Annotated in this window: 43 protein-coding genes; 26 read left to right on the top strand and 17 right to left on the bottom strand. The window is 43.4% G+C overall.

Annotated features, from left to right (window positions below):
• Positions 1–431, bottom strand: a 431-nt coding sequence (locus A7985_RS27050) for a sigma-E factor regulatory protein RseB domain-containing protein (RefSeq protein WP_441844804.1), incomplete at its 3' end; no start/stop codon positions are given.
• An 82-nt stretch (positions 432–513) separates the two neighbouring features.
• Between A7985_RS27050 and ftsY the strand changes: the two genes are divergently transcribed.
• The 7 genes from ftsY (at position 514) to A7985_RS24455 (ending at position 6,820) form a co-directional block, all read left to right on the top strand.
• Complete coding sequence (ftsY, locus tag A7985_RS26130; RefSeq protein ID WP_256096851.1) at positions 514–1,395, top strand: signal recognition particle-docking protein FtsY; 882 nt, start codon at positions 514–516, stop codon at positions 1,393–1,395.
• Between the two features lie 77 nt (positions 1,396–1,472).
• Entirely contained in the window at positions 1,473–2,177 is a 705-nt protein-coding gene (gene ftsE / locus A7985_RS24480) for a cell division ATP-binding protein FtsE (RefSeq protein ID WP_065793021.1), read from the top strand.
• The gene (gene ftsX, locus A7985_RS24475) at positions 2,174–3,160 is read left to right on the top strand and encodes a permease-like cell division protein FtsX (protein ID WP_065793020.1); all 987 of its coding nucleotides are present in this window, start codon (positions 2,174–2,176) and stop codon (positions 3,158–3,160) included. The genes ftsE and ftsX overlap by 4 nt, the downstream gene beginning before the upstream one ends.
• Positions 3,161–3,378: 218 nt before the next feature.
• Positions 3,379–4,242, top strand: coding sequence for an RNA polymerase sigma factor RpoH (gene rpoH / locus A7985_RS24470; RefSeq protein ID WP_065793019.1), 864 nt, complete (start codon positions 3,379–3,381; stop codon positions 4,240–4,242).
• 131 nt (positions 4,243–4,373) lie between these two features.
• The gene (locus A7985_RS24465; protein ID WP_065793018.1) at positions 4,374–5,078 is read left to right on the top strand and encodes a 1-acylglycerol-3-phosphate O-acyltransferase; all 705 of its coding nucleotides are present in this window, start codon (positions 4,374–4,376) and stop codon (positions 5,076–5,078) included.
• Positions 5,079–5,082: 4 nt separating this feature from the next.
• Entirely contained in the window at positions 5,083–5,418 is a 336-nt protein-coding gene (gene rraB / locus A7985_RS24460; protein WP_065793017.1) for a ribonuclease E inhibitor RraB, read from the top strand.
• A gap of 151 nt (positions 5,419–5,569) precedes the next feature.
• On the top strand, positions 5,570–6,820 hold the full coding sequence (locus tag A7985_RS24455) for an HD-GYP domain-containing protein (RefSeq protein ID WP_065793016.1): 1,251 nt from the start codon (positions 5,570–5,572) through the stop codon (positions 6,818–6,820).
• Here the strand turns inward: A7985_RS24455 and A7985_RS24450 are convergent.
• Complete coding sequence (locus A7985_RS24450) at positions 6,780–7,103, bottom strand: hypothetical protein (protein WP_065793015.1); 324 nt, start codon at positions 7,101–7,103, stop codon at positions 6,780–6,782. The genes A7985_RS24455 and A7985_RS24450 overlap by 41 nt on opposite strands.
• Positions 7,104–7,357: 254 nt before the next feature.
• Between A7985_RS24450 and A7985_RS24445 the strand changes: the two genes are divergently transcribed.
• Positions 7,358–8,623, top strand: coding sequence for an outer membrane protein transport protein (locus A7985_RS24445; protein ID WP_065793014.1), 1,266 nt, complete (start codon positions 7,358–7,360; stop codon positions 8,621–8,623).
• A gap of 65 nt (positions 8,624–8,688) precedes the next feature.
• Here A7985_RS24445 and mutS read toward each other — a convergent pair whose 3' ends face one another.
• Positions 8,689–11,268, bottom strand: coding sequence for a DNA mismatch repair protein MutS (mutS, locus tag A7985_RS24440; RefSeq protein WP_065793013.1), 2,580 nt, complete (start codon positions 11,266–11,268; stop codon positions 8,689–8,691).
• Between the two features lie 22 nt (positions 11,269–11,290).
• Here mutS and A7985_RS24435 point away from each other — a divergent pair, with 22 nt between their 5' ends.
• The 6 genes from A7985_RS24435 (at position 11,291) to A7985_RS24410 (ending at position 17,177) form a co-directional block, all read left to right on the top strand.
• Complete coding sequence (locus tag A7985_RS24435; protein WP_065793012.1) at positions 11,291–11,782, top strand: CinA family protein; 492 nt, start codon at positions 11,291–11,293, stop codon at positions 11,780–11,782.
• 65 nt (positions 11,783–11,847) lie between these two features.
• Positions 11,848–12,897: a recombinase RecA gene (recA, locus tag A7985_RS24430; RefSeq protein ID WP_065793011.1), complete on the top strand. Its 1,050-nt coding sequence runs from the start codon at positions 11,848–11,850 to the stop codon at positions 12,895–12,897.
• A gap of 316 nt (positions 12,898–13,213) precedes the next feature.
• Positions 13,214–13,678: a tRNA (cytidine(34)-2'-O)-methyltransferase gene (locus tag A7985_RS24425; protein WP_065793010.1), complete on the top strand. Its 465-nt coding sequence runs from the start codon at positions 13,214–13,216 to the stop codon at positions 13,676–13,678.
• A gap of 379 nt (positions 13,679–14,057) precedes the next feature.
• Positions 14,058–14,531 (top strand): hypothetical protein, encoded by a 474-nt coding sequence (locus A7985_RS24420; RefSeq protein WP_065793009.1) that lies wholly within the window; start codon positions 14,058–14,060, stop codon positions 14,529–14,531.
• A 62-nt stretch (positions 14,532–14,593) separates the two neighbouring features.
• Positions 14,594–15,958 carry a hypothetical protein gene (locus A7985_RS24415; RefSeq protein ID WP_065793008.1) on the top strand — a complete coding sequence of 455 codons (1,365 nt, stop codon included), beginning with the start codon at positions 14,594–14,596 and terminating at the stop codon, positions 15,956–15,958.
• 322 nt (positions 15,959–16,280) lie between these two features.
• On the top strand, positions 16,281–17,177 hold the full coding sequence (locus tag A7985_RS24410) for a cation diffusion facilitator family transporter (protein WP_256096849.1): 897 nt from the start codon (positions 16,281–16,283) through the stop codon (positions 17,175–17,177).
• On the opposite strand, the gene A7985_RS24405 is transcribed toward A7985_RS24410, so the two are convergent.
• Genes A7985_RS24405 through A7985_RS24395 form a run of 3 tightly spaced genes read right to left on the bottom strand, consistent with a single transcriptional unit; the run spans position 17,132 to position 20,145 of the window.
• Positions 17,132–18,088, bottom strand: a complete 957-nt coding sequence (locus A7985_RS24405) for an alpha/beta fold hydrolase (protein WP_065793007.1) — start codon at positions 18,086–18,088, stop codon at positions 17,132–17,134. The genes A7985_RS24410 and A7985_RS24405 overlap by 46 nt on opposite strands.
• On the bottom strand, positions 18,072–19,457 hold the full coding sequence (locus tag A7985_RS24400) for an ATP-binding protein (protein ID WP_065793006.1): 1,386 nt from the start codon (positions 19,455–19,457) through the stop codon (positions 18,072–18,074). Before A7985_RS24400 ends, A7985_RS24405 begins: the two co-directional genes overlap by 17 nt.
• Position 19,458: 1 nt before the next feature.
• Positions 19,459–20,145 carry a response regulator gene (locus A7985_RS24395; RefSeq protein ID WP_065793005.1) on the bottom strand — a complete coding sequence of 229 codons (687 nt, stop codon included), beginning with the start codon at positions 20,143–20,145 and terminating at the stop codon, positions 19,459–19,461.
• 338 nt (positions 20,146–20,483) lie between these two features.
• On the opposite strand from A7985_RS24395, the gene A7985_RS24390 reads away from it, so the two are divergent.
• The gene (locus tag A7985_RS24390) at positions 20,484–20,969 is read left to right on the top strand and encodes a Spy/CpxP family protein refolding chaperone (RefSeq protein WP_065793004.1); all 486 of its coding nucleotides are present in this window, start codon (positions 20,484–20,486) and stop codon (positions 20,967–20,969) included.
• A gap of 86 nt (positions 20,970–21,055) precedes the next feature.
• Here A7985_RS24390 and A7985_RS24385 read toward each other — a convergent pair whose 3' ends face one another.
• From A7985_RS24385 to A7985_RS24355, 8 genes are all read right to left on the bottom strand, one after another.
• Positions 21,056–22,129, bottom strand: coding sequence for a PAS domain-containing protein (locus A7985_RS24385; RefSeq protein ID WP_065793003.1), 1,074 nt, complete (start codon positions 22,127–22,129; stop codon positions 21,056–21,058).
• A gap of 276 nt (positions 22,130–22,405) precedes the next feature.
• Positions 22,406–23,683: an alpha/beta hydrolase gene (locus A7985_RS24380; protein ID WP_065793002.1), complete on the bottom strand. Its 1,278-nt coding sequence runs from the start codon at positions 23,681–23,683 to the stop codon at positions 22,406–22,408.
• Between the two features lie 232 nt (positions 23,684–23,915).
• Positions 23,916–24,569: a hypothetical protein gene (locus A7985_RS24375; RefSeq protein ID WP_065793001.1), complete on the bottom strand. Its 654-nt coding sequence runs from the start codon at positions 24,567–24,569 to the stop codon at positions 23,916–23,918.
• A 35-nt stretch (positions 24,570–24,604) separates the two neighbouring features.
• Entirely contained in the window at positions 24,605–24,742 is a 138-nt protein-coding gene (locus tag A7985_RS26680; RefSeq protein WP_176716805.1) for a hypothetical protein, read from the bottom strand.
• A gap of 28 nt (positions 24,743–24,770) precedes the next feature.
• On the bottom strand, positions 24,771–25,007 hold the full coding sequence (locus A7985_RS24370; RefSeq protein ID WP_063373003.1) for a helix-turn-helix transcriptional regulator: 237 nt from the start codon (positions 25,005–25,007) through the stop codon (positions 24,771–24,773).
• 686 nt (positions 25,008–25,693) lie between these two features.
• Positions 25,694–27,559, bottom strand: a complete 1,866-nt coding sequence (dxs, locus tag A7985_RS24365; RefSeq protein WP_065793000.1) for a 1-deoxy-D-xylulose-5-phosphate synthase — start codon at positions 27,557–27,559, stop codon at positions 25,694–25,696.
• Positions 27,560–27,672: 113 nt separating this feature from the next.
• Positions 27,673–28,560, bottom strand: coding sequence for a (2E,6E)-farnesyl diphosphate synthase (gene ispA / locus A7985_RS24360; protein ID WP_065792999.1), 888 nt, complete (start codon positions 28,558–28,560; stop codon positions 27,673–27,675).
• 4 nt (positions 28,561–28,564) lie between these two features.
• Positions 28,565–28,807: an exodeoxyribonuclease VII small subunit gene (locus tag A7985_RS24355; protein WP_065792998.1), complete on the bottom strand. Its 243-nt coding sequence runs from the start codon at positions 28,805–28,807 to the stop codon at positions 28,565–28,567.
• Positions 28,808–29,055: 248 nt separating this feature from the next.
• Here A7985_RS24355 and pomA point away from each other — a divergent pair, with 248 nt between their 5' ends.
• The 3 genes from pomA to A7985_RS24340 all read left to right on the top strand — a co-directional run bounded on the left by pomA (position 29,056) and on the right by A7985_RS24340 (position 31,473).
• On the top strand, positions 29,056–29,823 hold the full coding sequence (gene pomA, locus A7985_RS24350) for a flagellar motor protein PomA (RefSeq protein ID WP_063373007.1): 768 nt from the start codon (positions 29,056–29,058) through the stop codon (positions 29,821–29,823).
• Between the two features lie 3 nt (positions 29,824–29,826).
• Positions 29,827–30,762, top strand: coding sequence for a flagellar motor protein MotB (locus A7985_RS24345; protein WP_063373008.1), 936 nt, complete (start codon positions 29,827–29,829; stop codon positions 30,760–30,762).
• A 384-nt stretch (positions 30,763–31,146) separates the two neighbouring features.
• Positions 31,147–31,473: a hypothetical protein gene (locus A7985_RS24340; RefSeq protein WP_256096848.1), complete on the top strand. Its 327-nt coding sequence runs from the start codon at positions 31,147–31,149 to the stop codon at positions 31,471–31,473.
• Between the two features lie 17 nt (positions 31,474–31,490).
• Here the strand turns inward: A7985_RS24340 and A7985_RS24335 are convergent, their stop codons facing one another.
• The 3 genes from A7985_RS24335 to putA form a co-directional block, all read right to left on the bottom strand.
• On the bottom strand, positions 31,491–32,375 hold the full coding sequence (locus tag A7985_RS24335; protein ID WP_065792997.1) for a hypothetical protein: 885 nt from the start codon (positions 32,373–32,375) through the stop codon (positions 31,491–31,493).
• Positions 32,376–32,552: 177 nt separating this feature from the next.
• Positions 32,553–33,752: an aromatic amino acid transporter gene (locus tag A7985_RS24330; protein ID WP_081310725.1), complete on the bottom strand. Its 1,200-nt coding sequence runs from the start codon at positions 33,750–33,752 to the stop codon at positions 32,553–32,555.
• Between the two features lie 249 nt (positions 33,753–34,001).
• Positions 34,002–37,805 (bottom strand): bifunctional proline dehydrogenase/L-glutamate gamma-semialdehyde dehydrogenase PutA, encoded by a 3,804-nt coding sequence (putA, locus tag A7985_RS24325; RefSeq protein WP_065792996.1) that lies wholly within the window; start codon positions 37,803–37,805, stop codon positions 34,002–34,004.
• 261 nt (positions 37,806–38,066) lie between these two features.
• Between putA and A7985_RS24320 the strand changes: the two genes are divergently transcribed.
• The 8 genes from A7985_RS24320 to A7985_RS24285 all read left to right on the top strand — a co-directional run.
• Complete coding sequence (locus tag A7985_RS24320) at positions 38,067–38,555, top strand: winged helix-turn-helix transcriptional regulator (RefSeq protein ID WP_065792995.1); 489 nt, start codon at positions 38,067–38,069, stop codon at positions 38,553–38,555.
• 352 nt (positions 38,556–38,907) lie between these two features.
• Positions 38,908–39,228 (top strand): 2Fe-2S iron-sulfur cluster-binding protein, encoded by a 321-nt coding sequence (locus tag A7985_RS24315; RefSeq protein WP_065792994.1) that lies wholly within the window; start codon positions 38,908–38,910, stop codon positions 39,226–39,228.
• Positions 39,221–40,618 (top strand): FAD/NAD(P)-dependent oxidoreductase, encoded by a 1,398-nt coding sequence (locus A7985_RS24310; protein WP_065792993.1) that lies wholly within the window; start codon positions 39,221–39,223, stop codon positions 40,616–40,618. Before A7985_RS24315 ends, A7985_RS24310 begins: the two co-directional genes overlap by 8 nt.
• The gene (locus A7985_RS24305) at positions 40,618–41,835 is read left to right on the top strand and encodes an NAD(P)/FAD-dependent oxidoreductase (protein WP_065792992.1); all 1,218 of its coding nucleotides are present in this window, start codon (positions 40,618–40,620) and stop codon (positions 41,833–41,835) included. The genes A7985_RS24310 and A7985_RS24305 overlap by 1 nt, the downstream gene beginning before the upstream one ends.
• A 168-nt stretch (positions 41,836–42,003) precedes the next feature.
• Positions 42,004–45,237, top strand: coding sequence for a S41 family peptidase (locus A7985_RS24300; protein ID WP_081310724.1), 3,234 nt, complete (start codon positions 42,004–42,006; stop codon positions 45,235–45,237).
• A gap of 73 nt (positions 45,238–45,310) precedes the next feature.
• Positions 45,311–46,057: an SDR family oxidoreductase gene (locus A7985_RS24295; RefSeq protein ID WP_065792990.1), complete on the top strand. Its 747-nt coding sequence runs from the start codon at positions 45,311–45,313 to the stop codon at positions 46,055–46,057.
• A 198-nt stretch (positions 46,058–46,255) separates the two neighbouring features.
• Positions 46,256–47,683, top strand: coding sequence for a hypothetical protein (locus A7985_RS24290; protein ID WP_065792989.1), 1,428 nt, complete (start codon positions 46,256–46,258; stop codon positions 47,681–47,683).
• Positions 47,680–56,635: SpvB/TcaC N-terminal domain-containing protein (locus tag A7985_RS24285; protein ID WP_081310723.1), on the top strand; the 8,956-nt coding region annotated here is incomplete at its 3' end. The genes A7985_RS24290 and A7985_RS24285, both read left to right, overlap by 4 nt.

The raw sequence follows: 56,635 nt of genomic DNA, 5'->3' as shown, positions 1-56,635 counted from the left end.
ACTCTCACTACTTCAAGCCCAGCGCCATTCAATAACGTTAAAATTTCTAGATCAGTTTGCTCCACTTGGCCATGGATCCATCTATAAGGTTCCATACCCTTTCCTTTAACGACAACAAAAGAACAAGCGGAACGTGAAGAAGCGGCGCGTTTAGCGAAAGAACAAGCGGAACGTGAAGAAGCAGCGCGTTTAGCGAAAGAACAAGCAGAACGTGAAGAAGCAGCGCGTTTAGCGAAAGAACAAGCAGAACGTGAAGAAGCAGCGCGTTTAGCGAAAGAGCAAGCAGAACGTGAAGAAGCGGAGCGTCTAGCCAAAGAACAGGCAGAACGTGAAGAAGCAGCGCGTCTAGCCAAAGAACAGGCAGAGCGTGAAGAAGCAGAGCGTTTAGCCAAAGAACAGGCAGAGCGTGAAGAAGCGGAGCGTCTAGCCAAAGAGCAGGAAGCGCAAGAACAACCAAAGAAAAAAGGCTTTTTTGCCCGTCTTAAGCAGGGCCTATTAAAAACAAAAGAGAATATAGGCTCAGGTTTTGCCTCGATTTTTAAAGGCAAAAAGATTGATGACGATTTGTTCGAAGAGTTAGAAACACAATTGTTAACGGCTGATTTGGGTGTCGATACGACCATGAAGCTAATTGATAATCTAACTGATGCTGCCGATCGTAAACAGCTTAAAGATGGTGATGCGCTGTACGAGCTGATGAAAAGTGAAATGGCGGACATCTTGAAAGATGCTGAGCAGCCACTAGAAATAAATACCGGTAAAAAGCCTTATGTGATTTTGATGGTTGGTGTTAATGGTGTTGGTAAAACAACGACCATTGGTAAAATGGCGAAACAGTTCCAAGCGCAAGGTAAGTCGGTGATGTTAGCCGCAGGTGATACCTTCCGAGCAGCGGCTGTTGAACAGCTTCAAGTTTGGGGGGAGCGCAATGAAATCCCTGTTGTAGCGCAGCACACTGGTGCTGATAGTGCTTCTGTCGTTTTTGATGCTTTTCAAGCTGCTCAAGCAAGAAATGTAGATGTGCTCATTGCAGATACGGCTGGTCGACTTCAGAATAAAGACAATCTAATGCAAGAGCTAGAAAAAATAGCGCGAGTAATGAAAAAGCTTGATCCTGATGCGCCACATGAAGTCATGCTGACGATTGATGCAGGTACTGGTCAAAATGCCATTAGCCAAGTTAAGTTATTCGACCAAGCAGTCGGCTTAACGGGGATCACTTTAACGAAACTAGATGGCACAGCGAAAGGTGGCGTTATCTTTGCTGTGGCGGATCAATTCAAGATCCCGATTCGTTATATTGGTGTAGGTGAAGGAATTGACGATTTAAGAACATTTAAGAGCCAAGACTTTATCGAAGCGCTATTTAGCCAAGAAGACGAACAGAAAAATTAATAACATTTTAAAAGCGCCTTTTGCAATAAGGCGCTTTTTTAGTTTGGAATTGGATACAGGTATGTTTCGGGTTAGGTATGATTAAATTTGATCAGGTGAGCAAGACTTATCCAGGAGGCCATAGAGCCCTTGAAAAGGTAAGTTTTGAACTCGGTAAAGGCGAATTGGCATTTTTAACTGGACATAGTGGTGCTGGCAAAAGCACTCTATTGAAGTTAATTAGTTTGATGGAGAGACCATCAGCAGGCAAAGTATCCATCAACAATGTTGATCTTGGTAGCATTTCAAACCGTCAAGTCCCTTTTGTTCGCCGCGACATCGGTATCATATTTCAAAACCATCGTTTGCTTGAGCGCTACAATGTTTTTGATAATGTCGCACTTCCTCTTGTAATAGAGGGCACTCATCGAAAGCATATTACAAAACGCGTCCACGCAGCGCTGGATAAAGTCGGCTTGTTAGGCAAAGTGAAATGCCAACCAAGTACGTTGTCTGGTGGTGAACAACAGCGTGTAGGTATTGCCCGCGCGATAGTTAATTCGCCACCTTTGCTATTGGCTGATGAACCTACGGGTAACTTAGATCCTGAGTTATCAATGGAGGTTCTTACCTTGTTCGAAGACTTTAATCGCCATGGCACATCTGTTCTGATTGCGACGCATGATTTAGGCCTGATAGCGCGAATGAAGTATAGAAGTCTCACGCTAGAGCATGGCCGAATGTTGCAAGATCCTTTGGCTATAGACCCGTTAAAAGAAGGTTTTGTAGGAGGGCAACTATGAGTTTGTTGTTCAAAGGGCGGGGAAATCAAGTAAACAGCCAAGAAAAGTCTATCTTTCTACAGGTTTATTTTTTTGTTGTGACGTTGTTTCGCCATGGTGTGCATAGCCTCGGGGAAATGTGGCGCACCCCAATGGCGTCGGTGATGACGATATTAGTGTTGGGGTTGAGCCTAACGCTACCAACAACACTTTATGTCGTTGTTAAAAATGTACAAAAAGTGAGTAGCGGCTTTCAAGAGGCTGCCGAAATTTCACTTTTTGTGAAAGAAGATATAAGCGAGCAAGAAACACAAACTTTAGTGACGCGCTTGGGTTTATATCCAGAGGTGGAGTCTGTGAGCTTTATTTCACAGACACAAGCTTTAGATGAATTTAAGAATATCTCTGGTTTTGGACAGGCTTTGGATTATTTAGAGGAAAACCCATTGCCCAGTGTTGTACTCGTGACGCCCACAAAACGTCATCGTGGCGCTGATAGTGCACAGGTTTTGCTTGAGAAGCTTGAAAGTGAGCGTGAAGTAGAGTTTGGTAAGTTAGATATTGAATGGCTTGAAAGGTTGAATGCGCTGTTGGGGTTATTAAAGGAAAGTGTTTTTACCGTTGGCGTGCTATTGCTTAGTGCGGTGGTTTTGATAATTGGCAATACAATTAGATTGTCGATTATGGATAAAAAAGAAGAAATCCAAGTTCTGAAGCTCGTGGGGGCAACGAATACCTTCATTCATACCCCTTTTTTGTGGACGGGCATTTGGTATGGCATCGTTGGTGGCCTAGTTGCTTTTATTTGCGTCACGCTAATGTTGTGGTGGCTTGAGTCTGCTGTCTCTTTGGTTGTCGGCGTCTACCAAAGTAGTTTCATTTTAGAAGGTTTGGATTTATCCGAACTGATGTCTTTGTTGCTTTTAGCTATTTCACTTGGCTTTGTCGGGTCATATTTATCTGTACGAAAATATATTCGAGAGATAGAGCCGGAGAAAGTTTAACCTGAAAAATCTAGCAGGTTTTGACAATTAAAGCCTGCTCCCCATTCACTCTCCATTAAATGTGTGTATATTATTATATATAAATCAATCAGTTATTTATTTCTTATAACAGGATAATAAAAAGCTTGATTTTTGGTCTGAAAAAGTAGTAGATTGCAGTTAGCACTCTAAAGGTTAGAGTGCTAAAATTAATTAAAGATTTATCACTGAGGTGAAAAATGAGTAAAGACATATATGCAATGGCATTAACAGCTGGACAACAAAGCGCGAGTATTGAAGGGTATTTGCAGGCTGTTAGTACGATCCCAATGCTAGACGCGGAAAAAGAGCATAAGCTTGCGACACGTCTTCATGAAAATGGCGATCTAGATGCTGCAAAGCAACTTATTATGTCCCACCTCAGATTTGTAGCGCATATTGCTAAAAGTTATTCAGGATATGGATTACCACAAGCTGACCTAATCCAAGAAGGCAACATCGGCTTAATGAAAGCGGTAAAGCGTTTTAACCCTACAGTAGGCGTAAGACTGGTATCTTTTGCTGTACACTGGATTAAAGCTGAAATTCACGAATATGTTTTGAAAAACTGGCGTATTGTCAAAGTTGCGACCACTAAAGCTCAGCGTAAATTATTCTTTAACCTACGTAAAAACAAAAAGCGCTTAGGTTGGTTCAATCAAGAAGAAGTCACTACGGTAGCGACGGAATTAGGTGTTAGCGAAAAAGAAGTTCGCGAAATGGAATCTCGTATGAGTGGCCAAGACATGGGCTTTGACCTAGGTGCTGATGAAGAAGACAACAGTACCAGTGGCAGCTTTTCACCGGTTCAATACCTAACGGACACAAACAGTGATGTAGCAGAAGTCATTGAAGAAGAACAATGGCAAGAGCAATCACAGAATCGCCTGCTGGCTGCAATGAAAACACTCGATGAGCGTTCTCAAGATATCGTTGCAGCAAGATGGTTAGCTGAAGACAAAGCTACTCTGCAAGACTTAGCGGATAAATACAGCGTATCTGCAGAGCGTGTTCGTCAATTAGAAAAGTCAGCAATGAAAAAGTTGCAAGCTGCAATGAGCTAATTTTCAAAACGAATTAAAAATAAATACCGCTCCATTATGGGGCGGTATTTTTTTGTGTCATAAAAAATTGAGCTTACAAGTGTACGCTTATTTGATTATAATGCTCAGCTCAAGATATAGGAGCTCTGAATTTGTTAGCTTTATTGCGTATCGTGGCCATGGCCATATTTATTATTTTTAGTTGTATTTTTGGATTGGCGCTTTGTATTGTCAGGCCGTTTCATCGTAACAATGTACATGTGATTGCCTCTTGGTTTGGCTCAATGGCCAGAGTCATTGGTGTCGAGTTGGTCATTGAACGGGCTCCTGGTGTCAAAGATGTTGGACCGGCACTGTACGTTGCGAACCACCAAAATAACTACGACTTGTTTACACTGCCAGCAGTGGTTCCCCAAAATACTGTGAGCATGGGTAAAAAAAGCCTCAAGTGGATCCCATTTTTTGGTCAACTATATTGGCTGTCAGGCAATATCTTAATTGATAGAGCAAACCGTTCGAAAGCGGTTGGTACTTTGGACAAGGCTGTACAAAAAATAAAACAAAAAGGGCTCTCTCTTTGGATGTTCCCAGAAGGGACGCGTAGCTATGGTCGTGGACTCTTACCATTCAAGACGGGTGCCTTTCACGCAGCCAAAAGTGCACAAGTACCGATCATTCCGGTGTGCATGAGCTCAACACAAGATAAAATAAAGCTAAACCGTTGGGATAATGGCAAGGTATATATTTCGATGTTGGCACCGATGGAGTTATCAGAGGATTGCTCTGCAAGAGAGCATGCGAATAACATTCATGCTAAAATGGCCGACAGAATCGCACAATTAGATAAAGGTGAATAAGCTGATGGAAAATTGGCAAGAGATCAGTGAAGACATAGTTGAATCATTATTAGAGGACGGCTCAAACCCTGAAAAATTATATGAAGTGGAGCATCATTTCGTATGTGAGGATTTTGACAAGTTAGAAGAAGCCGCATTGGCTGCCTTTAAGTTAGGCTATGATGTCGAAGAGCCTGCTGAATTAGAGCTAGAAGATGGCGGTAAGATTTGGGGTTTTGATATTGTCGTTGAAGCCGAACTTAATGCTGAAGTAATTATGGAAGATGTGACTAAGTTGGTGGCGATTGCGACACAAACCGGCGTTGAATATGATGGTTGGGGTACCTACTTCCAAGATTAATTACAAAGCATTCTCATTGCGGTAGAGAGAAATGGACTTTCCTCTCTACAAACCTAATCCTTTCTTCCTGTATTTTTATCAAGTAGTAGACAATTTAGTCGTAACTATGCATATTATTGCAGTTTGAGTAAAAAAACTTCTCCTAGGAACTATGCACGCGACAATCCCCATTAATGAACTTGTGCCAGGTATGTTTGTGGACAGTGTCCACAAGTTGAAATCTGATGCAGATGTAAAGCTTAAGTCACGAGGGATGGTGCGTAATTCTGCGATAATTGCAAAACTTGAGGCCGATGGTGTTCTTGAATTAAATATTGATATCAAGCAGAGCCAAGTCCCTGTACCGGCACATTACCTGCCCAATTCTGAAGCCCATTTACCGACAACGAAAAATCAAGCGACTACCGAACATAGCAAAGGTGATGACAATGAAATGCCTTTGTTACAGTCTCATAGCAGTATTCCAACTGCTGAAGTATTCGCTGCTGCCTTAAGCCAATTTGAAGTACAGAACAAAAAACTTCAAATACTGTATGGCAATCTACTTGGAGGAGAGGCGCTTCAGCTGCACTTGGTCAATGATATCAGCCAAGAGATTATTGCGTCTGTGACTCAAAATAGCAACGTGATGGCAATATTAACGCGTTTAAAAGATAAGCGCGGCTTTAACTGGCGCCACATGATCAACTGCACTATTTTGATGACTATTTTTACAAAGTATTTAGGATTAAAGCCACATGTCGTGTCTCAAATGGCTATGGCGGCAATGCTTCATGATATTGGTAAAAGCAAGGTGCCGCAAAGTATATTAGAAAAAGCAACGCCACTTACTGAGAATGAAAAACGGCACTGGCAAAAACATGTGGCGCATTCAGTCGCGATGGTAAAGGACGAAAAAGGTATCACACCGCTCATTGTTGATATGATAGTGAATCATCATGAGCGAATAGATGGCAGTGGCTTTCCTCGAGGCTTGAAAGCTGAAAAATTGAGTAAAGCAGCCAGAGTGATGGCGATTGTGGATGAATATGCTACGTTAACCACAGGCCAAGCCAAAGTCGCGGCGTTAGAGCCAGTCCATGCTTTACGGGTTTTACTATCGAATAAAGACAAATTTGATGAGGTACTCGTACATCAGTTCATTAAATGTATCGGGGTACACCCGGTTGGCACCATTGTGAAGTTAACGAATGATCGCCTTGGATTAGTCATGGCTGGCAACAAGGAAAACCCTAAAGCACCGATGGTAAGGGTGTTTTACAATGCGAAACACATGCACCATGTTACGCTGAAAGATGTTGACCTAAATGACAGCGATGATATTAAAATCATTGCGAATGTTAAGCCGCTTGATTATCAGATCAATTTATCCCGTCTGTTACAAGAGAATCTGCTTGTTTAGCTTGCTTACACCTTTTTAGCCTCTGTACTTTTGCGGACAATAACGCACCAGCAAGGCAGCTGGACATCAACACAATCCATAATAATGTGCCTTTTTCACTATGCAGTGCAATACAGCAGCAGGCAAGTGCAATAAGCGCAGCAATGATTGCACCGAGCCAATAATGATTTACAGGGTTGTCACACTGTCCTGCTCGTTGGCAAGCGCAGTAATTTGCTTTACACAAGCAGTAAACACTGATTCCAGAAAATAGCAGCGCTGCCAATATTAACAACACTATCATAGTCATCTCCCTCCAATTAATGGCGAACAGTATAAGTGAAACTCTGCAATGGTTCAATGATATTGAGAATTAGTCTCATTTATATTTGTGGGGCTGGGTGGTTAGTTACTGGTCTGTCTTGTTATTAAAAGTAATCAAATGCTTTTATTTTACTCGATTGGGTTGTTAAAAGTTCTAAAGTTGAAGATTTTTAACGCTTATTTATGTAGTGTGTCGCGCTATACAGCTACGTATTTTTGATTTAAGGGTTATTAATGAACAAGGTGATGGCCGCGCTACTGGGCGCAGGCGTGTTGATGGCATCAACACAAAGTTTGGCTGCCGCGTTTCAATTAGCAGAGCAAAATGTCTCTGGTTTAGGGCGTGCTTACGCAGGAGAAGCCAGTGTGGCAGATGATGCATCGGTGGTTTCTAGAAACCCTGCATTGATGAGCAAACTTGATGGCACGCAGTTGAGTATTGCGGCTATGTACGTAAAGCCAGATGTGAGCCTGCAAGGCACCAGTACGAATAACGGAGTACCAGCTTCGGCATTAGATAACAGTAGCATTGCGCCAAGTGCCGTTGTGCCGAGTGCCTTCATCACGACAACAGTGAGTGACAAATGGTCTATTGGTGCAGGCATGTACTCTCAGTTTGGTCTTGCAACAGAATTTGATGATAATTATGTTGCAGGTCAGATTGCCGGTGAAACCGAGATAGTGACAATCAACACTGGGGTGGCTGCATCATACCAAGTGGATGAGCAGTGGAGTTTGGCTTTTGGTTTAAACCATGTATACGCCGATGCGAAAATCATTCGAAACTTAGGCGCAAATAACCTCAGGGTGCCAAGTGACACGGAGGTAGTCAACTTAGAGGGGGATGATTCAGGCTTTGGTTGGAATATCGGTGTGGTATACAACATTGATGCTGATAACCGATTTGGGTTTCATTACCGCAGCGAAACGGATATCACCTTTGAGGGCACGTTTAGCAATCAATTACCAGCGGCAGCGCCATTTAATGGCACGGCGGGCAAGCAACTACCTGGCAGCGTAGCTATTACTTTGCCAGCAATTGCCGAGGTGTCTGGTTCGCATAAACTGGATACAAAATCGACTTTGCACTACAGCATTTTGTGGACTGGCTGGAATAGTTTCCAGACGTTGTCTGCCCAGGTTGATAATGTCGGTACAGTCTTTAGCAAAGATGAAAATTTCAGCAATTCACTGCGCTATTCAGTGGGGGCCGATTATCAGTGGAGTGAGACGTTGAAGTTACGTGCAGGTTTTGCATATGATGAATCGCCCGCTGATGAGCAGCATATGTCGATATCTATCCCTGATACAGATCGGACTTGGTATGCGTTTGGTGCTGAATATCAATTAAGTAAAGTGGCCAGTATTGATGTTGGTGTCAGTATTATTCGGGGTAAAACCCAGCGCTTTATCGAAAAAGATAACGCAGGCAGCGAGTGGGGCTTCAAGTCAAAAGGTCATGCATCGGTATTTGGTTTACAGTACAACCATACCTTGTAATAAACACGATGTAACCACTACTCGTTAAAGTAAAAAGGCTGCAAATATGCAGCCTTTTTACTTTTTTAGAGTTTGTCTTTTAATTGATAAAGTAGTGCGTGGGCTTGTTTCGGTGTTAACTCATCTGGGTCTATTGTGTCTAACAATATTTCGACCTCTGAAGGTTCACTATTTAAAATAAGACTCTGTTGCTGAGGTGCTTGTGCTGCTGTATTCTCAACAACACTCTGATGTTGTTCCAATAGGGTGAGTTTTTGTTTTGCAAGTTTAATCACTGCTTTTGGGACACCTGCAAGACCCGCGACTTGTAACCCAAAGCTCTTACTTGCTGCACCATCAAGCACGGTGTGTTTGAATGCAATTGTATCGTTGTGCTCTACCGCATCTAAGTGCACGTTAACCAGCCCTGACTGCTGCTCAGCTAGCTCTGTTAATTCAAAATAATGTGTTGCGAACAGCGTCTTAGCAGAGATCTTGTTGGCTAAGTAATCCGCTGTTGCATAGGCCAGTGACAGTCCATCATAAGTACTCGTACCGCGGCCAATTTCATCCATCAGTACTAAAGATTGCTCAGTGGCATTATTCAAAATAGTGGCTGTTTCGGTCATTTCCACCATGAAAGTGGAACGTCCAGAAGCTAAATCATCGCTTGCCCCAATACGTGTGAATATTCTGTCGATTTGACCAATTTGAGCACTGCTCGCTGGGACAAAACTACCAATATGTGCCATTAGCACAATGAGTGCTGTTTGGCGCATGTAGGTTGATTTACCCCCCATATTCGGGCCTGTGATTAGCAACATCTTACGCCCACTATTTAGGTGTACAGGGTTGGCAATGAATGGCTCACTGCTAACGTGTTCGACAACCGGGTGGCGACCCGCCTCAATATGAATTTCGTCTCCCGAGGTTAATTCTGGTTTACAGTAGTCGAGAGTCTGTGCGCGTTCAGCCAAGGTATTGAGCACGTCTAAATCAGCAAGTGCACTTGCCATAATCTGGAGCTGCTCGATATACGGAGCGATTAACTCGAATAGCTGCGCATAGAGTTGTTTTTCTAGCGCCAACGCTTTTGATTGGCTACCTAGCACCTTGTCTTCGTGTTCTTTCAACTCTGGAATGATATAGCGTTCATTATTTTTGAGTGTTTGGCGGCGAATATACTCCGGTGGCGCTAAGTGAGAGTTGGCCTTACTGATCTCTATGTAGAAACCATGTACTTTGTTGTAGCCAAGCTTTAAGGTGCTGATCCCCGTTCTTTCGCGTTCACGCTCCTCCAATTGTTCGAGTACATCTGTTGCGCCTTCACTGAGTGCGCGCCATTCGTCAAGCTCGCTTGAATAGCCTTTGGCGATAACGCCACCATCTCTTATCAAAACTGGTGGATTATCAATAATCGCGCGTTCGAGCAATTCCTGAAGGTGTGGCAACTCTGGCGATTGCGCCTTAATCTGTTGGATGCGTGCGTCGTCACTTTCACTCAGCAAATGATGAAGCGGGGGCAACGCCTGCAGTGCGCTGCGCAAACGCGTGAGATCTCGAGGTCTTGCATTACACAGGGCCAATCTAGCGACGACACGTTCGATATCTCCAATTTGACGCAGAGCATCATGAACATCCATCCCCAGCTGTCGATCTAGAATGCTTGAAATTGCATTGAGGCGCGCATTGAGCTCTTGTCTGTCTCTAACGGGTGTATGGATACGGCGCTTTAAAAGACGTGAACCCATGGGGGTGGCTGTTTTATCTAATACTTGAGCAAGCGTATTATCTATTGAACCGGATAAGTTCATTGTTAACTCAAGATTTTTACGTGTCGCGGCATCTAAGATCACTGCGTGCTCATTTTTTTCAAGCGTAATGGCGCGAATATGTGGAAGTGCGGTGCGCTGAGTATCTTTTACATATTGCATTACGCAGCCAGCTGCAACTAACCCAGCATTGGCGCTTTCAACCCCAAAGCCGATAAGATCTTTGGTTGCAAATTGTTGGCAAAGTAGATGTTTAGCCGTATCCAAATCAAACTCCCAATCTGGGCGTCTACGGCTCCCTTTTATTTGCTCTAATACAATCAGGTTTTGAAATGACTCAGGGTAAAGCAATTCGGCTGGTTGTAACCTTTGTAGTGTCGATGTGAGTGCTTCATCTGTCGCCAACTCAACAATATTGAAACGCCCTGAGTTTATATCCAGATAGGCAACACCATATTTTGTTTTATCTTGCCAAACGGCTGCTAACAGGTTGTCTTGACGCTCTTGCAATAGCGCTTCATCAGTGACCGTACCGGGAGTTACAATGCGCACAACTTTGCGTTCAACCGGTCCTTTACTTGTTGCTGGGTCGCCAACTTGCTCACAAATGGCAACAGACTCGCCCATTTGTACTAAGCGAGCTAGATAATTTTCGACCGCATGATAAGGCACACCAGCCATGGGAATGGGATTGCCGCCCGCTTTTCCACGGTGAGTTTGCGATATGTCCAGTAGCTGTGCTGCGCGGATGGCGTCATCAAAAAATAATTCATAGAAGTCACCCATACGGTAGAATAGCAGGATCTCCTGATGTTGGGCCTTGATCCTAAGATACTGCTGCATCATAGGTGTTTGTTGCTTTATAGTATGTTCAGAATAAAGATCTAATGACATGCTTCTACCTAAGGTTTTTTGTATGGAAATACACACTAAGATCGCCGCACTGGCGGCACAATTGGGCGCTATTCTAACGAATAAAAGCTTCACGATCACTACCGCTGAGTCGTGTACTGGGGGAGGAATTAGTTATGCGCTGACTGATACCCCCGGAAGCTCAGCTTATATTGACCAATGTTATGTCACTTATAGCAACGCAGCTAAGCAGGCATTATTAAACGTGCAAGCACAAACATTGAGAGAATTTGGCGCAGTCAGTGAACAGACTGTGATTGAAATGGCCAACGGCGCGCGAGTACAGGCTCAAGCAGACATTGCTGTTTCAGTCTCTGGGATTGCTGGCCCGTCAGGTGGCACGGATTTAAAACCTGTCGGTACTGTATGGTTTGCCGTTGATATACAGCAACAAACCCATACTTTTAAACAGGTGTTTCCCGGAGCGCGTGCAGAAGTTAGATTGCAAGCTATTGAATTTATTTTGGAAAAAATAATTTCTTTAATAAAACAGTAAAAGGCTCTTGATACTGTAATTCTATACAGTATACTTGTCGGCAACACGCTAGATTGGAGAAACAGATGAACGATAACAAACAAAAAGCATTAGATGCTGCATTGTCGCAAATTGAGCGTCAATTCGGTAAAGGATCAATCATGAAGTTAGGCGATAGCCAAGCTTTAGACATCGAGTCAGTATCTACCGGTTCTCTAGGATTGGATATTGCTTTGGGTATCGGTGGTCTGCCAACAGGTCGTATTGTAGAAATTTATGGTCCTGAATCATCAGGTAAAACGACGCTGACGTTGCAAACTATTGCACAAGCGCAAAAAATGGGTAAAACGTGTGCATTCGTTGATGCGGAACACGCACTTGATCCTGTATATGCTGAAAAATTAGGTGTAAATGTAGACGATTTACTCGTTTCACAGCCTGATACTGGTGAGCAAGCGCTAGAGATTTGTGACATGTTAGTACGCTCAGGTGCGGTTGATGTAGTTGTAGTTGACTCAGTAGCTGCCCTTACGCCAAAAGCGGAAATTGAAGGTGATATGGGTGACTCTCATGTTGGTCTTCAAGCGCGTTTGATGTCACAAGCGTTACGTAAACTGACTGGTAATATTAAGCGCTCAAACACGCTGTGTATCTTCATTAACCAAATTCGTATGAAGATTGGTGTGATGTTTGGTAACCCTGAAACAACCACTGGTGGTAACGCGCTTAAGTTCTATGCATCAGTTCGTTTAGACATTCGTCGTATCGGTTCAGTAAAAGAAGGTGACGAAGTTGTCGGTAACGAAACCCGAGTTAAAGTGGTTAAAAACAAAGTCGCACCACCGTTTAAGCAAGCTGAATTTATTATCATGTATGGTGAAGGTTCTTCTAAACAGGGTGAACTTATTGACCTGGGTGTGAAACACAAATTGGTTGATAAAGCAGGTGCTTGGTTTAGCTACAATGGCAACAAGATTGGCCAAGGTAAAGCTAACTCAATTAAATTCTTGAAAGAAAATGTGGCTATTGCTGACGAGATTGAAGGCAAGCTACGTGAAATGTTACTTCTTCAAGCAACGATTAAAGATGAAGAAGGCGAAGATAAAGGTTTAGCTGACTTAGAAGATCAGCTGTAAACCTCCAGTTCTAGCGAATCTTCAATATTAAGAAAAGCCGCTCAACACTAGAGTGGCTTTTTTGTGCCTGCCACAAAACATATCGCGCTATAAGTAATTGTAATAGTTATAGATAAATGGAAGTCAGTGCATGGCGGTATGTCAGGCTCAGTCATGTCACCTTACTCGCTCATAGCATGACAAGTCACAGAGTTAAAAGTATGTCTATATCTGGCTATCGAGAAATTTTCTGTAAAATGTGGCATATCTGTGTAAAATTAAGGCGCTTAAGACCATATCTTTTCACATAGAACAACCTATAGAAGTTAACATTATAATGTTTCATATCGCACTACATGAACCGCGTTTACCACAAAATACGGGTAACTTAATCAGGCTAGTTAGTAATAATGGCTGCCACTTACATTTAATCGAGCCTTTAGGTTTTGACCTAGATGAGAAGAAGTTGCGCAGGGCGTCACTAGATTATCGTGACATGGCAAAAGTAACGGTTCATCCCGACTATGAGTCATTTTTGAAGGCGATGGGAGATAGACGTATTTTTGCGTTGACGACAAAAGGGAGTCGGCCGCATCATGAGCCAGAATATCAGGAAGGAGATGTCTTGTTGTTTGGCTCTGAAACCTCAGGGTTACCGGATGAAATTCGCAATTCATTTCCCGCAGAGCAGCGGATCCGCATTCCAATGTTACCCGATGCACGCAGTATGAATCTGTCTAATGCGGTTGCTATTGTCAGCTATGAAGCTTGGCGTCAAGTCGGCTTTGTGGGCGGCAAATAACGCTTTTCACTGTCACCTTGTGTCAGTGTTAAAGTATAATCTGTAGCGAGAGATCACAAAAATATGTAGGTCGTGTCAAACAGACAGGCCTACATGACCCGAATTTCCCCCCTTATTATCGACTTCACGCTTTTTTAGCTACAGGCTCGATTTTCATTTAACACGCTAGACGCCCTGAATATACACCCAATATCAAATAAGGCTGATTTTTCTATTTAAACTTTGACAGTTTTACATATTCATAACGAGTATGATCTAGGTCAATGAATACGCGGATCTATAAAGGTTTGTATAATTGACAGTACAATTTATTTAGCTTAGTTTGTCACTGTAGTAGAAACTACAAAAAACCAATAGACAGTTAAATAAAGGAGTTGTTATGAAAAAAATGTCTATCGCTGCTCTACTTTTATCTTCACTCGCAGTAAGTGGTCAAGCACTTGCAACTGATTACACAATTACAAAGCAGAAGCAACCAAGTCGAATGTTGGTGCTTAGTTCTGCTGGTGGACTTTCTAGCGAGTTGTTCTCTGTACTGAATATGGATTTAAGAGATATTCCATATAGAGATAAAACAGGTACTATCACAGGTGTTAGCTATGTGTCAGCAAGCTTCACTGATTCAGCAACAGAAACTGCCGAGCTATGTTTTTATCGCGCCTATAGTTCTAATCCACTGATGTGTGAAGAGATTGTACCTAACTCTTCAGGCATGGTCACTGCTTTCAATGGTCAATGGTTCAGAGCGGGTATTCAAGCGTCTATAGTTCACAGAGTTGAAGCGACAGGTAGCTTCCATTACCTAGAAGCAAATAGGGAAGAGAGTGTGACTTTCCACTATACTGCTAACTAGTCAGTTGTTGCCCCTTTCATCGTGTTGGGGGCAATTTATCACGCTTAGAAGAGATAGATAATATGGATATATCAAGCACTAAGTGGAGTTCGAGTACAGGTGTAACGACAAAAAACTCTCAGCAAACGCAATCTACATTCAATAAATACAAATCAAGCACGTCAAATGTTTCTTTTTCCTCGTTAGCACTGAAGTTAAAAGATGCCCAACGCTCGATAGATAGCGCCTTAGTTCATCAAAAAACGCTGGCTTGGGGCGGGAGCAATGATGCGAAAAGTGCTCCGCTCAATAAACAGCAAGTGGCAGCGGCAAGGTGGGAATTCGAACAATTATCCAAAGCTCAACTTGAGACCATCGCACTCGATCCCAGTGGCACATTTTCTGATGTTGAAAAAACCGCCGCGTATGAACAATGGCATGTATTAGATCAAATGGCGTTGTCTAACATGCAGCGAAGCAGCTTAAAGCATGGAAATCCGAATGATGCTGTAGAGTCCTTTGAAAAGGCATTACACGCTCATACTCAATCTTTTTCGACTCTGAGCAAAGGGATGATCTCTGATCACTATGCCGCGAATGCGCAATCACAGTTTAAAGCCGCTATCACTGAGTCGGGCAAAGCATCAAATACTGTTACCAGCCAATCTGAACATTATTATGCTGTCATGGTGAAAGACATTTTTGCAGGTAACGAACCTGATGTACTGAGTGGCGTTGATGGCATGTCTTTTTCTAACGTTTCTAAAAGCCCATTTGAGTTTTTAACTCAAGAGGATCGAACCTTACTGGCTGGTATGTACGAGTATGCTGATCAAAATGATATCGATTTTGAATATATTAAGAGACTAGCGAGCGACCTCGGTGATTATCGAAAGCACAATGATGGCAAGTTAGTGAGCAATTTCAACAATGGTCATTTTGATGAGCATGGGCATCAACTTAATGTCAGTTTTACTGCTAAAGATCAGGCAACAATAGATAGCTTAATCAGTAGTAATGCACTCTCTTCCTCAAAGTTAGATCAAGGTTTTGTATCGTTTATCACGGAGCCGGGCTTGGGGGCACTTTCACATGTGGGTAGCTATGAGTTTTTACAACATATGGTAGAGGTATCTGCTGGTGTGGAAACCAGTATTTCGGCAGATAAATTTGAAGTATTTAAGGGTTTTTCAGGAAAAGAAGAGCGATATGTGATGAGTGCATCTGAGGACGTATTCGTTCAGTCTGAACCTGATGTAGTATGTAAAAATGGTCATTGCGAAGTAACAGAAAAGGGGCGTCAAAACGGCGTTACTCTAGCGAAAGATAAAGAAACTCTCAGCCCTGCACTAGATTTAAAAACAGAGTCAATAGAATCCTTAATACAACAACTCAAAAACACCGAAACACAAGAAAGTATTTGGTACCAATGGCTCGTTGATGATTGAGCCGAGCGTTCAATAAAATGAGAACAGTTATTTGAACCTAAAAGTTAAGAAGAGAATTACTGTAATACCCGCCAATAAAAATTTCTATGACTTTGACTGAAAAGATAATGTCTCGGTTAAGTTACAGTCCATAGAGTCATTCTAGCTGTTGATTATTGGGCGCCCTATATCACGCTTTGGTGCCCCGAAAGTAGGAGCGCATCGAGTGCAATAAGTTTTGACGTTACACATTAAGGTGGAAAAAATACGCTTTTACAGTCCATTATTTCTATTTTAGAGTATGATGAGAGAAATCGGCGTGGGGCCAAAAAGGGGAGGGACTGTGACGCGTAGTTATGATTATCTGGTTCGTTTTTCGAGCATTTTTACCATCGTAATGGCTGGCATTATGATAGTCGCGAAAGCATCGGCATGGTTATCATCTGGCAGTGCTGCAATGCTTGGCTCGCTTACGGACTCTATGTTGGACGTGACGGCATCCCTCATGAGCTTTTTTGTTTTGAGTTATGCATTGCGTCCGGCAGATGATGATCATCGATTTGGTCACGGTAAAGCCGAAGCTTTGGCTGGCTTGGGCCAAGCCGCATTTATTTCTGGCTCTGCATGTTTTTTGGCGTTTCATGGTGTTGAAAGGTTATTTAACCCTGTTGTGATTAATCACAGCATGATGGGCGTTTGGGTGAGTTTATTTGCGATTTTTTGCACGTTGCTGGTGGTATTGGTTCAGCATCAAGTTGTGAAGCGGACACAGTCTCTGGCAATAAAAGCAGATTCAATGCACTACAAAGGCGACATCTTACTGAATATCGCAGTATTGATTGCCTTACTGTTAAGCCACTATGGAATCATGTGGGCGGATTCTGTCTTTGCAATAGGTGTTGCTGGCTACTTGCTGTACAACTGCTGGGATATCGCCAGAGAAAGCGCCGACCATCTAATGGATAAGGAATTACCTGAAGAAGAAAAAGCACAGATTGTTGAGATTGCCACTTCTCATGAAGCGGTCTTTGGCGTGCATAATCTTCGAACACGCCAAAGTGGCAAGGTTAAATTTGTGCAATTACACTTGGAATTAGATGACGACATGCCACTGATGCGAGCCCATCAAGTCGCCGATGAGGTGGTCTCACAAATACAGGCAAAAAGCGAGGGGGAAATTGATGTTTTAGTGCATCAAGACCCAGTTTCGTTAAGTGTGACAGACTCTGCAAACGCATAAAACTGGCTTAATACCGCGTTACGGATCGGGTCAGATTCACACAAAAGCTCATGCTTTCCTTGATATGTTTTCAAGGCACAGTGCGGTTGTCGCTGTGCAAATTCATGGTGTGTGCTGGCTTTGACAATCGTATCTTGGTTTGCACTGGCAATACTGAGCGGGTGTTTAATGATTTCTTTACTCAGCTTTTTTGTCAGCGATAGTGCTGCATTGAGCCAGCCGAAACTCACTCCCCCTAATTGCAGCTGAAGGTGCTTTTCATAGAGCTGACGAAATAAGTCATATCGATATTCACAATGTGTGAGTTCATTTTCAGTAAAAGGCTTTGCTTGGTAGTCTTGTTGACCAATCGCATAATGTTTATCTCGACCTAAAAGGCAAGCGAGTTTAGCAAGGTTGTGTGCAATCCAAAATGGGTAGGGTGAGGTATTAATTCCGAGCATTGGCGCACACAAGAATGCGCCTTTTGCTTTGGATTCCGGGTACTGTGAAAGGTAATCACAGACGATGGCCCCGCCCATAGAGTGAGCCATAAATATCCAGTTTTGGGTTGTAGGCACCACAAGCTGTTCGACAACCAAGTTTAAAACCTTTGCAAATTGACAAAAGCTATGGATATGACCTACTTGCGGGTTGTCCACTAATCGTGAGGACATTCCTTGCCCCGGGTGATCGTAAGTAATCACACCGATGTTATTTTGTGCGAGCTCCCACAGCAGCTCTTGATATTTATGCGCGGACTCTATACGTCCGTTGACAAGTACAACCGTATAGCGAGGGTTTTTAGGTATATGATACGCATAGAAGATATCCCCAAGAGACGAGTTGAGAACGCCTTTGTTACAGTGTTGCCAATGTTGCTCAATACACGCTAAATTGTGAGGTAGTTCGGTACTATTGCTGTAAATCATTCTGCTGCGTTAAAGGGATGCTCAAGGTCACATCCAGTCCTTGATTGTTCTTGAAGTGAATATGGCCATGATGCACTTTTATCGCATGCTGCGCAATTGCTAGACCAAGACCAAATCCGCCCTTTTGGTCAATGTGAGGCGTTCTAGATTGCGATGCGCGATAAAAGGGGATACATAGCTTATCGAGCATTTCGTCACTAACCCCATCACCATCATCCGCCACTTGTAAAATAAACTTTTCATCCACAACGTTGCATTGAATGGTAACTTTAGTGGTCGCATATTTTAGCGCGTTACGGATGATATTTTCGATTGCGCGATTGAGCAAAACAGCATCACCAACTAAAGATATTTCTGGTAGCTCACTGCAATACAGCTGCTTGTTTAACTGCTGGGATTCAAATTGAGCATCGCTGATAATGGGCTCTAAGAGCTCAGCGATACAAATCGGTTGTAGTTCAACGCAGCTGCTTCCGGACTCCAATCGAGACAGTTGCAAAATATCGCTTAACATATGATCTAGTAGGTGGGATTCTTTCTCGATTCTTTGCATATAACTATCTAAGTCACCAGACACTTTTCCGGCGGCAATACCTGTGGCCATTTGCAATCTCGTTAACGGAGAGCGCAATTCATGGGAAATGTCAGCAAGTAACCGTTTTTGGCTCAAAACCTGTGTTTCGAGTTGTGAAGCCATGATATCAAAGTCTTTGCCTAGCTGCCCGAGTTCATCACGACGTTTATTATCAACTTGGGCTCTAGCACTTAATTCCCCCTGTGCCAGTTTCGCAGCGGCTTGTTGAAGTTGTTTGATGGGCTTCAACAGACCCATAGCAAACCAATAGCTGAGGACTAAGCTCGCAAACAATAGAATCGTCAGCTTCATCCATCGAGGCATCAACTTAACCTTAAGAAATAAATCGCCTTCTCGATTATCTAATATCATAAAAAGCTGATAGTTATTCTGCTTTACATGCATGCTCACAGGGCCATAGGCGCGGTATTTCTCGGTGTTAATCACTTTAGGCTCTTCACCGACGGCAAAGTTGAGTAAGGTTAGGTCAAACTGGTTTAATTCAGGCGTGCTGATCAAGCTTTTATCGGGGTCACTGTGTTTAAGGTATAGCTTAGTGCGTTTGCCGTGACGCCTGTGGGTTAAGACTTCTTCCAGGGACTTATCAGGCATACGCTCGATATGTCTATTCAAAGACTTTTTCATATGAAACAAGTTTTTCAGCATGGGTGGAGAGATGTCTTTTGATGCCAATACATCGGGCTGTAAAAAGCTGACACTGACCATAATGGCAAGGGTGCTAATTACCGTAAGCCAAAACCAAAGAAAGACTTTGATTGCTAAAAATCTTTTCATATTAAGCCGTTAAAAATATATATCCTGACCCGCGCAAGGTTTTAATAAACGTGTGGTCGCTGTATTGGGCCAATTTTTTTCTTACGTTGCTAACATGCATGTCTACAGAGCGGTCATATGGCACTAAAGGACGCCCCAATACTTGTTGGCAAAGTGACTGTTTACTAACAACTTCTCCCGCTGATTTCATAAGGTGATAGAGTACTTCGTACTCGGTTCCTGTGAGTGTCAGGGGCGTGCCATTCAAAACGACACTTCTTGAGGCAATATCAAGAGAAAGGCCCTGAAATGTTAAGTTCTGATCTTTAGCTGTTTGTGTTAGGTGCGCAATACGACGTGTTATTGCTTTTATCCGAGCTAGCAGTTCTCTGTGGTTAAACGGTTTTGGAATGTAATCATCAGCCCCAAGCTCCAAACCGAAAATTCGGTCAAAATCGTCCCCTTTTGCAGTGAGCATGATGACTGGCGTCATTTTTTCTACTCGCAGTGCTTTGAGTACCTCAAACCCGTCTTTTTTAGGGAGCATGACATCTAACAGTATGACGGCAAATTCATTTTCCAATGCCTCGGCTAGACCCACTTCACCATCATGTCTGCAGGTTACAGAAAATTGTTCACTGTCTAAATATTCGCTCAAAAGCTCACATAGAGACTGATCATCGTCGATGATCAAAACTGAGTTACTCATAACGTCACATATTCGAGTTTAGATGACTTTATTGTACCTAACTATAGAGCCCCAAAGCTGGAATTTACACTTCTTTACGTACTTTTTCTGATATTCGATTAATCTCAGAATGCGCAGCTAACCGACTATGCAGCTTCAATAATTTTTGCACATTTTTGATAAACACTATATCCAAAGATGTTTTGTAATCACTGTTGACAAAACTTTACTCTGACTTGACGTTGCTTTGCTTTGAGCTTGCTAAATTAAATCATGTCACGAGTACAGACTGTGTTAGGTATGACGAAGTTGCTGAGCACCGCTGTCGAACGTCAATATAATCAACCGGAGAAACCATTATGAAAAAATTAGCCAGCCTGTTACTAGCCAGTTGTGTCAGTGTGGGTATGATCCCATCAGCTGCATTTGCAGATGACGGCAGCAATCATGTACATAAAGCGAAGCGTCATCATATGAAGCCATTAGCACACATCGAAAAAAGGCTACTTTCAAAAAAGGCTGTGCGTCATTTGGGGTTGTCGGATGCACAGCAAACCGAGCTAAAGTCAGTCTTTGAAACGTATAAGTCGCGTTTAGCCGCCTTAAAAGAAACTCAACCTCAAAATAAGCCTCACAAAGCCTTTAAAGAGGTCATCGAAGCTGAATCTTTTGATAAGGCGCAAGCGCAGTTACTGCTTGAAGAATATGCCCCTAAGAAGCAGGCATTTATGCTTACCATGTTGGAAGCAAGACATGCAATTCATCACATATTAACGCCCGAACAGCGTGAAAAAATCGCTAAAAGGAAAGATAAATTTTTAGCTAAGCTGCACCACAGAAATTAATAGCAGCAATTGAGAGTGTGTTTAGTTTGGGTCGCTCAGTAGCATAGTTTTGGACTATGTTTTCACTGAGCGAGCACCTCAAACGGCTATCGGAGAAACAAAAGCAGTTGATTACCTGCTGCGATGGTGTTGTTCTCACCTTCAAATATATTATCTGTGTGTTTACTTATGACTGCGCCATCTAACCATTCATACACTTCTTTATTAAATGTTAGCAGCGTATCGACGGGAAAGTCATGATTTTCATCGAGTATCATCAAGACATTGGCAACTTCGTCAATAATGAGGGCGCCATCATTGAACTCTACACAAAAATACAAGTTATTTGCGACTTCTTTAAAGCCGTTAGCTATATTTTCCAAGCGCTCTTTACTTTGCCCTTGAGATTGCAGTAGACCAAGCTCAACATCGACCTCTTGAATTGATTCAACAAGTGCAGAAATATCCTCTTCATCAATTGGGTTCTCGGTCCAAAAGTCATTTGCACTGAGTGTGCCTTTGTCCATTTTATTGCCGAGTGCGCCCAGTTCATCGGGAGAGAAGTCAAAAAATGCATCTTCAAACAAATCCGCGTTTTCTTCGTTTCTTAATCCACCAGCGTAGATTTTCTCATTACTTTTCAGAGATTCGACCACTTCTTGGTTTTCAGCGCTTTTGTTCTTTTTGGTGGTGGATAGATAAAACTCTTTAAAGTTTTCATTTGATTTTTTGACTTTCTCAGCCAACCGTTTGAAGTTGCTCAAGTCTTTTTGCATTGAAATATAATGCGTAACTTCGCCTTGTTCATTCTTAATTTCAGAGATATTCCATTCTACCGGGTACATACTGCCGTCTTTTCTATAGTTAATCGAAGCGCCGTAAAAAAAGCCTTTTTCTTTGAGTGCGGGTGTGAGTTTTTCAATTACCCGCTTATTGCTTTTTGGTCCTTGCAGTATTTTGGGGGATGTACCGACAAGCTCTGCTAGCTCATATCCCGTATGGCGGCAAAAGACTGGATTGGCATACACAATGCGGTAGCCTGCCTTTTCATCGGCATCCGTTATCACGATTGCATGGTGGGAATGGATCAGAATTTGCTGCAACAGCGTTAATGGAGAACACTCATTGAGCATCTGGCTGAAAAATAACATTTCTTCCATGTCTTTTGCTTGATTTGGCATAAACAGAACCCTAGTTGGCTGTTGGCAATCGAGTTATAAGTATTGTCTGATTTAATTAAATTTCCAGCATTGCAGAAGAGATATAAAAGTTTATAAATGCCCCTCTAACATGAGGGGCGTACAGTTTTTTAGCAGTAAGTGAGTTTGGAGAGTGTGCCGCAAAACTCGGGGGCTGAGTGACAAGGGCCATATAACACCGATATTGCGCCACCATTTATATTGGGTGTTACTCGCTGATCAAGAGGTTTTTTTGAGCTGAGATTTTTGAGTTTGGTTTTATTGATTTTCATTGTTTTCTCCTGTTTTTGTCTGTAGTTGGATTTGTTCAAAATTGGATAGTGTTTCAAGGTACTCACTACGGCTTCCGAGGCCTTTTAAATACAAATCTATAAATTCAATGCTTGCGGTGTTTACAAGCTCAGTGACAACATAGGGGTCGATTGTGCCGAGGAACTCACGGTTTCGATCATTTGGAAAGACATAGGGATAATCTGAAAAATCCCAATGCAATGCCTCTTTGATTTTCATCATATAGGTGTCAGCTTTCTGTTGGTTAAAGACGACGGTATAATCGGCACTCAGCGGCGTATCCGAGTGCATCATCAAATAGGGCTTTGAGTGAGGGACGGTGGGTGATAAATTAAAGTGTAGGCCATCTAAATTGATAGCAGCCTTGCATTGGAATACTTGTTCACAAAATGCAGCGACGGTTGGCCCGCCAAAAGACAGACCAATAGCGGCTATTTGAGTTAAATCGAGATTGCCCTTAAAGGTCCTAAGATGTTCTCCTAAATAATTAATGCCCCAATACTGACCATATTGAAGACGAACAAGTTGGTCATAAGCAAAATGCATATCTTGTACCCAAGTACTCAAAGCAATACGGTCACCTTCAGCCCATGCCATTAACTGATACACACGGGCAACTTCACTTTCATTTAGAGGGCGGCCAGCCAATTGGTATAGTTCCGCAACTAATTCATCAAAATTAACGTCAGCTTGATCGCTAATATAAAAATCATCTTTGCGTGCTTCGTGATCGTAGGTAGCACTTTGTCTATGGCTTTGAGTAACAAATCCGGCGTGATGCGGGTGTCCAACGCTCGCGACAATATAACCGCGTTTGGCAAGTTCAATCATCAATATTTCTTTGTCTTCAACCGTAGATTGATAGCCGTGGGAGTACATGACGATAGGGTATGGAGTCTCAGAGTACGCCAAGGGGGCATTTTTATAAGTTTTGAATGGTAAGGTTTTTAAGTAAGAATGGAATTGGTAATCGTGTTCAGATGGGGTTGCAGTTGAATAGGGGAATTCCTCGGTATGGAAATGCAGATAGCTGTCGTTTGAATCGCTTGTTTGTGTTATCGGATACCATATTTTAATCAGTAGGTCTCGATAGTCATCATACCTTGGTGTCAACGTTTCTATTCGGCTATAGTCGGTCGCAGTAATATATGTGACGCCGACAGAGTATTGTTGAGCGTGTATTAAATTACTATGTAGTAAAAGTATAAATCCAATTATACCGCCCACATATGCAGAGTGCTTCATATCAATTTTCCTTTATTGTTGTATCCAGTTTTATCTTTGTAAAAATTGAAAATTAAATGCAAGCAGGTTTTTCGTGTACACCTGTACAGCTTTTATAACATGCTGTTTTTGTGTGGATTATTGAACATGAAAGTTTGTCATTATGTAATTGGCACAAATTTATGGCGATGTTTAACGGTTGTAAAATCGCCATAAACTATTTTTGCGGGCAAGTTGTATCTACCTAGTCAGATCACGAACTTTGCTGAGAGGGCGCATTGAAAGGCAATTTAAAGCTAGACTGCTTACGAACAGATGGTTTGATAATTGAGAGCACCGCGATCATTTCTAGGCCCAAAATAAAAGATTTAATGAGCTCGTAGTTATAATAAATCCCAGTCCAATTTTGGAAGTAAGTAGAGAGTGTTCCGGTAACACCTAAATACCTTAAATTTCTTAAAAAATTCTCTATTAACGCGAGACTATCAGCCAACATGAATAAGCCAAAGATGCTCAGTAAGGCAATATCTGCATTTGTCATACATATCATTTGCTTAGCATCATCATAATGCCTTTTTACCCACCTAGAAATCGCCGGTCTTAACCCAATCGCAAAAAAGAGTATTAAGTCTAAAATAAAATGAATGGTGAAAGCGCGGGCATTGTGCCAGACTCCCGGGGCATCAGGTTCAACGGGAAATAAATTAAAGTTAAAAATGATAATAGATACAATATGTTGTGACGCAAGCAGGGCGCAAATATGTGCGATGTTGATATTGCTGCGAAACCAGATACCAATAAAGGCAATGACACTAACATAGAGAATTTCTGCCTTTACAGCATCTAACACATGTGTAGCTAGGTACATGATCAAAGTGGCAGCGAATAAGATTGCGATGACTTTCATTCGTAGTGCTATAAACTCGATTAATCAGTGGGCTGTCAGTGGCGCAGTAAGCGGTATTGTTTATTATTTTGCTTAAGGAAAAGCAATATGAGCGCCTTTATTACGTCAAAAAGCGCTACGCCTTTATTAATGTGGTTATCTGAGCTTTCATTACGCTGTTTAGCGTGCTGCATACTAAATCCTATCTTCGCAAGCTGTCCTTTAGGAGCTTTGTTGACCTCGGATTTTTGCAATTAAATCGGTTAAGTCAATGGAGCAATAGGCACAAATCGCAAAAAACTGATTAAGCTTAGGCTGCCCAACATCACGCTCCCAATTTTCGTATGTTTTACGACATACACCTAAATGTTTCGCCATGATTGCAGTTGTGACACCTTTTTTCTTGCGTAGCGCTCTAAGGTCATCCCCTGTGATATATCTTGCAAAAAAATCCACCATATTCCCCTTACCTTAATACCGAATCCGTTACAAATTTACAACATTTTAAAGATGAAGCTTTGTATTGAGGCTATGAATTAAAGGTGACGATGTGTTTTGCAAAGATATTACACACTATCATTAACTTTATATAGCATGGGCTTGATGGCCAATAAGCTGCCTCAACGACAAATAATTACAATCTTATTAGTCTTATATATCGAAGCTAATTTCGTATACAGATTGTAATTTTCAAGGATTTTTATCACATAAAATTAATACTGTCTATTGTTCATTCAACTATATGAAATGTTTCATAGGTGAGTTGAGCGGGGGGAGGATTGTTATCTAAAAAGGAGAAAGTGTAATTAATTACGCATTAATTTAGGTTTGAAATGATGGGTTAAAAATTGATTTATTCATTTTTATGATGCGATTTAAAATGAATTCCATATAACTATCACTATGATTATATTTGTTTTTTTATAATTATATTTATTTTTTAGGGCTTTATAGAGCGAGAAGAGTCCACGCGTCTAGTTGATTTTAAAGTCATGCGTACCTTTTCAGGATTTAGACCGAGATACGTAGAGGGCTCATTAATTATACTTGTGTTTTTTGCATTAATCGGTGGTTTTTACGGGGAGGTATTTAACTGAATAAACGCTTTTTTAAAAGCTGCCTATTTAAAGGCAGCTGAGTTGTTTTTATGCTGTTAGCCAACGATTTGCAGAGGAGAGAATTCCCTCACTATCAAGGCCCATTTCACTGTGCATTTGGGCTTGAGTACCATGCTTGATAAATTCATCAGGGATCCCCAAGTGCATTACTGGTTGCGTTATTTTGCTTTGAGCAAAAAACTCACTAACAGCACTGCCCGCACCCCCTGCAACTGCATTGTCCTCTAATGTGATGAAGTGACTGTGCGTCTGTGCAAGCGTTTCGAGTAATGTCGTATCTAATGGTTTTACAAAGCGCATATCGATCAGTGTAGCATCCAATTCTTGTGCAGCGTGACGGGCATTGTCTAGTAGCGTTCCAAAGTTCAGAATGGCAAGTTTTTGTCCATCTCTCACTTTATTCGCTTTCCCGATGGGCAGTTGCGTCATTGTTTGCTCTATCTCAGCAGAGCCAGCAGAGCCGCGTGGATATCTTACAGCCGCAGGCTTATCGAGCTTGTGCCCGGTATAGAGCATTTGTCGGCACTCATTCAAATCACTTGGCGCCATGATCACAAGATTTGGGATACAGCGCATAAAGCTCAAATCATACGCACCTTGGTGTGTTTCGCCATCTGCACCGACAATACCTGCTCTATCAATTGCGAAAAGAACCGGTAAGTTTTGCAGCGCAACGTCGTGGATCAACTGATCGTAGGCACGTTGTAAAAAGCTAGAATAAATCGCTACAACTGGGTTTAAACCTTCACAAGCAAATCCAGCCCCTAAAGTGACAGCATGCTGTTCGGCGATGGCAACATCAAAATACTGCTTTGGAAACTCCTTGGAAAACTTCACCATGCCAGAACCTTCACGCATCGCTGGCGTGATAGCCATTAAGTTTTTATCTTGGGCTGCCATATCGCATAACCAGTCGCCAAATACTTTAGAGAAAGTAGGTGCGCTCGGCTTTGATTTCGGTAAGCTATGGATGCTTGGGTCAAACTTGGGCACGCCGTGATAGCCTATCGGATCGGCTTCGGCCGGCTGGTAGCCTTTTCCCTTTTGCGTTTTAACATGCAGAAGCTGCGGGCCTTTTAAATTGCGCATGTTACGTAAAGTATCAACCAACATGTCCACATCGTGACCATCGATAGGGCCAATATAGTTGAACCCTAATTCTTCAAAGAATGTACCAGGAATTACCATGCCTTTTAGGTGTTCTTCTACTTTACTGGCAAGCTCTTTAACGGGTGGTACACCTGAAAGAAGCTTTTTACCGCCTTCACGAATATTGGTATAGAAGCTTCCTGATAAGATACGTGCAAAGTGATTATTTAAAGCGCCGACATTTTCCGAAATCGACATTTCATTGTCGTTAAGGATGACCAGCATATCTGATTTCACGTCACCTGCATGGTTCATTGCTTCAAAAGCCATACCCGCAGTCATTGCTCCATCACCAATCACGGCTACCGTTTTGCGATTCTTTCCTTCCTTTTCGGCTGCAATGGCCATGGCTAAAGCTGCTGAAATAGAGGTGCTAGAGTGGCCAACACTAAATGTATCAAACTCACTTTCTTCACGATATGGAAATGGGTGCAGACCATCTTTTTGACGAATGGTGTGCATCTGACCTTTTCGGCCAGTTAAGATTTTGTGGGGGTACGCTTGGTGACCAACATCCCACACCAACCTGTCAGTCGGAGTGTTATACACATAGTGGAGCGCCACAGTTAATTCGACAGTGCCTAGCCCAGAAGCTAGGTGGCCGCTACTTTGAGACACTGAGTCTAATAAATAACCTCTCAGCTCCGCGCTAAAGTCATTTAACTTTTGCTGCGGTAATTGGCGCAACTGTTGAGGCTGATCAACGAGTGCCAATAGGGGATACTTGCTACTATCAAGAGTCATATTATTTGTAATATCCTTAGCAAACCTTGCTGAATTATATACAAAGCTTGCCAATAGTTTTATAAATTTAAAGGGAACTTGTCACTAATTAGTCATTTACAACAGGGCCAAGATTAATGGTCTCTAGCAATAATATACTGTGCTAGCTCGGCCAGTAAGCGGGTATCAGCATCTATTTTATTCAAAGTTTGTAATGCCTGTTCAATGAGCATTTTTGCTTTGCTTTTTGCCCCTTCCATGCCCAATAAAGCAGGGTAAGTAGATTTGTTGTGCTGTAGATCCGAGCCCTGTGGTTTACCCAGCGTACTGGTATCCCCTTCAATGTCGAGAATATCGTCTTGTACCTGAAAAGCCAATCCAATAGCTAAACCAAACTCCTTTAGTTGACTACGAGTTAAGTCTGAAACATTGGGTGCACACAGTGCCCCTAATTCGATTGCACAATTAAGCAAAGCGCCTGTTTTTAATCTATGAATACGCTCTAATTGTGCTAAATCGATCAATTTGTCTGTTGCGGCAATATCGAGTGCCTGACCGCCAACCATGCCCCGCAGTCCAGATGCTTGCGCTAACGCGTTGATCATTTTTAGCTGCTGTTTCGGCGAGACAATAAAACTGTGAGAAGATAACAATTCAAACGCCAATGTTTGTAAAGAATCTCCAGCAAGAATTGCTTGTGCTTCATCAAATGCAATGTGACAAGTCGGCTTGCCTCGTCTTAAATCGTCGTCGTCCATAGCGGGTAGATCATCGTGTACCAACGAATAACTATGTATACATTCTACGGCTGCTGCGGCGATGTTTAAGTCGTCTTTATTTGCACCAAGCATTTCGCCTGTGGCATACACTAAAAAAGGGCGCAAGCGCTTTCCGCCATTGCTAATAGAATAGAGTGCAGCTGCTTTAGCTGTCGGATCTGTATTTAGGTCTTGCGCAAAATAACTTTGTATTGTTTGTTCTACATCTTGTCTAGCGATGCTAAGTTTTTGTTTTAAATCCACGCAATTATTCCACTTGATCCGCAAACTCACTGGGTGTGGTTGTCTCGTCATTGGCGAGTAAAATTGACACTTTCTGTTCTGCTTGTTGAAGTTTTTGATTTGATGCTTGGGCTAGTTTCACACCTCGTTCAAATTGCTTAAGGGACTGGTCTAAAGTCAATTCACCGCGCTCCATTTCCTGGACGATGGTCTCCAACTCTGTGACAGCTTCTTCAAAGCTCATATTTTCTGGTTTTTTGACTGCCATATCTTCTCTTCACTTTTACGCAAAACTTTTAAGGGCTCAATTTTATGGTTATTAAAGATAGAGGTCAAAGTATCTGATAGACTTTTTTACTATCCTTTTAGTTCAGATTGACTTGAATGTTTACGTATATTCTCGCAATTTAAAGGGTTTTTAATATAATTGAATTAAGTTATTGCAAAACCTGCCGATAACTCAACGTATAACAATAACTGCGTGATATTTCACGGATAAATACCTTTGGAGGGTGTGTGGATTTAGCAACCGTTATAGGTATCCTTGGTGCCATTGGTTTGATTGTCATGTCGATGGTTCTCAGTAGTGATGGTCAACTTGCCATGTTTTACAATACCCCATCGGTGGTTATTGTATTTGGTGGCTCAATATTTATCGTGCTTTCGAACTTTACGATGGCGCAATTTTTGGGCATAGGTAAAGTCGCGGGCAAGGCGTTCATGTTTAAGATTGAAACGCCAGAGGAATTAATTGAAAAAGCAGTAGAACTTGCTGACTCAGCACGTAAAGGCGGATTCCTCGCACTCGAAGAAGCAGAAATCCCAAATCCATTTATGCGAAAAGGTGTCGATATGCTGGTCGACGGTCACGATGCTGATGTGGTTAGAGCAACGCTGCAAAAAGATATTGCATTGACCGCGAATCGCCACGAGTTAGGCGCGGGATTATTCAAGTCGCTGGCGGATATTGCGCCGGCGATGGGCATGATCGGGACATTGATTGGTCTTGTTGCTATGCTTTCAAACATGGATGACCCTAAAGCAATTGGTCCAGCGATGGCGGTAGCACTACTAACCACGCTTTACGGTGCCTTTTTGGCAAACGTTGTTGCTATCCCTATCCAGGTAAAATTAGAGCTTAGAAAAGACGAAGAAGAGCGTAATCAACGTTTGATTCTAGACGCGATTTTAGGCATTCAAGATGGTCAAAACCCGAAAGTGATTGAGGGCATATTGAAAAACTACTTGCCAGAGTCAAAACGTGGTGACGGCGCAGAGGAGTAGCTTATGTCTGACGAAAATGAATGCAAATGTCCCCCCCCAGGCTTGCCTGCCTGGATGGGGACTTTTGCAGACCTCATGTCATTATTGATGTGCTTTTTCGTATTGCTTTTGGCGTTCTCAGAAATGGACGTACTCAAGTTTAAGCAAATTGCGGGTTCTATGAAGTTTGCCTTTGGTGTGCAAAACAAAATAGAAGTAAAAGATATCCCAAAAGGGACCAGTGTGATTGCGATGGAGTTTACGCCCGGTAAACCCGAACCAACCCCAATCGAGACGATTCAGCAACAAACTGTAGAAATGACACAGCAGATGCTTGAGTTCCAAGCCGGTGAAGAAAGTTCAGCGGGGGGGAGACAAGAACAACGGGGTAACAAGCGGGGGGGAGAATCAGCCAGTACCGCACAAGAACAGTCGATGACACAGGCTGTGGCTGCTGCAGATCAAGAACAGGTCAATGAGCTGGTAAAAAAAATCTCACAACAGCTTGAAAAGCAAATAATGGATGGTGCAATAGAGCTTGAGTCTTTGGGACAACAAATCATTATTCGTATTCAAGAGAATGGGTCATTCCCCTCTGGTAGTGCATTTTTACAACCTAAATTTAAACCTGTGATCCATGATATTGCTGAGTTATTAAAAGATGTACCCGGTGAAATTACGGTGTCAGGGCATACCGATGATTTTCAGGTATCTAATGAGCTTTACTACAATAATTGGGATTTATCCGCAACGCGCGCTGTAGCTGTTGCGAGTGAAATGCAAACGGTCAGTGGCTTCGATAAAAACCGCATGGTTGTTGTTGGGCACGCTGATACTCGCCCCTTAGTTCCAAACGCCAATGACACAGATCGAAAACGTAATCGTCGAGTCGAAATATCAATACTTCAGGGTAAAGCAAAAGAATCCGATCCTATTGAAGTTAGAAGGGAAAATAATTAGAAAAGATTGCGTGAATTACATTTTTGGGCTAACGTATGTTGGCCTGAAATTATTCTTTTTTAAAGGAGTTTACTATGTCTAAGCTTTATAAATTTGCAGATATGCCTGGCGGTAATGGTTCTGGTGGTGATAATGGCGGTGATGGCAATCAGCAAGACAAATAAACCATTTTAAAGTATTAAATTGAAAACCTCTGACTTTACCGTATACCTAAATAGTGTTGAATTTGAGAATGCATTCGTACCTTTATTGGATAATTCTCTGACACTACTTGCGTTTATTGCCTGTTTGATTTTTATTTTTATAAAGGATAAACAAGCATTTAGGTACGCGTTTTTATGCCTTGTATTTCATATAGTGGGTTCGTTTACTTACGAGCCCATTATGTCTTTTGACGATGATAAGGTGTATAGATATATCCTTTGGGCCCTAAATGACATTGTGTTTATCGCAATCGTAGCTTATTGGGCTTTAAAAGATAAAATGTATATGTGGCAAAGTATAATTGTTCAGTTAGTGGTGTTACCTGCGCCCATATTGCAACTGTTCCGTTTGGTTGATAGACATTTAATGGACCTGAGTTACTCTACTTACCTTTACAAATCGGTACTGCCAATCGTCAATACCGTCACGATTGTGTTGTGCTTTGTGCCTCTGTTATGGCACTTTGGGCAAAAGCTCAAGTGGAAGAATAATTCCATCAAAAGCTAAAGCCCTAGTCGATATTCTTATAAGTCAATATCTGTGATTGTCAACTCAGCATTGTCCTGTGCAAACTCCAATAAGCCGGATACCTGAACAGACGTCTTATTCCCTCTTTGATCTGGTAATGACACCTTAGTTAAATCAAATTTACAGCTGTCGAGTTTAAGATTTTGACTAAACCCAGCAGACAAACAAAATGTTTGCGCCTCGTTGCCTACGGTTTGAGTTTCACAATATGCTGGGTCGAGCGTGGCGAGCGCTGAGTTAGCAACTTGTTGTAAAGACAACGAGATATCAAAATCTGTTTGATTGCAGCTCAATATTATCGGGTTCAAATTTGTTTGCGGATCACCAAGGGTAATTAGGTTATTGTCTTTATCCCGATAGTGAATGGTCAGATTAATGCTCTCGAGTGGTTGAGTTACTGTCTCAGGTTGCCCTTTTGAACGCCAATCTGTAAGAGAAGTAATGTCAGGTAAGCCAGTCTTAAATTTAAACTCGGGCGCGTAATAGTACAATTCTCCCTTTTTAAAAGACGCATTGTCATCGCCGTCCCAGGTTTCTGCATTAATAGACCCAAAAACGTTGGCTGCTAGAAGACAAAGCGTTTTATCCGACGAAATTGTATGGGTAGCCCCGAGAGAGCGGCTATCGGCATAGAGTCTAAATTCAGGTTTAGATTGAAGGCGTTCCCCCTCTACTTGCCAGAATACACCCGAGAATTCAAATTTATTGAGTGAACGCTCTGCACTAAAGTTTGCACCACAGTCTTGCCCTGTACTCGGGGTTTGTGAAGTGGGTGTATCAGGGTTAGTGCTGCTGTCACCTCTTTGCAATGGGGTGTCATTCTCTCCACCGCATGCACTGAGCAATAATAGTGGTACTAGCGCCAATGTAGCCTGTTTCATTCTTAACTCCTTTATAATTACGTCCATTATATACATCGCATAAGGAGAAGATCGACAATAGAATTGTAAGAAAGTAGTAGTAATATATTAGAGTGTGTAGAAGCGCAGTACACATTGGTACAGCGCTTTTAAACATTTAACTTTATAGTCGACCTACAGCGCCTAGTCCGGGGGCGCCTAGCCTAAGGCTGGGATAACCCCAAACATTTGTAAGCATTGTGCAGAGATGATGAGAAGGCCGCATAAGCCCGCACACGCTAACCCTAAGTTACCGCCGCGGACTTGGTAACCAGACATGTTTTCTTTTCTCTGTTGCCAAACCATGGCGACTGGTAGGAATACTGCTAGCACCACTAAAGCGATAGCGGCGTAACCTAATGCCATAATAAAACCTTGTGGGTAAAACAGTGCAAAACCAAGTGGTGGCACAAAAGTGATGAGTGCCGTTTTCACTCTATCCATGCCGCTATTCTGCTGTTTGAATGCGTCGGCAAAGAAGTCGAAGAGGCCTAAGCTTACGCCTAGAAATGATGTTGCGAGTGCTAAATCGGCAAAAATGGTCACAAAGGTGTGCACATGAGCGCTCTGTGCAATGCTTGAGATTGAGCTTACCAGACCTTGAAGGTTTTCACTTTGGAGCAGTGCATCTTGAGCCATGATCCCTTGACTGAGTAATTGCCAAAAAACGTAAATAGTCAATGGTAAAGCGGCACCAGCTATCATCACTCGGCGCAAGGTTTTAATATCTAGCCCAACATATTTAACGATAGATGGAATGGAACCATGGAATCCAAATGAGGTAAAAATGACAGGAATGGCCGATAAGATAAGGCCTTGTTCAATGGGCATATTCAATAAGTGTTGGCCATGAACATAGGGGGTTAAAACAAAAAATAAGCTAGCTAGAACAATGATTTTAATTGTAAATAAAACTCTGTTTAGTTTATCTACTGTGCTGGTACCCAGTGCAACGATGGTCGCAACGGTAATCGCAAGCATGACTGAGCCAACCTGAGGCGCAATTTCCATTCCTGCGACATTACTCAGCTTCTCTCCTAATTGAGAGCCACCACCCGCAATATAGGCTGCGCACAGTGCATAAAACAAAAAGACCATCGAAAAGTTGGCAATGTATTGTCCTTTTATGCCTAAGATCTGTTTCGCTAAGGTGTTTAAAGTAGCTTCTTGATTCGCAAACTGATGGACTTCAAGCATGAGCAGGGCGGTATAAGTCATTAACAACCAAGTTGCGATAATTAAAATGAGCGAAGTGGTGAATCCGAGCCCCGCTGATGCAATTGGCAGCGCGAGCATACCAGCACCAATCGTGGTGCCTGCGACAATCAGCATACTGCCCAGTGTTTTATTATTAAGCACAAATTGCCCCTATATTTGTGAGAGAAACAGGCACAATATAACGGTCTGAACAAAATTGAAATAGTTTGGCTGAAAATCAAAGTGAATGATTGTAATTAATGTCTTACAAAAGTTAATTAATTTTGTTTTTCGTGAAGCTAACTTGTTGTTAGCTATGGGGCTTTACGAAGGCGTTTTGAGCTAGTTTAAAGAAAAAAGCCAGCATAAGCTGGCTTTTCAATTAAGTTTACGACACACGTTTGACGTGTCTTACGACTCATCTTCAACAAGCGTCATAAGCGATGTATTACCGCCAGAAGCTGTTGTGTCGATACTGATTGTCTTTTCGGTAACAAGACGTCCCAATAACGTATCGTAGTACTCTGCACTAATAACAGGCAAAATTGCACCACTGCGCGCAGCAAGTTGTGTACTGACATAACCTTTACGCTCACAACCATTACCAACGACAGCGCCTGCTAGGTGCTCGTGTGCAAGGATTGCAGGAAGCTGGTTAAGCTTAGCAACTTGAAGTACACCTTCTGCCACACCACTGTTTAATAGCTTGTCTCTAAACGCGATTGCTTCTTCGTGGAACAAGTCAGAAACAACGGTGATTACGGTGTTACCTGCTGCTAGCGCTGTGATGACCGACAGTACCCAGAAGTTAAATGAGGTATCTTTATCTGCATAACAAACAACACAACCACGCGCTTCGTAACGAAGCGTGTTTGATTCGCCTGTCGGACCTGGTAGCTCAATTACCGTATCTAAACGCTTTTCGACACGAATAAGTTGCTCACGGGCATCGGCCAACGTTTTATTCAGGTCATCGGCAAGGGTATCAAGGATCTCAACTTTGGCGAGCTTAGCAAGTAGCTGACGTACTACAGATACGCGATCGTTTAGTGGCATTGCACGCCACGCTTTCTCATCACGCTTAGAGAGGTTCATCATGCGAGACACTTGCTCTTGCGCACCTTGATAAGCCGTGATCTCTTCACCATCCGCTTTGATGTTAGTTGCTTGGATATTTTCCACAGCTTGGTTTTCTTTTACCAATCTCGCGATGTAGTTAGGGCCACCCGCTTTTGGACCAGTACCTGAAAGGCCGCGACCACCAAATGGTTGTACACCTACGACCGCACCAATCATATTGCGGTTTACGTAAATATTACCAGCGCGAGATTGCTTTGCTAAGTACTCAGCACGTTCTTCAATGCGAGTATGAATACCCATCGTCAAACCAAAACCCGTGCTATTTACTTGGTCAATAACATTGTCGATATCAGCGCCTTTAAAGCGGATCACGTGAACACATGGGCCAAATACTTCTTTTTTCAGTACTGATAGGTCGCTGATTTCGTATAGACGCGGTGCAAAGAAGAAGTGACCAGTCTCGCCCATATCTGGCAGTGAGCACTCATAATGCAGTGTTGCGTTGCCTTTTAAGTATTCAACGTGCTCATTTAGCGCATTCAATGCTTTTTGGTCGATGACAGGGCCTACGTCAGTAGATAGATGCGCAGGATCGCCGATGTGTAGCTCTTTCATTGCCCCTTTGATCATGTTGATCACTTTGTCCGCGATCTCTTCTTGTACAAAGAGTACGCGAAGTGCTGAACATCGTTGACCGGCGCTCTGGAAACCAGATGAAATCACATCATCAACCACTTGCTCAGGCAGTGCGGTTGAGTCAACGATCATACAGTTTTGACCACCAGTCTCTGCAATAAGAGGGACTTGATCACCGCCGCGCTCAGCAAGCGTTTGCGAAATACGCGTTCCAGTTTCTGTAGAACCGGTGAACATCACCGTTTGGATACGTGTATCTGGCACGATGTGTTTACCTACTTCACTACCGCGCGCGATAACAGGTTGTACAATGCCTTTTGGTAAACCCACTTCTTCCATTAGTTCAATGGTACGAAGGGCAACTAGTGATGTTTGCTCAGCTGGTTTTGCGATAACGGTGTTACCCGTTACGATTGCCGCAGCAACCTGTCCAAGGAAGATAGCCAGTGGGAAGTTCCAAGGGCTGATACATAAGATCACACCACGTGGACTAAAGCGCTCATCCAGAGCAAGCTCTTCAGCTTTTGCAGCGTAGTAACGACAGAAATCAACGGCTTCACGGACTTCATCAATACCGTCTTGTGTGATTTTACCTGCTTCTTTGATACACATCGCGATAAGTTCGTCACGATGGCGCTCAAGTGCATCGCCTGTGCGACGCAAAATTTCTGCGCGTTCACTGACTGATGTTTGTGACCAAGTTGCGAAAGCCGTCTCTGCATTGACCACAAGTTGCTTCATTTCATCAGCATCTTGGTGGCGAATAGAGCCAATCACTTCATCGTGGTTAGCTGGGTTTAATACCGCTTCGTGACCTGCTGGGACATCCGCAGCCGTCATTAAGTTTTCCTCAACCCACTTTTGCAAGTTGTCACGCATTGGTGTGATGTGGTTGATGTTTGTTAGGTCTAGACCTTTTGAGTTATTGCGTTCTTCACCGTATAGATCGATTGGCAACGTGATCTGCATGTTGCGTTTATGCTTAACACGCTGGATCTTTTCTACCGGATCTTCAAGGAGTGACTCAACTGGCATTGACTCATCAACAATCGCATTTACGAAAGAAGAGTTTGCACCGTTTTCAAGTAGACGGCGAACAAGGTAAGCAAGCAAGTCTTCGTGCTGACCAACCGGTGCATAAACACGGCACTGTACTTTGTCTTCTGTGACAACTTGGTTGTATAACGAGTCACCCATACCGTGTAGACACTGGAACTCAAAGTTGTTGAATTCACCTTTAGCAAGCTCAAGGATCGTGGCAGCTGAGTAGGCGTTGTGTGTTGCAAACTGAGGGAAGATCACATCACGTGCATTCATGAGCTTGATTGCACATGCTTTGTAAGAAACGTCAGTGGTTGCTTTACGCGTAAACACAGGGAAGTCTTCAAGGCCATCAGCTTGAGTGAGTTTAACCTCAGTATCCCAATAAGCCCCTTTTACAAGACGTACCATCATCTTGCGACCAACTCTGCGACAGAGTGCTTCAAGCCAATCAATGACCCAAATAGCACGCTTTTGATAGGCTTGTACAGCAAGACCAAAGCCATTCCAATTACCTAGCGCATCATCAGAGAATACCGCTTCGATGATATCAAGTGAGATATCCAAACGATCGGCTTCTTCAGCGTCTACTGTGAAATTAATGTCGTACTGTTTTGCAGCCAGTGCTAATTCTTTAAGTTTAGGCACAAGCTCCGCAATCACACGGTCGCGGTGTGTAAATTCATAACGAGGGTGGATAGCAGATAGTTTGACAGAAATACCTGGGCTCTTAATTGGACCACGGTTGTTTGCCGCTTTACCAATGACGTGAATCGCAGTCATATAGCTATTGAAGTAACGCTCGGCGTCAGCCATCGTGCGTGCGCCTTCACCTAGCATGTCGTATGAGTATGCGTAGCCTGTGGCTTCTTTCTCTTTTGCGCGCTCAAGTGCTGCTTCAATGGTGGTGCCCATTACAAACTGCTGGCCCATGATCTTCATCGCATATTGCACTGACTTACGAATTGCTGGCTCACCGATACGACCCATAGTGCGTTTTAGTAAACCAAATTGTTCTTCTTTATTTTTGTCAGCGTAGTTAACCATTTTACCGGTTAGTAGTAGGCCCCAGCTCGACGCGTTTACAAATAGTGAATCACTATTACCTAAATGCGAGCTCCAGTCACCTTTGCTAAGCTTATCGCGAATTAACATATCTTGCGTTTGTGCATCTGGTACGCGTAAAAGCGCTTCAGCCAAACACATTAGCACAACACCTTCTTCAGAAGACAGTGAGTACTCTTCTAATAATGCGTCGACACCGCCTTGACCGTGTTGGTCTTTACGGATGTTTAATACCATTTGACGAGCACGTTCCCATGCACGAGTACGAGCAGAAACACCAACTTCAGCAAGCGGTAAAATGTGATCGATGACAGTTTCTTCATCAATGCGGTAGAAGTCACGGATCTTTTGACGGATCGGACACTGGGTTGTTAAATCGCCTTGAAATAGCATAGGTTAAACCCTCAATATAAAAACCTAAGTACTACGAAGACAGCAAGTGTCTTCTACAGCTCAAAGAGCAAGCTGCTGTGTAAATTTACGGTGGTTAAATTTTAGTCCCTGAATGATAAGAAACAACTTTGCCCTCATCATAGGAACGCCATAGAAATTTGAGAGCATTGTATAGAAGTTTCAGCAGAATATGCTGTTCTATTTTCACTAAATACGGTAAATTTAGGGGTGTAATGACTTTCTCACAGAATTTTATGCTGCATGACTACATCAATAAAAACCAGAGTGTTAGATCGCATCGACACTGCCATATTAGAAGCGCTACAAAAAAACGGCCGAATTTCAAATGTTAATCTTGCTAAAGCCGTGAATTTAAGCCCCAGTCCATGTCTAGACAGAGTTAAGAAGCTTGAAGCTGAGGGATATATTGAAGGCTATGCTGCAAGATTAAACGCAGAAAAGCTGGGCCAGAAGCTGGTGGCGCATGTCGAAATCACATTAAAAAGCTCTACGGAGTCGGTATTCGAAACGTTCAAGCAACATGTTATTGAAATTCCACACGTTGTGTCTTGTGATATGGTGGCGGGTGGCTTTGATTATTTACTAAAAATTCGAGTTACAGACATGCATCAGTATCGGGAAGTGTTAGGCCAGATTGTCGAAATCCCTGGTGTGGGAACAAATCACACTTATATGGTTATCGAACATGTAAAAGAGGATACTGGAGTAACGACTCTACCCGGTTGTTAACAATTAATTTCAATTACCCCCTTTCTATTTATGGGTTTAGTACTTTTTATAGTGATATTTTAAATAAAATATTTAATGCAATACTTTTTATAAATGAGCGCTAAACCCTTTTTGTTATTCCATTTTTAATCTTAACTTGTTGTATGTATGGGCTTTTAATTTTTGTGTTTTTATTCCTAAATCATAAAGAAAAGGAAAAATACATTACAGCGCATTACATATGGGCCCTTTTTGACACTAGCTTAATTTAGATCAACAAAAGTTTAACTTTTGTAAATTTGTGATTCTTGTTGGCAATTTTTTACCCTAGTCTGGAGCTGAATGAATTTGGCAAAGTAAGTAAGGTAATAAAATGACAACAGCGACGCGTACAAAGGATATTACGCCTTTAGACTCTATTCAGTTTCAAGTCCTAATTGATAATACGCCGGTCACTGCCTGTGAAGGAGAAACCGTATTATCTGTATTGCAGGCAACTAATACAAAGCGCATATGCGAAAACGACAAACATGTCGTCACGGGGGCATATTGCTCTATGGGAGTTTGCCACTGCTGCCACGTTAAAATTAATAAACGCCACAAGCAACGGGCTTGCCAAACTTTGGTGGAGCCAAATATGAATATTGAAACACTGAGTAATCGCTTTAAAGAAGAGGGGCTGTGCAATGGTTAAGTCTAGCCCCGTAGTGATTATTGGTGGCGGACCATCTGGTACTGCTGCTGCGGCCATGTTAGGGAAATATCAGATCCCATCAATAGTGATTGATGAAGCGCCCAAGATAGGTGGCGTGATTTATAGAGGACCGCTGCGCAGGACGGCAACTTTGCCACACTTAGATGATAACTTGCAGCGGGCGATGAGTGCACTGCGGACACGATACGAAAGTAACCGTGATTTTATCGACCTAAAGTTACTGACGCGTGTGTTAGGGCCTGAGGGTAAGCAGCAGTTATTGCTAAGTGAAAATGGCGAACTGACCACGCAAAGTTACAATGAATTAATTTTGGCAACGGGTTGTCATGAGCGCAGTGTACCATTTCCTGGGTGGCAATTACCGGGTGTGATGCTGCTTGGCGGCGTACAATTACAAATAAAGAGTGGTCTGGTTAAGCCGGGGGCCAGAATGGCATTGGTAGGTACTGGCCCATTACTGCCATTGGTCGCGTGTCAGTTGCACAAAGCGGGTGTGAATGTTGTCGGCGTATATGAAGCAAGCTCATTTAATAAGCTTGCCAAAGAGGCTGTTGCACTTTTAAACAAGCCGAAATTAACCCTGTCAGGCTTAAGTATGATGGGGTATCTGAAGAAGCATCAGATCCCTTTTTACTACGGTTATGGCATTGTGAATGCACAGGGAGAGGGAAGTTTAGAGCGCATAACGGTGGCACCTTACGATGACAACTGGCAGGCCGATCACCGTCGCTCACAATCAATTGACGTCGATGCCATAGGTGTAGGTTATGGTTTCGTGGCGCGAACCCAATTGGCCATGCTGCTAGGTGTAGAGCATAAATACACGAAGGTGAGTGGTTACATACCTGAGTTGGATGACAACTTTCTCAGTAGTCAAAATAATATGTATGTTGTGGGTGATAGTAGTGGCCTATTGGGCGCGGATGCAGCAATATGTGAAGGTCAAATTGCTGCGCTGGATATCGCTTTGAAACGAGGTGCCGTGACCGCGACGATGGCCCACAAAGAGAAAAATAAAATAATGCGTAAGCATGCCAGAATCTCACGCTTCAGATTTGGCTTTGATCGTTTCAGTGAGCGTCAAAGCGGTATACTCAATTTGGCGCAAGATGACACCGTGGTGTGCCGTTGTGAGCAAGCAACCAAAAAGCAGTTAGATGATGCAATACAGCAAGGTGTAAAAGATCTGACAACCTTGAAAATGCGCACACGTATTGGCATGGGGGATTGCCAAGGTAAAACGTGTAGCAGTTATGCGTTGGACTTGCTACACCAAGCTGGCCATAAACAAAATCCAAAAACAGGGGTAATAAAACCTCGATTTCCTTTAGATCCCATTCCCTTTACTTTTATGGAAGAAACAAATTGATGAGCAAATATGATGTCATTATTGCTGGTGGTGGAGCCATTGGTGCAGCTTGTGCGTATTTCTTAAGCCGAGATACCGATCTTAAAATTGCCTTAGTTGATATTAAAAAACCGGGTAATGCGTCTCGCGCCTCGGCAGGGGGGTTGTGGGCAATTGGCGAGTCGGTTGGACTTGGTTGTGGCGTGATTTTTTTCAAAACGTTGTCAAAGTTGCAAAGTGAAGCGCAAGGGGAAGAAATACCTACGATGCGCCCTCACCAATTACCGGATTGCTTTTTTGAATTGGCCTTAAAGTCTAATGCCATGTATCCAGATCTCTATGAAGAATTGCGTACAAAGCATGATGTAGACTTTAAGTTTGAGCGCACGGGTCTCAAATTTATTATGTATAACCGGGAAGATGAGCTTTATGCTGATCAGATAGTCAGTGGCATTCCCCATCTCAGCGATCAGATACGTTGGTTGAGTGCTGAACAGTTAAAGGCAGAAGAACCCTATGTAACGCCTGATGCAATAGGTGCCATTGATTTCAAGTGTGATCATCAAGTGAACCCATATCGTCTTGTTGAAGCCTATACCGAGGCGGCGAGGCAAAACGGCGTTGAACTGTTTTTACACACGGAAGTAGAGCAAGTGCTGCGCGAAGGCAATCGAGTCTTGGGCTTAAAAACCGCGGCTGGAGAGCTGCGTAGTGACACTGTCATCAATGCGACTGGCGCTTGGGCGAATACGCTATTTAAGCAAGCTACAGATATGGAGATGCCGGTTTATCCAGTGAAAGGCCAAATTGTTTTGTCAGAACGCATGCCGAAAATTCTTAATGGGTGTATCAGTACCAGTGACTGTTACATTGCGCAAAAAGACAATGGTGAAGTACTAATTGGTTCTTCTACCGAAGAGAAAGGCTTTGATACCACCAATAGCCTGGATAAAATTCAAGAGTTGTCCCGTGGGGCCATGAAATGTTTGCCTATTCTTAATGAGTCGAATATTAAACGTTGTTGGGCAGGATTAAGACCAGGAACGCCAGATGAGTTGCCTATTTTGGGCAAAGTTCCGGGTATTGAAGGCTATCTCAATGCGTGTGGTCATTTTAGAACAGGTATTTTAACATCTGCTATCACAGGTAAGCTGATGACCGAATTGGTAACAGGGCAACCGACCTCAATCGATTTAACCCCATTCAGTGTGACGCGCTTTTTTGACAAAGCAGAGTAAACACCCCTTCTAAATAGATGGCTTACCAATGCAAGCGTAAGCCATCTACAAGGCTAGTTATTTAATTTAGGTCCATTTGAAAGCGGATTTTCGCTTTTTATCGCATCAAACTGACATTATTTTTGAAGTTGTTATTATGTAACAGTACTAGCTAACTATGAGAAAATAATGAAAATAAAGCATTTATTTGCAGCCATGGCTGCAGTGCTTGGGCCACTTGCGAGCCCAATGGCAAATGCCTATAGCACGGAAGATACTCGTTTATTAAGGTTCCCAGATATACACAAAGAGCAAGTCACATTCGTGTACTCTGGTGATATTTATGTAGCCAATACCGCAACTGGTAAAAGCACGCGCTTAACCGATCATGTGGGTTTTGAAACCTTTCCTAAGTTTTCTCCTGATGGTGAAAAAATCGCGTTTGCAGCCGAATATAATGGCAGCCGTCAGATTTATGTTATCAATAAAGATGGTTCAGGGCTAAAGCAGCTTACGTACTACAATGATGTGGGCCCAATGCCGCCTCGTGGTGGATTTGACTACCGTGTACTAGATTGGACACCAGATGGCAAACATATTGTATTTCGCGCCAACCGTACGCCTTGGGGTAAGCGCATGGGTCGTCCATATATGGTGCCTGTGGAAGGGGGCCTAGAGCAACCGTTAGCGATCCCTGAAGGTGGCGGCGGTATGTTATCAGCGGATGGCAGCAAATTCGTTTATACACCTATCGACAGAGAGTTTAGAACTTGGAAGCGTTCACGTGGCGGTCGTGCGCAAGATGTTTGGGTATATGACCTAGAAAAAAATACCTCTGAGCAACTTACCACTCACCGTGCTACTGATCAGCAACCAACGTGGGTAAATGACAGCATTTACTTTGTATCTGATAGAGACTACACGCTTAACCTTTACAAATATCGTGAAGGTAAAAAGCCTGTCAAAATGACGGACCATAAAGAGTTTGATGTGCTTTGGCCTTCTGCGGGTCCTGATGCCATCGTTTATGAAAACGGCGGCTACTTATATCGTTTCAACGAAGCGAATAAGATGACAGAAAAGCTGACTATTAATATTGATGGTGTGCGTAAGCACGCGATGCCTTATAGCAAAAATGTCAGTAAATTCATCGATTCAATGGATATTTCTCACGATGGTAAACGCGCTGTGTTTACTGCGCGCGGTGAAATATTCTCTGTGCCTGTTAAAAATGGCCCAACACGTAATCTATCACACACTGCAAAAGGTCGTGAAATTGCAGCAACATGGTCGCCAAATGCGCGATATGTTGCTTATTTGAGTGATGTAACAGGTGAATACGAAATCTATCTTAAAGATCGTGCGAACAACAATGAAGTTAAGCAATTAACAGACAATGGCACGATTTGGCGTTTTGACCCTATTTGGTCGCCTGATAACACCAAGCTGTTGTTTGCAGACAAAGATCACATTGTTTGGTTGTTAGATGTTGAGTCTGGCAAACTAACAAAAGTAGACCGTGGTTTACATGATGAAAATAGCATTACGCAGTATACGTGGTCGCCAAACAGTAAAGACTTAGTGTTTGTAAAAAATAACGAAAATCGTTATGCATCACTTTGGCACTACAATGTTGAAAGTAAAACGTTAAGCCGTTTAACCGATGACATGACTTCTGAAAGCAATCCAACATTTTCTGAAGATGGCCAGTATATTTACTTCACGTCTGAGCGTGATTACAACCTCGCATTCAGTTCGTACGAGTTTGATTACCTATTTAACAAAGCGACCCGTATTTACTCAGTGGCGGTGAATGATTCAATTGAACCAATCAATGCGCCGCAAAGTGATGAAACAAGCATTGTTAGTGATGACCAGAGCGAAGCCGACAAAGCCGATTTGGATACCAGCATTCAAGTCGAAGGGTTTATGGATCGTGTGGTATCACTGCCTGCCCCTGCTGGTAATTACCGTGCTCTGACTGGGGTTAAAGGTGGTGTACTGACACTGTCAGGCGGCGCACTTAAGTTGGTTGAAAATAAAGCTGACGGCAAAGTGAAAACCGTTGCAAAAGGTGTGAGCGCATACAAAGTATCTGCAAATCGTGAGCATGTAATCGTGCGAGCTGGTAGCAAGTACAGTGTGATCAAGCCAAAAGCGAAACAAGACTTAAAAGCGAACCAGCTTGATTTAAGCAAAATGAACTTGAAGATTGACCCTCGTATTGAATGGTCACAAATGTACACTGAAGGTTGGCGTACATTACGTGATTGGTTCTATGACGAGAATCATCACGGTCAAGACTGGGACGCAATCTTGAAGCGTTACCAGCCGATGGCGGATGCTGCGGCACATCGTACAGATATCGATTATGTGCTGAGTGAAATCGCGGGTGAGATCAATGCTGGCCATATTTATGTACAGTCTGGCGACGAGCCAAAAGGCAAGCGTAAAAAACACGGCTTATTGGGTGCTGAAGTCGCCAGTCATCGCTCGGGTTTTGTGACTATCAAGCACATTTTCAAAGGTGAAAATTGGCATGAAGACTTCCGCTCACCACTTAATGAAACGGGTGTGCGCGCAAGTGAAGGTGATTTCATCCTCGCTGTAAATGGTCGCAACGTCAACGAAGTGAGTAACTTCTATGAACTACTTGAGAACACACAAGGTGAGCAAGTAGAGCTTATTTTAAGTAAGTCTCCGAGTTTTGAAGAAAGTTGGAAAGTCAGCGTTAAACCTGTGAAAAGCGAAATTGGTCTGCGTTACTTACAATGGGTTGAATCTCGTAAAGCTTATGTCGAAGCGCTTTCTGGTGGCCGTATAGGTTATGTACACTTGCCAAACACAGCGTACGAAGGCAACCGTTCAATGTTTAAGAATTTCATGCCTCAAACGACCAAAGATGCGCTGATCATCGATGATCGTTACAACGGTGGTGGTTTTATTCCTGAACATGTGATCACATGGCTTGCTCGTAAACCGCTCAACTATTGGAAGCGTCGTGGTGTAACACCAACGAAAACCCCTCAGTTTGCGCACGATGGACCGAAAGCGATGCTGATTAATGGTTATTCGAGTTCAGGTGGTGACGCGATTCCTTACTATTTCCGTCAAGCCGGATTAGGTAAGTTGATCGGCACACGTACTTGGGGTGGTCTAATCGGTATTTCTGGTAACCCACGTTTGGTTGACGGCGGTCAGGTAATTGCTGCGACTTTCCGTATTCTTGATAACGACGGTAACTGGATCATCGAAAATGAAGGTGTGGTGCCTGACATCGAGGTAATCGATCGTCCTGAACTTATCCAAGCGGGTAAAGATCCATCAGTTGAACGTGCAGTTAAAGAGCTATTAAAAGAGCTTGAAGAGAATCCGAAAAAGCAACTCACTGTGCCGCCAGCACCGACAAAGTTTATTGACTAAGGTTGTTTAGTCAGTTACTAACGAGGTAATTTTTAAAAGGGGGCATGGCCCCCTTTTTTTTCAAGGAGCGTAAATGAAAATTGTATTGATCACAGGTAGCAGTCGTGGCATCGGTGCGGCAACTGCAAGATGCTTAGCTGCACAAGGGTATGTGGTGGCGATTAACTATAAGTCGAATCATCAAGCTGCTGAGGAGATACACAATGAAATCTTGGCCGCTGGTGGTAAAGCCGCGCTTTTTCAGGCAGATATTAGTGACGAGCAGCAGGTTGTTGCTATGTTCAAGACGATTGAAACACGCTTGGGGCGTATAACACACCTCGTTAATAATGCCGGTGTATTACAAACGCAAATGCGCGTAGAGGAAATGAGCGCTGAGCGCGTCAATTGGATGCTGACCCAAAATGTAACGCCATATTTTATTTGTGCACGGGAGGCGATTAAGCATATGCGCGATGCAAGTCTGCCAGTAGCAAGTTGTGCCATTGTAAATGTCTCGTCTGCGGCGTCTTACTTGGGTGGTGCAAATGAATATGTAGATTACGCTGCTGCAAAAGGTGCCATAGACAGTTTTACAAAAGGCCTGTCATTGGAGCTTGCACCAGAGGGGATACGCGTAAACTGTGTGCGGCCTGGTTGTATTTATACTGATATTCATGCAGATGGTGGAGAGCCGAATAGAGTGGATAGAGTCGCGGAGTTATTACCTTTAAAAAGAGGAGGTACTGCACAAGAAGTTGCGAATGCGATTAAGTGGTTATTAAGTGATGACGCGTCTTACGCCACAGGCACATTTATAGACCTTGCAGGGGGTAAGTAACTCGCGAAGTTTAAATCACATTAATTATTAAAATATCAAAATATTTATATTTAGTGTTTTTTTAGTATATTTATTGTTAATGTTGTTTTGCTGTTTTACAATGCTGCTTAGTATTCACATGGAGGTGAATTTGAGTGCTTGTTTGTTTTTATTTAATTCACCTTAGTAAATCTAACTCTCTTGTTTGGTGATTTAAAAATGAAGTTTCAGTACTTTATTCGTCTACTTTTACTCTCCACGTTATATATTCAATACGTTAAAGCAAATACTTTTGAGCAAGCCTTTGTGCCCATTTATGCAGGGGGCTCGTTTGTTTATACACCAATGGAGTTACTGCCAAATCATCCAGATTATTTTTCGATCAAGTCACAAGGGGACAACCATTTATTAGCGTGGTACTTTGAAACAGACGTGCAGTATTATCAAATAGAGGCCTTAGTCAATGGCCAGTGGCAAACTTTAAGCCAGGATGTGACCAGTTCATTTTATCACGTACCCCTCTCAACAGGCGCGACATCCTATCGCATTCGAGGGTGCCACAATCATGGCTGCTCTGAATGGAAAGAGTCTAATCGTACAGTATCAAAAGAAACAGATATTAATGCGTTTTACGCCGACAACATCGTAATTGACAAGTTTCATTCGGTCACGTTGAATTGGGTAGTGCAAGGTGCAAGCGCTGTGATGATTACCAGTAATCTTGGCGGTGAGTATAGAAACTTAAACCCTGAGAGTGGGAGTCTCCGCGTTGAAATTTATAAAGAAACAACGTTCACACTGAGTATTGCTGATTTTAAAGGCCAGAATCAGTATACCGAGGTCACTGTCGGTATTCCCCCAGATAGCGTGGTGAGCAAGGGAGTGAAAACTGAGTATATTCAACCGCTATATGATATTAATCAGGATATTAATCATAAAACAATACTCGCTTTTGACGATGCGATTTATTTTGCTACCCATGACAGAAAGTTAGTACATTATCGCTATGAACCTAATGCCCAAACAGAATCAAAATGGCAGTTAATATGGGAAAAATCACTCCCAGGTGTGATTAATAATCCACCAGCTCGGTATATTAATCAGCTGTTTTACTCAGTGAGTATGTTTGGTGGTAAAAGTCAGGTATGTAGCGTGTCGTTGGCTGGATCTTCCCAGCATACCTGTACGCAAGTTAAACCAGCCCAGCTCTATGCAAGCCCTATTGTCGTCGATACCACATCCTTGCCTCAATCACATCTCAGTTGGTTACAAAAACTCGGCATTACGCCAATAGAAAGCCAAGCTATCAATGGCATTTATGTGTTTTATGCAAATGGGGAAATCGCGCTCCATTCGCTTGATGATTTGAGCGCACAACCACGTCGTTTTGCATTTCCTCAATCATTACAAAACGAGATTATTGATACCCCAAAATTATTCATTGGAGCGCCAAATACGAACAGTGCTGGGTGGTTACAATTTGCAGTGCGAGACGGCAACCGACTGCGCGGCTTACAATTGCCCATCGCACAAAGTAGTAACTCATTACTGGAGCGCGCAATGTCGCTCTTTAGTTTTGGCGACGCCGAGACTTCGCAGTCACAGAATACACAAATCCTTAATCAAGCATGGAGCGCAGAGCTATGAGCGTATTTCAAACCATTGTTGGGGTGATAGCCTCAAGCCTGTTGTTCATAGCGCCTATTGTATCTGCCAGCAATTGTGTGAATATGCCCGATGGCGCAACCATTCAACAAGGGGATAGCTATAGTTATTTGGTTGACTTGGAAGATTATCGGGCAAGAACAGGAGATCCCACTCCTATTAAGTGGGTATATAGATGGGCTCTACTCGATGTCGTTTCACCCAAAGTCTTATCAGAGCGATTCTATATTACCAATACTGGCGGTCAAACAATTTCTACTCCTCGTCACAGCTTAGTAAGTCTCGATAGAATAGCTGCCCCGGCTTACTTAGATATATGTGTTACCGTGCACGATTTGAGAGTCGGTAATTATTTTCTTAATCTCGCGCGAAAAGAACGTTGGGATTGGGAAGATGAGATTTCTACTGATGAAATATTAACGGGTATCGTTACGTATGACTACACAGCAAAAAGAAGGGTTAACGTTGTTGCCAAAACGCTCCCTAACGTAAGTGTAGACAGTGTCGTACCAAGAGAGGGCGATAACAACCCTAACACCCCAGTCAAATTATCCTTTAAAGCAACCGATGCCGGTAAAGACATCAGCAGGTTTGATGTGAAGCGTACCTATACCATCACGAAAGATGGCACAAGGACAACAACCAGTACCGATAAACAATGTCAGATTTACGACAGTGAAAGTTTTACTTGCGGGATTACCGACACTGTCGAAGATGACTGTAAAATATGGGGCTGCGAGGTGCATTGGCAAGCATTTGTTGAAGATGCACTCGGCAATAAAGCATCAACTAACGCGGTGTACACTAAATATTTGGCGCAAAATACAGCACCGGTGATTCAAACCTTTCGTGCAAATAAAAACAGCGTCGCTGAAAACGAAACCGTTACGTTAACTATCGATATTAAAGATGACGACAAGCTTAGCAGCTTACAACTTAAGGATGTTGAATTAAAAGTCAATAATTCAGTTAACAGCCTGAAAAGTTATAACTCAAACTGTACTGGCGCAAGCCGGATCCAATGTACTGTATCGGTGACCATTACTGAGTCCACAGACATAACCTTAACGGTGTCAGACAACAACGTGGTCGTCACGGCGAATTTAAGTATTGGTGTTGAGCAAGCTCCCAGCTTTAGTAGCTTTACTGTGACACCAACTCACCCTGCAATCGGAATGCCTGTTAATTTGTACGCTGATGTCGCATTAGGTCAGTTGAGTGAGTATTACTTTTGCAAGTTTTTAAGTAGTGAGGCTGACCAATTTGACCCAAGGTCGGGCTGCGACTTTGATAAACGCATTGGGAGCTGTGATGTTACCAAGTCAACTTGCTTCGGCTTCCATACCCATAACCAAACTGGCAGTGTTACTTACTCCGTATATGCAAAAAGTATAAGTGGGATGGAATATGGCCAATCGTACAATGTATATTACCAAAACGCACTTAATATCTATATTTCGCCACTGTCTGCCGCCAACGCGGTGATTAATGAAGGCGAAAAGTTCAAGTTTTCATTGAACGTGTCGTCATCGTTGCTAGACCGACTTAGCTTTTTACAATCACTTGAGCTCAAAGTGGGTAATAAAACCATTCCTCAAAGTGATTATACGATTTATCCAGCACTGCCAGTAAACCTTGTTTTACCGGGGACTGGCAACGCAACCGTCAACGTTGAATGGCGACCAAGCCCTGAAGAGTATGCAGATAATATCGCTTTAACTTTTGTGGCTAAAGACAATCATGGCAATCGAGTCGAGAGGACTTACAGAGGGCTAAAAGTTAATTATATTAAGCGGCCCGAAGTCCCTGTCTTTACATTGGAGCCCGTTAATAATCAAGGTCAGTATAACGCCAGATTCAGTGCTTTTACGAACACGGAGCATGTGCAATTTGAAGCACACATAGGCGATGCCACGTTTACTCACTATGAAACCGTGCCGTTAGCTGATGTGGATGTTACTGGGCTTTTAACATACACCCAAAGCCTCAATGCCAAACTTGAGCATCATGGCAAGACGCTGCGGGTGCGTGCGCGTGGTTACAGTGGGACACCTGGCACGGAAAACTACAGAGAAAGTCAATGGAGTGATTATCGACGCGCAGTAATCTATTACGAAGCGCCTGCGCCTCAGGTGACTGCGTTTGTGAATTACGAAGTACAAGAAGGCGGCGACTTCACCTTGCAGTGGCGCAATCAAAACGATGGCGCAACGCACTACTATAAAGTACTGTCTTGGCCGGGGCTAGCCAATGCGAAAGCAACGGCAACGGTGGAAGAAGAAGGCCAAACGCAGACCCATGCGCTTACCTTAAGAGCCCGCGAACGGGGAGTTAGAACCTATGAAGTGGTGTCGTGTAATAGTCAGGATTTATGCCTAGGTGGACACCAGCTAACGATTGAGCATATCCCACCGGTGATAAGTTCAGCCTCATTTTCTAAGGCGTCGAATGGGTCGTGTCCAAACGAGAGTATATTAACCATAAACGGCATGGGCTTTCATGCGACCCAATCTGAAGTAGAAGTACGGATCCGTAAGACAGGAAAAACACAGTTCCTTAACAACAGCGCGTTGACGGTTTCAAGAAATAAAATAGAGGGCAAGGTCAGTAAAGCCATTTGTGAGGCATTGAGTTCAGGTGGCGTGTCAGTCACTGCGAGCAATGGTGTGATGCATCAATCAGCTCCACTATTGAGTGTGATCCAAGTGGATGGGAGCACCTCAGATAGGCAAGCTTTATTGGATAGGCCGTTTTCATACAGCAATAACGGGTATTTGTATATCGGTGATAATCAAGGACTCAAAGCTTATTTTGTCGATATGTCTAAAAACAGCAGCGGGCTGATTGAAAAAGACCACTTTCAGGTGAGCAATCACCTAGGTGAAGTGAAATCAAAACCGCTGGTAGAAAGTTTGAATGGGAAGGATGCTATTTACTTTGGTGCTGAAAATGCCCACTTCTATAAAGTAGACCATCTATTTAATCAAAACCTGATGTTGTTAAAGTGGTTCTTTAAAACGTCTGGGGTTGCCAATGCACAAGCACAGCTCGATGAGCAAAGTAACCTCTATGTAGGCACATTAAACGGCGTACTTTACTCCGTTAACCCAGAATCAGGTGCGGTGCAGTGGCACTATAACTTCCCAAACAGCGGTGGCATTGTGGCGCAGCCGCAAATATTTGCGCCGCAATGTGTTGATGCCAATGGGGTGCCTGCATCACCAGAGCAGTGTGATGAGCAAAAATCAGAAGACCCGCTCATAAACCCAACGATCGTGCGTGTGGTGACTGGCGACGAGCAAGTACATGACATCACCAAGCGTATGATGGGGGCCAATGCCTTTAAGTGGCAGGATCTACACAGCCATATTACCCAAACCTATAAGCACGAATACGAAAACTGGTTAGCCCATCAGTGGCAACCAAGCGAAGACAGTGCATGGTCATTTGAAGTGACCCGGGCGGTGTTCATGCTATTGCAGAAAAACCCGTCAAAAGCAGAGGTCAGCTTTTTAACTTACCTACTTGCTCATGGCCATATCTTTAATGAAATGGTCAATGCCATGATCAATGCCAATGGGGCATTGCCAACAACACCGCACAGTTATGCGCAGTTTGTGGCGCAGCTGTTTGAATATGCGAGTGGGACAACATTGACCAATTCATTGGCCGGTAAAACGCAGGCGCAGTGGGTCAGCGCGCTAGAAAGTGGCGAAACACATGCCAATGTAGCCATTGAAATTTTACGCCACAGTGGCGCGCGCTACACGGATGCTGCCTTTAACGCGCTCCATTATTTTTATGGCATCTGCACCGGCACCAGTACATGTTTATATGATACAGACAGTGACGGAGATGGGATCAGCGACTGGGTAGAGCTTGAAGTTGGCAAACTGCCTTATGACGGCTCCGATGGACTGCCAGCGCCGACGCTGACCTATAAACAGACACCGGGCAAAGCGGCTTTTACATTCTCATCGTCAGAGCAGGTCGATGGCTATCGCTTATATGAACGCGTTTCGTCAACAGGTGCGTTTCGTGAAATTGCACGTGTGAGCGCAGAACAGGTTGGCGAATTCCTAGCCTATTACCGTGTTCACCATGAAACCGGTAGTTATCGCTATCGAGCAAGGGCGTGTTTGAACGCACCAGCGTCTGCGCCGCACATTACCAATGTATGTAGTGCCAATTACTCTCAAGAGTTAACCATAGACTTTGCCGATAGTCAGGCCGATGGCGCAATTGGCATTGGTGATTTAGTCGTGAACGTGGCTGAACATAGCGCTATTTCTGCTGATTTAGCTGACACCAACGCGTCATTGGCGGCCACACTGGGCAGCTTTAGGGTGACCGAAGGAGGGAGTGCAAGCTATACCATTCCAATTACGTTACCTTCGGGCATTGCGGGTGTGACGCCTGAGGTGAGCTTGACCTATAACTCACAAAGCCCACAAAGTGCCTTGGCACTGGGTTGGAGTCTCAATGCAGCAGAGAGTATTGCGCGTTGTCGTCAAACGACCGCGCAAGACGGTGGGTTTAAAGCCATCAATTACGATGACGGCGACCGCTACTGCCTAAACGGTCAGCGACTGATTGAAATTACAGAGCTTGATCAAGCCTATCCGACTCATTTGGCGGTATATAAAACCGAAATCGACAGTCATATTCGCGTATTGCGCCGTGCTGGTGCGACCGCTGAATTCTTTGAGGTGCATGGTAAAGATGGCTCGATAAAAACATTTGGTGATACGGATAATACGCGGGTAACCATTGACGCCTATGGGGGTGATGGCAATCAAACCCTTACTTGGCTGCTGCGTGCTGTCAGTGACAATATGCGAAATCCAGATAACGAGATCACATATACCTATAAACGCATCTTTGGGGCGGATGACACGGGTGCTGATTCACTGCCACTGCTTGAGAAGATTGAGTACAGCGGTAATACCGTGACCATAGCATTAGACACCGCCCCATTTGTCAGGAGCATCGCAGTGAATGAAGGCACAAGACTGCGCGATGATGGCCTGATTAATGGGATCTCTATCACAAACCATGAGCAAATAGACGTAGGACGCTACGACTTTACCTTTGAAGATGCGGGCAACGGCGCTCGCCTCCTAACGCAAGTCAAGCACTGTATTACGAGTAGTCATTCGAATTCTGAGGTCTGTAAGCAGCCTGTGAAGTTTGAATACAACGCGATTGACACAAGATTTATGGTCAATACCGCTTATCATCGCAATGGGTTAGCTGATAAACCGATTGCCGGTATGGTCTTTGCCGATACACAAGGTGATGGGAGCGCGGAGCAGATCACCCTAGAAAAGCTCGATGGCAGAAACTACCGCTTGTGTGCATATAGTGATGTCGGTGCTGAACTTACGTGTCAACAGATAAGACGTGGGGTGTCGGTAGGTGCGGATAAATACCACTCTGATGAACACCTAGGCCAAGATGACCATGTTTCTATGCTGGCCATGGACATTAAAGGCGAAGGCAAGCAAAGCATTTGGATTAACTTTGTATCAGAGAAAATGGCGTCGACCAATGCCGCCTATTGGCAGCAATTTACACTCAGTAGCACCAATGCGTTCAGTGCACCTTCTAATCTTCCGCTACTGAATAAAAATACGCCGATGTTTGAAATTAAAGCGGCGGATTTAAATGGTGATGGTTACTTAGACTTAGTCTTCAAAAATGACAAAGAGGGGAAAGATTTGCAAGTGAGCGTTTGGAACAAACGCTTAGGGCACTACCCTTCGGGGACCAACCTACAGACCAGCCAGAGCAGTAAATGGGGACGTTTTACCCAAAAAGGCACAGATTGGCAGCTGCTTGATATGAACTTTGATGGTTTGGCTGACATTATGTCGTTGACTTGCCCTGTCACAGACAGCTGTGAAGAAGCCAATGCCAATACGATTACGGTGCACTATAACCGAGGTCTTGCAGGCGACTCAGAAAGTAATCTGAATCGCTTTGTCAGTGCAACGGTGGCTGATAGAGGCATGGCTATTGGTGGTGATAGCTTGCAGTTTTTAACCCCAGTGGATGTCAATAATGATGGATTGGTCGATATTGCGTATATGAGCAAACATGACACCACGGACACCTATTATTGGCGCGTATTGATTAACCGCAGTAACCGCGGAAATCACCCCTCATTTGAATCAGTGTTCTCATTAGAAGCGGGTGATAAAGACAGCAATAAAGGTGACGTATCGAATGCCTTACCGCCGCTTATCTCAGATACCGACCGAGACGGGTTTATTGATTTTTACTTTAAAAATAAAACAGGCTCGGCGTGGCAAAAATATGAATGGTCACCAGAGCGCTTTACGTTACTCAAAGACGATTCGAGTGAGTTGACCATACAAGACTTTGACGTCGAGCAAGGCGACTATGCCTACTTTACCGACGTGCAAGGGGACATGCGTTTGGACCTAGTGCACAAGTCTAAACATGAAGTGACCGTGTTCACAAATGCAAATACACGCGCAACGGATGGCATGCTCAAAGCCATTTACCAAGGCGGCCATGGTCAAACTCAAAATAAAACTGAAATTCAATACCGACTCACGATTGACGAGCCGCTAGACACGGCATATTTTGCAGATATTTATGTCGACGCAGAAGAAGACCTTGCCACCGACAAGACGCGTTTTGACGCGCAAAAGTTACGTGTGCAGCCTTTGGTTGGCGCAATGGTACTGGTGAGTAAGGTGACCTCAGACAGCCCCGCAACCAATAATATCAGTACAACCAGCAGTGTTGAATATCAATACCAAGGTGCCAAAGCCCAATTTGGTGGGCGCGGTATGTTGGGTTTCCAAAAAGTCTCTACGGCATATTCAAAACAAGGTACGACTTTTACAACCCATACTCGCTACCATCAGGCTTTCCCGTTGACTGGTATGCCTTACGCCACAGAAAAGTGGATGAGTAATGCGAATATCGACAAGACGCTCATCAGTAAGGCGGTCAATAGTTATCAAGTCATCGATGGCACGGCAAACTATAAGCAAGTATACAGTGACAAGGTCAGAGAGTGTCAGGCGCGGGTGAGTTCAGCGCTCGGCGTTACAGGATTTACCTGCGCTCAAACCACCACTGCGCAAGATACCTATGGTAACGTGACCAGCACGCAAGTGGCGAATTACGACTATTTTGATGCCGAGGCGTTTACGGTCAATGGAGAGCAAGGCGAGGCGTTAAAAACGTTAACCACCACAAACACCTACAGCACAGATGTGATTGAAAAACGCTTAGGGCGGTTAGCGTCCACAGAGGTGACACACACCACCCCGGATGCTGGCGATAAAACACTCAGCAGTGCATTTACCTATTATGGCAGCGGTCATGCACATGCCTACATGTTAAAAGATGAAATTGTCGGCTCAAACTTAGGATGCGGTGAAAAGCTGACAAAAACCCATATGTATGATGCATGGGGCAATACGATTCGGGTGAAAAGTGCCACCACAGACTGTGAAACGGGTGAGGTGCAATCCCGTATGGCACAAACCACGTTTGATGAGGCGGGGCGTTACGCTGTTTATGCAACTCAGTTTGCACAAAGCTGTGCACTTGCCGCCGATGGCAGTGCGGGTTCATGTGATGAAACCTTAAAAGGCGATGAGGTGGTTGAGCGAAACCGCTTTGGTCAAGCAACGCGCATTAAAGATGTAAATCATGTTGAATCAACCGTCACCTATGATGCGTTTGGTCAAAAGCTCGGGACCTATCACCCCTCTGGTGCACAATCGTATAGTTACCTTGCCGCGTGTAATGGCACTGAGACCGTGGCTTGCGCCTTTATCTCTCGTACTGTTGTCAATGGTGAAATGCTAGAGCGGCAGTATATTGACCGAGTCGGCCGCGTAATTAAGCAGGAAAAGCGCACTGTATTGGATACTTGGGTGGCCAGTCAAAGTTTCTATGATGAATATGGCCGTGTTGTCACCGTACAAAAGCCACATGAGGCTGGTATACAGTCGGATATCAATACGCTGTACGACGAATTTGACAGGGTAATAAGTACTGAAGACACCACATCAGGATTAACAACGACCCACACCTATGGTGACTTTGAGCATATTGCGCAAGTCTCTGGCACGGGTATCACAACACAAACAACTACAACGTACACCAATGGGTTAGGTCAAACTGTGCGCGTATTAGATACGCGCGACAATACGCTGACCTACAAATATGGCCCGACTGGGTTACAAACTCAGGTGTATTCGTCAGCGGAGTCTGGGGCGAGTACATTACTTATCAGCACCCAATACGATGCGCTAGGCAGAAAAGTCAAAATGGAGGATGCTGATAGAGGGACTTGGTCATATGCTTACAATGGCTTTGGCGAGCTGGTTAAGCAAACCGATGCGCGTTTGGTGAGCACACATATACGATACGATGGGTTTGGTCGTAAGATAAAGTCGTGGACCACCTCACCAAGCAGTGACGCAGCATTACATATCGAAGGTATCAGCAGTTGGGAGTACGGCAATACAGCAACCGACCGCCATCAACTGAAAGTCGCCAAACAAGGCCGTGATTGGGCTGAGTATTATTACTATGATGGCCTAGGACGACAGGTGTCTACCCTGACATCTGTTGAGTCTGCGTTGGCGTGTCATGCTAATACGCAAGTGGTGTTCAATACTGCGCAATATGATCTGCGTTTGGCCGCAAGCAGTGATCCGGATATGCAGGACCCACTGAAGAGCCAATGTGTGATTAGACAAACCAGTTTTGATGCATATGGGCGGGTGGCTTATCAATTTGATGATTACCGACGCAAGTCAGACGGTACCTATATCGAAGCCCGTGGTACGGTGCAGCACTACAAATTTGGGCAGGTGTTTGAGACGCTAGAAGCACGCAACAAACTTGAAGGGAAAGTGTACTTCAAAGTGAAGTCATTAA

Origin of the sequence: Pseudoalteromonas luteoviolacea (genome assembly GCF_001696455.1) — a bacterium.
GTDB classification, from domain to species: domain Bacteria; phylum Pseudomonadota; class Gammaproteobacteria; order Enterobacterales; family Alteromonadaceae; genus Pseudoalteromonas; species Pseudoalteromonas luteoviolacea_C.
The sequence above is the reverse complement of the archived record's forward strand: the minus strand, read 5'-3'. Positions and strand labels throughout refer to the sequence as shown.

What these genes read in the sequence shown, in the direction of transcription:
- ftsE (WP_065793021.1), top strand. Translation starts at nt 1,473, where the DNA reads ATGATTAAATTTGATCAGGTGAGCAAGACTTATCCAGGAGGCCATAGA.
- ftsX (WP_065793020.1), top strand. Translation starts at nt 2,174, where the DNA reads ATGAGTTTGTTGTTCAAAGGGCGGGGAAATCAAGTAAACAGCCAAGAA.
- rpoH (WP_065793019.1), top strand. Translation starts at nt 3,379, where the DNA reads ATGAGTAAAGACATATATGCAATGGCATTAACAGCTGGACAACAAAGC.
- rraB (WP_065793017.1), top strand. Translation starts at nt 5,083, where the DNA reads ATGGAAAATTGGCAAGAGATCAGTGAAGACATAGTTGAATCATTATTA.
- A7985_RS24455 (WP_065793016.1), top strand. Translation starts at nt 5,570, where the DNA reads ATGCACGCGACAATCCCCATTAATGAACTTGTGCCAGGTATGTTTGTG.
- A7985_RS24450 (WP_065793015.1), bottom strand. Translation starts at nt 7,103, where the DNA reads ATGATAGTGTTGTTAATATTGGCAGCGCTGCTATTTTCTGGAATCAGT.
- A7985_RS24445 (WP_065793014.1), top strand. Translation starts at nt 7,358, where the DNA reads ATGAACAAGGTGATGGCCGCGCTACTGGGCGCAGGCGTGTTGATGGCA.
- mutS (WP_065793013.1), bottom strand. Translation starts at nt 11,268, where the DNA reads ATGTCATTAGATCTTTATTCTGAACATACTATAAAGCAACAAACACCT.
- A7985_RS24435 (WP_065793012.1), top strand. Translation starts at nt 11,291, where the DNA reads ATGGAAATACACACTAAGATCGCCGCACTGGCGGCACAATTGGGCGCT.
- recA (WP_065793011.1), top strand. Translation starts at nt 11,848, where the DNA reads ATGAACGATAACAAACAAAAAGCATTAGATGCTGCATTGTCGCAAATT.
- A7985_RS24425 (WP_065793010.1), top strand. Translation starts at nt 13,214, where the DNA reads ATGTTTCATATCGCACTACATGAACCGCGTTTACCACAAAATACGGGT.
- A7985_RS24420 (WP_065793009.1), top strand. Translation starts at nt 14,058, where the DNA reads ATGAAAAAAATGTCTATCGCTGCTCTACTTTTATCTTCACTCGCAGTA.
- A7985_RS24415 (WP_065793008.1), top strand. Translation starts at nt 14,594, where the DNA reads ATGGATATATCAAGCACTAAGTGGAGTTCGAGTACAGGTGTAACGACA.
- A7985_RS24405 (WP_065793007.1), bottom strand. Translation starts at nt 18,088, where the DNA reads ATGATTTACAGCAATAGTACCGAACTACCTCACAATTTAGCGTGTATT.
- A7985_RS24400 (WP_065793006.1), bottom strand. Translation starts at nt 19,457, where the DNA reads ATGAAAAGATTTTTAGCAATCAAAGTCTTTCTTTGGTTTTGGCTTACG.
- A7985_RS24395 (WP_065793005.1), bottom strand. Translation starts at nt 20,145, where the DNA reads ATGAGTAACTCAGTTTTGATCATCGACGATGATCAGTCTCTATGTGAG.
- A7985_RS24390 (WP_065793004.1), top strand. Translation starts at nt 20,484, where the DNA reads ATGAAAAAATTAGCCAGCCTGTTACTAGCCAGTTGTGTCAGTGTGGGT.
- A7985_RS24385 (WP_065793003.1), bottom strand. Translation starts at nt 22,129, where the DNA reads ATGCCAAATCAAGCAAAAGACATGGAAGAAATGTTATTTTTCAGCCAG.
- A7985_RS24380 (WP_065793002.1), bottom strand. Translation starts at nt 23,683, where the DNA reads ATGAAGCACTCTGCATATGTGGGCGGTATAATTGGATTTATACTTTTA.
- A7985_RS24375 (WP_065793001.1), bottom strand. Translation starts at nt 24,569, where the DNA reads ATGAAAGTCATCGCAATCTTATTCGCTGCCACTTTGATCATGTACCTA.
- A7985_RS26680 (WP_176716805.1), bottom strand. Translation starts at nt 24,742, where the DNA reads ATGCAGCACGCTAAACAGCGTAATGAAAGCTCAGATAACCACATTAAT.
- A7985_RS24370 (WP_063373003.1), bottom strand. Translation starts at nt 25,007, where the DNA reads ATGGTGGATTTTTTTGCAAGATATATCACAGGGGATGACCTTAGAGCG.
- dxs (WP_065793000.1), bottom strand. Translation starts at nt 27,559, where the DNA reads ATGACTCTTGATAGTAGCAAGTATCCCCTATTGGCACTCGTTGATCAG.
- A7985_RS24355 (WP_065792998.1), bottom strand. Translation starts at nt 28,807, where the DNA reads ATGGCAGTCAAAAAACCAGAAAATATGAGCTTTGAAGAAGCTGTCACA.
- A7985_RS24345 (WP_063373008.1), top strand. Translation starts at nt 29,827, where the DNA reads ATGTCTGACGAAAATGAATGCAAATGTCCCCCCCCAGGCTTGCCTGCC.
- A7985_RS24340 (WP_256096848.1), top strand. Translation starts at nt 31,147, where the DNA reads ATGTCTTTTGACGATGATAAGGTGTATAGATATATCCTTTGGGCCCTA.
- A7985_RS24335 (WP_065792997.1), bottom strand. Translation starts at nt 32,375, where the DNA reads ATGAAACAGGCTACATTGGCGCTAGTACCACTATTATTGCTCAGTGCA.
- putA (WP_065792996.1), bottom strand. Translation starts at nt 37,805, where the DNA reads ATGCTATTTCAAGGCGATTTAACAACCCAGTGTCCGATCCGTCAAAAG.
- A7985_RS24320 (WP_065792995.1), top strand. Translation starts at nt 38,067, where the DNA reads ATGACTACATCAATAAAAACCAGAGTGTTAGATCGCATCGACACTGCC.
- A7985_RS24315 (WP_065792994.1), top strand. Translation starts at nt 38,908, where the DNA reads ATGACAACAGCGACGCGTACAAAGGATATTACGCCTTTAGACTCTATT.
- A7985_RS24310 (WP_065792993.1), top strand. Translation starts at nt 39,221, where the DNA reads ATGGTTAAGTCTAGCCCCGTAGTGATTATTGGTGGCGGACCATCTGGT.
- A7985_RS24305 (WP_065792992.1), top strand. Translation starts at nt 40,618, where the DNA reads ATGAGCAAATATGATGTCATTATTGCTGGTGGTGGAGCCATTGGTGCA.
- A7985_RS24300 (WP_081310724.1), top strand. Translation starts at nt 42,004, where the DNA reads ATGAAAATAAAGCATTTATTTGCAGCCATGGCTGCAGTGCTTGGGCCA.
- A7985_RS24295 (WP_065792990.1), top strand. Translation starts at nt 45,311, where the DNA reads ATGAAAATTGTATTGATCACAGGTAGCAGTCGTGGCATCGGTGCGGCA.
- A7985_RS24290 (WP_065792989.1), top strand. Translation starts at nt 46,256, where the DNA reads ATGAAGTTTCAGTACTTTATTCGTCTACTTTTACTCTCCACGTTATAT.